Annotated in this window: 31 protein-coding genes, 2 pseudogenes and 1 riboswitch; of the genes and pseudogenes, 25 read left to right on the top strand and 8 right to left on the bottom strand. The window is 62.5% G+C overall.

What is annotated here, in order from left to right:
• The coding region (locus B3H64_RS04410; protein WP_286733288.1) for an alpha/beta fold hydrolase at positions 1-1,884 on the top strand (1,884 nt) is incomplete at its 5' end.
• Between the two features lie 114 nt (positions 1,885-1,998).
• Here the strand turns inward: B3H64_RS04410 and B3H64_RS04405 are convergent.
• A complete protein-coding gene (locus tag B3H64_RS04405) occupies positions 1,999-2,751 on the bottom strand; it encodes a MerR family transcriptional regulator (RefSeq protein WP_286733285.1) in 753 nt (250 codons plus the stop codon).
• A 105-nt stretch (positions 2,752-2,856) separates the two neighbouring features.
• Positions 2,857-4,257: a D-alanyl-D-alanine carboxypeptidase family protein gene (locus B3H64_RS04400; RefSeq protein ID WP_050619316.1), complete on the bottom strand. Its 1,401-nt coding sequence runs from the start codon at positions 4,255-4,257 to the stop codon at positions 2,857-2,859.
• Between the two features lie 141 nt (positions 4,258-4,398).
• Between B3H64_RS04400 and B3H64_RS04395 the strand changes: the two genes are divergently transcribed.
• The 5 genes from B3H64_RS04395 (at position 4,399) to B3H64_RS04375 (ending at position 9,257) form a co-directional block, all read left to right on the top strand.
• The gene (locus B3H64_RS04395) at positions 4,399-4,776 is read left to right on the top strand and encodes a ComEA family DNA-binding protein (RefSeq protein WP_050619315.1); all 378 of its coding nucleotides are present in this window, start codon (positions 4,399-4,401) and stop codon (positions 4,774-4,776) included.
• A gap of 12 nt (positions 4,777-4,788) precedes the next feature.
• On the top strand, positions 4,789-5,475 hold the full coding sequence (locus B3H64_RS04390) for a response regulator transcription factor (protein WP_050619314.1): 687 nt from the start codon (positions 4,789-4,791) through the stop codon (positions 5,473-5,475).
• Between the two features lie 34 nt (positions 5,476-5,509).
• Positions 5,510-6,958, top strand: coding sequence for a sensor histidine kinase (locus B3H64_RS04385; protein ID WP_050619313.1), 1,449 nt, complete (start codon positions 5,510-5,512; stop codon positions 6,956-6,958).
• On the top strand, positions 6,955-7,911 hold the full coding sequence (locus B3H64_RS04380; RefSeq protein ID WP_050619312.1) for a GerMN domain-containing protein: 957 nt from the start codon (positions 6,955-6,957) through the stop codon (positions 7,909-7,911). The genes B3H64_RS04385 and B3H64_RS04380 overlap by 4 nt, the downstream gene beginning before the upstream one ends.
• Before the next feature lie 62 nt (positions 7,912-7,973).
• Positions 7,974-9,257: an O-acetylhomoserine aminocarboxypropyltransferase/cysteine synthase family protein gene (locus B3H64_RS04375; RefSeq protein ID WP_050619311.1), complete on the top strand. Its 1,284-nt coding sequence runs from the start codon at positions 7,974-7,976 to the stop codon at positions 9,255-9,257.
• A gap of 62 nt (positions 9,258-9,319) precedes the next feature.
• Here the strand turns inward: B3H64_RS04375 and B3H64_RS04370 are convergent, their stop codons facing one another.
• From B3H64_RS04370 to B3H64_RS04355, 4 genes are read right to left on the bottom strand one after another with little or no spacing between them, the layout of a single operon-like run.
• Positions 9,320-11,689: an S-layer homology domain-containing protein gene (locus B3H64_RS04370; RefSeq protein WP_286733277.1), complete on the bottom strand. Its 2,370-nt coding sequence runs from the start codon at positions 11,687-11,689 to the stop codon at positions 9,320-9,322.
• Positions 11,690-11,732: 43 nt separating this feature from the next.
• Entirely contained in the window at positions 11,733-13,031 is a 1,299-nt protein-coding gene (locus B3H64_RS04365; protein WP_050619309.1) for an ABC transporter permease, read from the bottom strand.
• Positions 13,028-13,723, bottom strand: a complete 696-nt coding sequence (locus B3H64_RS04360; protein ID WP_050619308.1) for an ABC transporter ATP-binding protein — start codon at positions 13,721-13,723, stop codon at positions 13,028-13,030. The genes B3H64_RS04365 and B3H64_RS04360 overlap by 4 nt, the downstream gene beginning before the upstream one ends.
• A gap of 11 nt (positions 13,724-13,734) precedes the next feature.
• Complete coding sequence (locus B3H64_RS04355) at positions 13,735-15,444, bottom strand: efflux RND transporter periplasmic adaptor subunit (RefSeq protein WP_050619307.1); 1,710 nt, start codon at positions 15,442-15,444, stop codon at positions 13,735-13,737.
• A 475-nt stretch (positions 15,445-15,919) separates the two neighbouring features.
• Here B3H64_RS04355 and B3H64_RS04350 point away from each other — a divergent pair, with 475 nt between their 5' ends.
• Positions 15,920-18,706, top strand: a complete 2,787-nt coding sequence (locus B3H64_RS04350) for an S-layer homology domain-containing protein (protein ID WP_286733272.1) — start codon at positions 15,920-15,922, stop codon at positions 18,704-18,706.
• A 185-nt stretch (positions 18,707-18,891) separates the two neighbouring features.
• Here B3H64_RS04350 and B3H64_RS04345 read toward each other — a convergent pair whose 3' ends face one another.
• Entirely contained in the window at positions 18,892-19,599 is a 708-nt protein-coding gene (locus B3H64_RS04345) for a helix-turn-helix domain-containing protein (RefSeq protein ID WP_050619305.1), read from the bottom strand.
• An 11-nt stretch (positions 19,600-19,610) separates the two neighbouring features.
• Between B3H64_RS04345 and B3H64_RS04340 the strand changes: the two genes are divergently transcribed.
• From B3H64_RS04340 to B3H64_RS04275, 14 genes are all read left to right on the top strand, one after another.
• The gene (locus B3H64_RS04340; protein WP_286733269.1) at positions 19,611-20,621 is read left to right on the top strand and encodes a Bug family tripartite tricarboxylate transporter substrate binding protein; all 1,011 of its coding nucleotides are present in this window, start codon (positions 19,611-19,613) and stop codon (positions 20,619-20,621) included.
• Positions 20,622-20,729: 108 nt separating this feature from the next.
• Positions 20,730-21,221 (top strand): tripartite tricarboxylate transporter TctB family protein, encoded by a 492-nt coding sequence (locus tag B3H64_RS04335; RefSeq protein ID WP_286733267.1) that lies wholly within the window; start codon positions 20,730-20,732, stop codon positions 21,219-21,221.
• Between the two features lie 14 nt (positions 21,222-21,235).
• Positions 21,236-22,720 (top strand): tripartite tricarboxylate transporter permease, encoded by a 1,485-nt coding sequence (locus B3H64_RS04330; protein ID WP_256319413.1) that lies wholly within the window; start codon positions 21,236-21,238, stop codon positions 22,718-22,720.
• Between the two features lie 31 nt (positions 22,721-22,751).
• A complete protein-coding gene (locus B3H64_RS04325; RefSeq protein ID WP_050619301.1) occupies positions 22,752-23,540 on the top strand; it encodes a 2-keto-4-pentenoate hydratase in 789 nt (262 codons plus the stop codon).
• A gap of 25 nt (positions 23,541-23,565) precedes the next feature.
• Positions 23,566-24,399 (top strand): 2-keto-4-pentenoate hydratase, encoded by an 834-nt coding sequence (locus tag B3H64_RS04320; RefSeq protein ID WP_050619300.1) that lies wholly within the window; start codon positions 23,566-23,568, stop codon positions 24,397-24,399.
• A gap of 18 nt (positions 24,400-24,417) precedes the next feature.
• On the top strand, positions 24,418-25,575 hold the full coding sequence (locus B3H64_RS04315) for an amidohydrolase family protein (RefSeq protein ID WP_050619299.1): 1,158 nt from the start codon (positions 24,418-24,420) through the stop codon (positions 25,573-25,575).
• A gap of 31 nt (positions 25,576-25,606) precedes the next feature.
• Positions 25,607-25,993 (top strand): tautomerase family protein, encoded by a 387-nt coding sequence (locus B3H64_RS04310; RefSeq protein ID WP_286733260.1) that lies wholly within the window; start codon positions 25,607-25,609, stop codon positions 25,991-25,993.
• A complete protein-coding gene (locus B3H64_RS04305; RefSeq protein ID WP_050619297.1) occupies positions 25,994-26,206 on the top strand; it encodes a tautomerase family protein in 213 nt (70 codons plus the stop codon).
• Positions 26,203-26,994 carry an HpcH/HpaI aldolase family protein gene (locus B3H64_RS04300; RefSeq protein ID WP_286733257.1) on the top strand — a complete coding sequence of 264 codons (792 nt, stop codon included), beginning with the start codon at positions 26,203-26,205 and terminating at the stop codon, positions 26,992-26,994. The genes B3H64_RS04305 and B3H64_RS04300 overlap by 4 nt, the downstream gene beginning before the upstream one ends.
• 15 nt (positions 26,995-27,009) lie before the next feature.
• Positions 27,010-29,004 carry an FAD-dependent oxidoreductase gene (locus tag B3H64_RS04295; RefSeq protein WP_286733255.1) on the top strand — a complete coding sequence of 665 codons (1,995 nt, stop codon included), beginning with the start codon at positions 27,010-27,012 and terminating at the stop codon, positions 29,002-29,004.
• Between the two features lie 23 nt (positions 29,005-29,027).
• The gene (locus B3H64_RS04290; protein WP_286733253.1) at positions 29,028-30,395 is read left to right on the top strand and encodes an aldehyde dehydrogenase family protein; all 1,368 of its coding nucleotides are present in this window, start codon (positions 29,028-29,030) and stop codon (positions 30,393-30,395) included.
• Positions 30,396-30,459: 64 nt separating this feature from the next.
• Positions 30,460-31,425 carry a CoA transferase subunit A gene (locus B3H64_RS04285; RefSeq protein ID WP_286733250.1) on the top strand — a complete coding sequence of 322 codons (966 nt, stop codon included), beginning with the start codon at positions 30,460-30,462 and terminating at the stop codon, positions 31,423-31,425.
• 14 nt (positions 31,426-31,439) lie between these two features.
• Positions 31,440-32,198, top strand: a complete 759-nt coding sequence (locus B3H64_RS04280; RefSeq protein WP_050619292.1) for a CoA-transferase subunit beta — start codon at positions 31,440-31,442, stop codon at positions 32,196-32,198.
• A 14-nt stretch (positions 32,199-32,212) separates the two neighbouring features.
• Positions 32,213-33,733, top strand: coding sequence for a sodium:solute symporter family protein (locus B3H64_RS04275; protein WP_286733247.1), 1,521 nt, complete (start codon positions 32,213-32,215; stop codon positions 33,731-33,733).
• Between the two features lie 158 nt (positions 33,734-33,891).
• On the opposite strand, the pseudogene B3H64_RS04270 reads toward B3H64_RS04275, so the two are convergent.
• Positions 33,892-34,878 (bottom strand): annotated as a pseudogene (locus B3H64_RS04270) (cation:proton antiporter); the annotation flags it as partial.
• 140 nt (positions 34,879-35,018) lie between these two features.
• Positions 35,019-35,094, bottom strand: a riboswitch (Fluoride riboswitch).
• 214 nt (positions 35,095-35,308) lie between these two features.
• Here B3H64_RS04270 and B3H64_RS04265 point away from each other — a divergent pair.
• The 4 genes and pseudogenes from B3H64_RS04265 to B3H64_RS04255 all read left to right on the top strand — a co-directional run bounded on the left by B3H64_RS04265 (position 35,309) and on the right by B3H64_RS04255 (position 40,946).
• The gene (locus B3H64_RS04265; protein WP_286733246.1) at positions 35,309-36,991 is read left to right on the top strand and encodes a GGDEF domain-containing protein; all 1,683 of its coding nucleotides are present in this window, start codon (positions 35,309-35,311) and stop codon (positions 36,989-36,991) included.
• A 40-nt stretch (positions 36,992-37,031) separates the two neighbouring features.
• Positions 37,032-37,157 carry a hypothetical protein gene (locus tag B3H64_RS04260; protein ID WP_256303018.1) on the top strand — a complete coding sequence of 42 codons (126 nt, stop codon included), beginning with the start codon at positions 37,032-37,034 and terminating at the stop codon, positions 37,155-37,157.
• A 213-nt stretch (positions 37,158-37,370) separates the two neighbouring features.
• Positions 37,371-37,748, top strand: a pseudogene (locus B3H64_RS12045) (hypothetical protein); the annotation flags it as partial.
• A gap of 246 nt (positions 37,749-37,994) precedes the next feature.
• The gene (locus B3H64_RS04255) at positions 37,995-40,946 is read left to right on the top strand and encodes a hypothetical protein (protein ID WP_286733244.1); all 2,952 of its coding nucleotides are present in this window, start codon (positions 37,995-37,997) and stop codon (positions 40,944-40,946) included.
• Positions 40,947-40,956 lie beyond the last annotated feature (10 nt).

Here is a 40,956-nt window from a genome sequence, read left to right as displayed (position 1 = left end):
ATCCTGATGAATTACTCCAAGCTGTCCCCCGGCTATACCGTGGAGACCGTGGCCATCGAGGTCCCGGAGACCGACGGCGTGCCCGCCCACACCATTCCCGCCATCGTCACCCTCCCCGAGGGCGAGGGCAAATACCCCGCCGTAGTGATGCTCCACGGCACCGGCTCCGACAAGCATGAGGCCGGCGGCGGCTACGATCTGGCCGCCCCCGCCATGGCTCTGTCCGGCATTGCCACCATCCGGTTCGACTTTATGGGCAACGGCGAGTCCACCGCCAGCTATGCCGACTACAGCTACACCTCCGCCAACCTCGACGCCAAGGCCGCTGCCGATTACATGGCCGGTCTGGAGTCCATCGACGGCGGCAAACTGGCCGTCATGGGCTGGAGCCAGGGCGGCACCAATGCCCTGCTGGCTGCCGCTGCTTACCCCGAGACCTTCCAGGCCGTCATCACCTGGTCCGGCGCGCTGGAGCTGGGTATCCTGTTCTCTGATTTTGACGCCGCCTACGCCACCGCCAAGAAGGACGGCTCCTACACCCTGGCGTTCGACTGGCGCGAGCCCCTGCCCGTAGGCGTCCGCTGGTTTGAGGACGTGAAGAACACCGACGTACGGAAGGAAATCGCCAAGATCCAGGCCCCCGTGCTGGCCATCAACGGCGATCAGGATACCACGGTCACCCCTGACAACGCCGTGGCCATCGCTCAGGCCGCTCAGAACGGCCGGAGCTGGCTGATAAAGGGCGCCGACCACACCTATAATATCTTCACCGGCGACCTCACCGCCATCACCCAGACCATCAACGTGGGCATTGGCTTCCTGGAGGAGACCTTCAACGGCGCGCTGGAGCCCGCCTATGCCGCCTCCGTCAGCAAGTACGGCAACGTCACCACCACCCTGCCCGTAGATCTCTTTGACGGGGCCGGGTACGCCGTGGGCGACATTCTGAAGATCACCGTGGGCGATCAGACCATCGAGGCCCCCTACGGCACCGCCTATGCCAACGTGGACAACGGCAGCGTCATCGTCCTGCCCGACGCCTCCACCGGCACCGTGGCCATCGCCATCAACATGGGCAACTTCGCCTCCACATATAACGTCACCGCCGACACCCCCATCGTCTTCGCCATGGGGGAGAAGGAGGGCTATCTGGAGGAGTACGAGATCCGCAACATCGACTCTCTGCGCACCAATGACCGGGCCGACTACGCCTCCGACGAGGTGTTCGCCAACTTCCGCCCCGTGGTCATGGGCGACATCGCCGAGGGCGTGCTGTTCCGCTCCTCCAGCCCCGTGAACCCCGAGCTGGGCCGCAATACTTACGCCGACGCCCTGGTGGAGAAGGCGGGCGTCAAGACCGCCATCAACCTGGCCGACAGCCAGGAGGAACTGGCGGCCTATGAGGGCTATGCCGACTCCTACTACGCCACGCTGAACGTGGTGGCGCTGGACATGGGCGTGGACTTCGCCGCCGAGGACTTCAACGCCAAGCTGAAGACCGGCCTGGATTTCCTCATCGCCAACGAGGGCCCCTATGTCATCCACTGCAACGAGGGCAAGGACCGCGCCGGCTTCACCGCCGCGCTGCTGGAGGCCGTGTGCGGCGCCAGCGTGGGCGAGATCGTGGAGGACTACATGCGCTCCTACGAGAACTACTACCACGTGGAGTACCACTCTGACCGCTGGTTCAGCATTGCCAACAGCAATATTATCAAGACCCTGTGCACCATCACCGGCACCGAGACCCAGGCCGACCTGGAGAAGGCCGACCTAAAGGCCGCCGCTGAGGCCTATCTCATCGGTACCGTCGGTCTCACCGCCGAGCAGGTGGCGGCGCTCCAGAGCGCCCTAACCACCCCCGTGACGGCGGAGAAGGCCGCCTGATTTCGATGCGCAGCCGAAAGGGCGCGGGACCACAACGGTCCCGCGCCCTTTTGCGGAGAGACTGCCCCTGCAATGCCGCCGATTACCGCCGCCGGCAAACTGCCGGGCACCGCTTTAGATGTGCCGCTCGATGGAGGCCCGGAGGAAGGCTGCGCAGCCGGGGACGGTGCGGTCGTAGTAGGTGGTAAAGCGGTCGTCCTCGGTATACAGAGCGGCCAGGCCCCGGTGGGCCTCGGGGCTGTACTGACTCCCGTCCCAGCCATAGGACAGCCAGGTCTTATGGCACATGGCCACGTCCAGCCCGGCCTCCCCGGCGGGGTCGGCCCCGGCCCGGACCGCCGCCTCCAGTTTGGCCCGGATTTCCTCCTCCAGGGCGGTCATGGCCCAATACTGCTCGCGGGTGAGGCCGGCCACCCGGGCGTTAGCCTGCTCCATGGCCGCGTCGCCGTACTTGGCCCGGACCTCCGCACCGTGGAGGGCCTCGTTTTCCTTGATTACATTTCGTTTAAAACATTCAAATTTCTCCGCATCGGACATGGTATCTGCTCCTTTCAGTGTCTGTTTGACCGTCAGGATGAGGGCATCCAACTGGGCACGCCGCGCTTCCAGGGCCGACAGGTGGCTCTGCAGCGCCGCCTGACGGTCGAAGTCCGGCCGCCCCAGCAGGGTGCGGATCTCGGCAAGGGGGAGGTCCAGCGCCCGATAAAACAGGATCTGCTGGAGCCGGTCCACCTCCGCCGGGCCGTAAAGCCGGTATCCCGCCTCCGTGACCCGGCCCGGCTTCAGCAGGCCCTGGGAGTCGTACCAGCGCAGGGTGCGGGGGGTGATGCCCGCCAGATCCGAAAGCTGCTTGATGGTGTATTCCATCTGATCTCCTCCTGACACAACGAGCATAGACCATGACGCTACGTCAAGGTCAAGGGTTTTTTGAAAAAAGGGCCGGGGATGCACCGCATCCCCGACCCTGGTTTGTTATCTGCGCCGGCGGCCCCGGTAATGAGAACCGCCGTATCCGCCCCGGCCGCTGCCGTAGCGGCTCCTGCGCCGGCGCCCGAACAGCAGCCAGCGCAGCAGGAGGAAGAGCACCACCACGAGGAGCACCAGCAGGCCGAGCTTCACCTCGGCGCGGGAGAAGAACTGCTTGATCTGGTCCAAGCGGTAGAGGAGCTCGGAGCGCTCCACGTTGGACACGGCCACCAGGTCCAGCGTGCCGTACACCGTGTCGCCGTTGGAGACGGTGACGTGGCCCAGCACCTGACCCTTCTCCACCGGGGCGGGTACCGACTGGCTGTCCAGCACCACCTCCCGGGTAAAGGCGGCGGGGTCCAGGTCCGTGGGGAGGGTGGCCTCCAGGACCCCCTGGGGCTCCACGCCCACGTAGTTGGCCTCCTTGGACAGGGTCACCTCCACCTCGTCCCGCAGGGAGGTGGAGTCCAGCACGGTCTGCCGGGAGAAGTTCTTGAAGCCCCACTCCAGCAGGCGGCGGCTCTCGGAAAACTGGGTCATACCCTGGCTGCCGGTGGTGTTGGGCTCCCGCACGCAGCCCAGGACCACGGCAATCAGATCCCGGCCGTCCCGGCTGGCCGAGGAGGCCAGGCAGAGCCCCGCCTCCGGCGTGGATCCGGTCTTGATGCCGGTGGCGTACTGGTACAGGTAGCCGATGTAACGGAAGTTGGAGACCAGGGCGTTGGTCTCGTGGAGCTCCCGGGCCTCGTGGAGGTTGGTGGCGGGGACCGTGTGGCCCACCGAGCTCACGATGGTGCGGAAGGCGGGGTGCTTCATGGCCTCGGCGCACATAATGGCGATGTCATAGGCCGTGGTGTAGTGGTCCTCATTGTGGTAGCCGTGGGTGTTGGCGAAGTGGGTGCCGGTCATGCCCAGCTCCGCCGCCCGCTGGTTCATCAAGTCCACAAAGTCGGCCACGCTGCCCGCCACCGCCTGGGCCAGCACGTTGCACGCCTCGTTGGCGGAGGCGGTGAGGGCGCAGTAGAGTACGTCCTCCAGCCGCATGACCTCCCCCTCCTTGATGTTCTGGGTGGAGCTGCCCGAGCCCACCTCGTGGTTGACCTCAGGGCCCACGGTGATCCAGTCGTCCAGGGAGAGCTGGCCGTTGTCCACGGCCTCTACCGTCAGCAGGGCGGTCATCACCTTGGTGATGCTGGCGGGATAGCGGCGCTCATGGGAATTCTGGTCATAGAGCACGTCCAGAGAGCCGTAGGTGGTGTCCACCAGGATGGCCGCCGTGGCCTCCACCTCCATGCCGTCCAGGATGGCGCTGCGGCTTTCAGCGGCCTGGGCGGCGCCCATGGGGGCGAGAAGGCCCAGGGTCAGGCTCAGAGCGAGCAGAAATGAGGAAAGACGATTTTTTTTCATAGGAAACTCCCGGCTCTTATGATATAATAGCACCAATCGGTGCCCGGGCCCGGCGGGCCGGGCGTCCTGACGTTGTGGTTCGGTTGTCATAATTATAGCAGACCCCGGCGGCGGGCGCAACAGGAGGGCGGTTACAAAAAAGTGAAGATTTCAGGACTGGAAAAAGGCGTCCTGGCGCTGACCGCCGCCTTCCTGCTGGTGACGGCAGGCTACTTTGCCGGAACGCGCAGCACAGCGGAGCCCTACCGGGTGGATGTGGAATACCTCCAGAGCCGGGAGACGCCCCAGAGCCCGGCGGCGGCAGGGTCCGGCCCGGCGGCGGGGGAAAAGGTGAACCTCAATACGGCCACGGCCCGGGAGCTGGAGACCCTGCCCGGCATCGGGGAGAAGCGGGCGGCGGACATCGTGGCCGACCGGGAGGCCAACGGACCCTTCCGCATCGCGGAGGATATCACCCGGGTCAAGGGCATTGGGGAAGGCACGCTGGCGGGGCTGATCGACTATATTACGGTGGAGTGAGGGGAACAGAATATGCCGAAAATTCTGGTAGTGGACGACGAAAAGGTGCTGGTAAAGGGCATCAAATTCAACCTGGAGAACGAGGGCTATCAGGTGGAGGTGGGCTACGATGGGGAGCAGGCCGTGGAGCTGGCACGCAACGGCGGGTTTGACCTCATCATCCTGGACCTGATGATGCCCAAAATTGACGGGCTCCAGGCCTGTATGCGCATCCGGGAGTTTTCCAACGTGCCGGTCATCATGCTTACCGCCCGCAGCGAGGACACGGACAAGATCATCGGCTTCGAGTGCGGCGCCGACGACTATATTACCAAGCCCTTCAACATCCTGGAGCTCAAGGCCCGCATCCGGGCCATGCTCCGCCGGGCGGGGGCGGCCCACCAGAAGGACAAGACCAGCCGCCTCCAGGTGGGGCACATCGCCCTGGATACCGACGAGCGTTCCGCCAGCAAGGACGGCCAGGCGGTGGACCTGACCGCCAAGGAGTTTGACCTGATGGAGCTGCTCATGCGCAACCCCGGCCGGGTCTATTCCCGGGAGAACCTGCTGAACATCGTGTGGGGCTATGAGTACGCCGGGGAGTACCGCACCGTGGACGTACACATCCGCCGGCTGCGGGAGAAGCTGGAGCTGGACCCGGCCAACCCGGAGTATATCCTCACCAAGTGGGGCGTGGGGTACTATCTGAAAAACGGCTGAGCCGGGCCGGGCGCGGCAGAGGAGGTGCGGGAACATGCGGAATCCAACGGAGCGGGTCCCCTTTTGGCGGTCCATCCAGGTCAAGTTCGCCCTGACCTATATCCTCATCGTGGCGGCGGTGCTCTCGCTGCTGAACACCTACCCGCTGCTGGTGTCCCGGGATCTGGTCATCACCTCCAAGGAGACCTCCCTCCAGAGTCAGGCGGGCTTCATCGCCGGGGCCCTGGCCGTGTCCGAGACCCTCACCGAGGAGGGGGTGGAGCAGGCCATGGAGGACCTGGGCCCCATGACCTTTAACCGGATCATGATTACCGGCCCCACCGGGCTGGTGCTCTATGACACCGAGGAGGTGGGCAACGCCAGGGGGCACTACGCCCTGCTGTGGGAGATCACCACCGCCCTGCGGGACACCGGGAACGACGTGTTCCGGTGTGAATACCGGGACGGGGCCTTCCGGAGCTGGGCGGTGGCCCCGGTGGTCTACCGCAATATGGTCATCGGCGCGGTATACCTGCACGAGCGGGACACCGAGCAGGCCAGTCTGCTGCTGGGCATCCAGAACAACCTGCGCAACATCTCCTTTATGATCTGCGCCGTGGCGCTGGTCATGAGCGTAATCGTTTCCGGCGCCATCACCCGGCGCATCGCCGCCCTGCTGCGGGCCATCCGCATCGTCCGGGAGGGCGAGTACGGCCACCGGGTGGTCATCAAGGGCGGCGACGAGCTCAGTCAGTTGGCCGGGGAGTTCAACGAGCTCACCGGCCGGCTCCAGACCACCGAGGAGGTGCGCCGGCGCTTCGTCTCTGACGCCTCCCATGAGCTCAAGACCCCCCTGGCCTCCATCCGGCTGCTCACCGACTCCATCCTCCAGACCGGCGACATGGACCCGGCCACGGTGAAGGACTTCGTCTCCGACATCGGGGAGGAGGCCGAGCGGCTGACGCGCATCTCGGAAAAGCTGCTCACCCTCACCCGGATGGACAGCGCGGTGGCGGTGGCCGAGGTGCCGGTGGACGTCAAGCGCGTCGTTGAAAAGGTGGAGCACATGCTCACCCCCCTGGCCGACGAGGGCGAGGTCACGGTGGAAACCGACCTGCAGGAGGACTGCATGGTGCTGGCCACGGAGGACGACCTCTATCAGATCGCCTTCAACCTGATGGAGAATGCCGTCAAATACAACCTGCCCGGCGGGAGCGTCACCGTCACCCTGCGGGGAGCGGGGGACCTGGTGACGCTCACGGTGGAGGATACCGGCGTGGGCATTCCGGAGGAGGACCTGGGCAAGGTGTTCGACCGCTTTTACCGGGTGGACAAGGCCCGCTCCCGGGCCGCCGGCGGCACCGGCCTGGGCCTGTCCATTGTCAGGGACACCGTCCGCCAGCACGGCGGCGCCGTTACGGTCCGCCGCCGGGAGAGCGAGGGCACCTGCTTTGAGGTGGCGTTTCCCCGCTGGTACGGCGAAGAAAAGGGGGGAGCGCTGTGAGCAAACGGATGCTGGCCCTGGCGTGCGCCCTGGCGCTGCTGCTGACCGCCTGCAACGAGAGCGCCCGGCCCCAGCCCTCCGAGGGGGCGGCGGAGATCTGGTTCGCCGTGGGCACCGGGGAGGACGGCGGCCCGCTGGCGGACGGCGGGGGTGCCGTGGCCCCTGAATACCGCGCCCTGCCCGATGAGGCCGACCCGGTGGAGGAACGGATGGCCGCCCTGCTGTCCGGCCCCCAGTCGGCTGAGCTGCGTTCTCCCTTCCCATCCGGGGTGCGGCTGCGTTCCTGGAGGCTGGAGGAGGGCGTGCTGCGGCTGGACCTGTCGGAGGCCTACGGCGGCCTGTCCGGCGTGGACCTGACCATCGCGGATTACTGCATCGTGCTCACCCTCTGCCAGGTGGAGGGGGTGGAGGCGGTGGACATCACCGTAGAGGGGGAGACGGTCCCCTACCGGGGCCGGAAGCTGATGCGGGAGGGCGACGTGGTCCTCTCCGGCGGCGAGGGAGAGCCGGTGACCATTACGGCCAGCCTCTATTTCCTGCGCCGGTCCGGGGGGCTGGCCAGCGAGTCCCGTGAAGTGCTGGTCACCGAGAACGACACCCTGGCCACCGCCGTCATGGGGGCTCTCATGGCCGGGCCGAGGGACCAGGAGGAGCTCTATCTGCCCCTGCCCGAGGGGACGGAACTGCTCTCCGCCGCCGTGGAGGCGGGGGTGTGCTACGTGAATTTCTCCCGGGCTTTCACCGAGGGCGCGCCCCAGAGCCGGGAGGAGGCCGCCCGCCTGCTCTATGCCGTGGTGGACACCCTGTGCTCGCTGGACCAGGTGGAGGCGGTCCACCTGCTGGTGGAGGGGGAGTCCCTGGACCGTTACGGCGGGGTTCCCACCCGCAATCCCCTGGAAAAAGACTACGAGATGGCAGGGGAGGAGAAGCCCGCCGCTGCATCTGGCTCTTGACAAGGGAAGGCCGGAGAGGGTAGGATAGAAGAAATTTTTACACGCAAAGAAGGTCGATTGCCATGCCAGACTACAAGCCCAGCACCCAGTGCATCCACGCCGGTTATGCCCCCGGCAACGGGGAGCCCCGGAACATCCCCATCGTACAGTCCACCACCTTCCGCTATACCACCGGCGAGGCCATGGGGGCCTTGTTCGATCTGGAGGCAGAGGGCTATTTCTACACCCGGCTCCAGAACCCCACCAACGACCGGGTGGCCGCCAAAATCTGCGCTCTGGAGGGGGGCACGGCCGCCATGCTGACCGCCTCCGGCCAGGCCGCCAACTTCTACGCCGTGTTCAACCTGGCCTCCTGCGGCGACCATGTGGTGGCCTCCTCCGCCATCTACGGGGGCACTTACAATCTCTTTGCCGTCACCATGAAGCGCATGGGCATCGAATTTACCTTTGTGGACCCGGACTGCACCCCCGGCGAGCTGGAGGCAGCCTTCCGCCCCAACACCAAGGCGGTGTTCGGCGAGACCATCGCCAACCCCGCCCTGACGGTGCTGGACATTGAAGCATTTGCCGCCGCCGCCCACGCCCACGGCGTGCCCCTCATCGTGGACAATACCTTCCCCACCCCCATCCACTGCCGGCCCTTCCGGTGGGGGGCGGACATCGTCACCCACTCCACCACCAAATATATGGACGGCCACGCCAATGCCGTAGGCGGGGCCATCGTGGATTCCGGTCGCTTTGACTGGATGGCACACGCCGACCGGTTCCCCGGGCTCACCACCCCGGACGCAAGCTATCACGGCATCACCTACGCCGAGAAGTTCGGGCTGGGCGGCGCCTATATCACCAAGGCCACGGCCCAGCTCATGCGGGACTTCGGCTCCATTCCCTCCCCCCAGAACGCCTACTACCTGAACATCGGCCTGGAGACCCTGCCCCTGCGGGTGGCCCAGCACTGTAAGAACGGCCAGGCCGCGGCGGAGTACCTGGCGGCCCACCCCAAGGTGGCCTGGGTCAACTACCCCGGCCTGCCCGGCAACAAATATCACGCTCTGGCGAAGAAGTACATGCCCGACGGCACCTGCGGCGTGGTCTCCTTCGGCGTGAAGGGCGGACGGGAGGCCGCCTCCCGGTTCATGGCCGGGCTGGAGCTGGCCTCCATCGCCACCCACGTGGCCGACGCCAAGACCTGCGTTCTCCATCCCGCCTCCACCACTCACCGGCAGATGAACGACGCGGAGCTGGCCGCCGCCGGGGTCTCCCCCGACCTGGTGCGCCTCAGCGTGGGCATTGAGGACAGCGCGGATATCCTGGCGGACCTGGAGAAGGCCCTGGCCGGAGTATGAATGCGGAAAAGCCGCCCCCGGACCCATTGTCGGGTCCGGGGGCGGCTTTTTTGGTCAGGCCGTCAGCCGGCCACCACCAGGCGGATCTTGCCGCCCTCGTCGGGGGACTTGTCGTAGTAGACGGTAAGGGTGCTGGAGAAGGCGCGGGCGGCGTTAAGGGCGTCAAAATTGTCGTCCTCATTGGTGGAGGTGAACCAGGAGTCGGTGGCGTCATTGTAGCACTGGACATCCCGGGAGATGGGGAAGACGGCGTCGGTAGTGGTCAGGGTTTCGCTGTCCATATCAAAGGCGGAGCTCTTGACCTCGGCCGAGTGCAGCAGTACATAGGCGCCCAGCTTGGGGGTAGCGCCGTCCGTGGCGGTGTCCAGCGAGGCGACGATGCCGATGGCCGCGTTGTTCTTCAGCTTCTCGGTGGTGACCAGGGCGGTGCTGCCGTTCGGGTGCGCGCTGTTTTTCACGCAGACGGTGTCGGGCTGCTTGGAGTAGGACCAGTCCCCCGGGTCGCCGCTCTCGGCGCCGGCGGTGAACTTCAGGAAGCCGTACTCGTACTGGTCGCCGGTCACGTCGTCCAGCAGCACAATGTCCGCTTTGCCGGCGTAATCCTTATGGACATAGACGATCTTGGAGGCGGCGACCTTGTTCACGGTGAGCTGCTCCAGGTCGATCTCGCCGGGAGTGCCGTTGCCCACCCGTTCGTAGAGAGCCACGTTTTCGGCCAGCGGTACGCTGCCGATCTTTTTGGTCGCCACGTCGAAGACGCCCGCGGCGTCGGAGCCGGAGACCTTGCTCAGACTGATGCGCCCCTTGGCCCCGGCGGAGACGGTGACCACCTGGCCGACCATCTCTTTGGCCCGGCTGTCGCTGTAGGAGACCTGGCCGGACAGCACCACCTTTTCCCCGGCGGCGTTGCGGATGTCGGCCAGCGGCTTGACATAGGCCTTGCCGCCCTCTACCTTCTGGACCACGCCCACGGTGGTGGAGCTGGCGGCGCTGGCGGTGACCGCGCCGGCCACCTGGCCGTCGTAGGAGAGCAGGATGGTCATCTGGTCGCCGATGTCGAAAGCGCGCAGGTCCTCATAGGCCATGGACAGCACGGGGAACTCCTGACCCAGCAGGGTAATGGTGGCCGGGGTGTCCGGGCTGGGAGAGGCGTTTTCATACACGCCGGTGAGCCGCAGGTCGGACACGTACAGGATGTTGGTGTTTTTGTCAAAGGTGGTCACATCGTACTGCCGCAGGTCGGCGGCGGTGGCGGGCACGCCGTTTTTGTAGATCTGATAGCTGGGGGTGCCGGTGCCGCTGGGCTTGGTTTTGAGTACCTGGGTGGCATCCTCGGAGGCCGCGGCGTCCCGCAGGAAGACGTACTCCAACTCGCCGGCCGCGGAGTACTGCAGCAGGGCCTGGGTACCGGCCTTCAGATTGAGGTAGACGTCCTTGTAGCTCTTTTGCTCGCCGTCCTGCCAGACTGTGGTGGCCGGCTTGACCTTGACGGTCTCGCCGCCGGGGATGGTAAAGGAGTCGTACTTGGCGGACAGAATGCCCACCACCCGCTGGGTGCCCTTGTCGGACACCTGGAGGGCCAGCAGATGGCCGTCCTGATCCAGCACCAGCTTGGCCTGCCGCCCCTCCATGTCGTCGGAGAAGGGGACCCGGTCGGTCTGGTACACCTTGCCGTCGCCGGTCTCCACTGCGCCGGTGGAGCCGTCGGGGGCGGTGGCGTTCACATCCAGGATGAGCACCTCGTCGGTAATCGAGCCCTTCAGGGTGGTGAGGTACACGTCGTCGCTGCCCTTGGACTTGGTGAAGAGGAGGTTTTCAAAGAGAATGGCGGCCTGACCCCGGGTGATGGAGCCGGTGGGGTTCAGCGTAAGGCCGTCGGTGAGCCCGATGGAGCGGGCGGTGCTGAAATACCCGTCGTACCACACGGCGCCCACGCCCACGTTGGCATCGTGGTAGCCCAGGATGCGCATGAGGATGGTAACCGCCTCGGCGCCGGTGATGGCCCGGTCAGGGTGGAAGCGGCCGGTGGCGTCGCCCCGGATGATGCCTGGGGTGGAGACGGCGCTCTCACCGCTGCCGGAGGAGCTGCCCTGGGTGGCTACGGCCACATAGCCACGGGCCCAGTGAGTGGAGGGCACGTCGGCAAAGACGGTGCGGTTCATCTGGGCGGCGACCTTGTCGCCGTTGCCCATGATCTCCACCGCCATCTTGCAGAACTCGGCCCGGGTCAGGGTGCGGCCCGGCTCAAAGTTGCCGGAGCCGGTGCCGCTGACGATGCCCAGCAGCCGGAGGATCTCCGCCGCCTCGGCGGTGGCCTCGTCGGTGATGTCGGGGAAGGCGGAGGGCTGCCGGGCCGCGGAGGAGGGCAGGATCAGCAGTCCCGCCGTCAGCGCGCACGCCAGCACCAGGGCCAGAAAACGTTTGATTCTCATGTCTAATCTCTCCTTAATCTCGCTTGGAGTGGACGCTCCGACGCTATTCGGCCCGCAGGGCTTCCACCGGCTGCAGGGCGGAGGCCTTGATGGCGGGATACATGCCGAAGAGGATACCCAGGGCCACGGAAATGAAGAACGCCCCAACCGTAATGCCTGCGCTGGGGATGAGGATGGTCTCAAAGGACAGCTTGCCCACGATCATGGTCCCCAGATACCCCACGATGATGCCGAATACGCCGCCGATGCCGCAGATCATGGCCGCCTCGATGAGAAATTGGGTAATGATGCTCCTCCGCTCGGCGCCGATGGCCTTGCGGATGCCGATCTCCCGGGTGCGCTCGGTGACGGTGACCAGCATGATGTTCATGATGCCGATGCCGCCCACCAGCAGGGAGATGGCGGCGATGCCGCCCAGAAAGCGCTGCTGCATGGCGTTGGCCTCCGTGGACTCCTTGGCCCAGGTATCCACCGGGTAAACGCCGTAGCTGCCGTAGTTGGTGTTGATGAGGCCGGAGAGGAAGCCGTTGAGGCTGGTGGTGACCTTCTTGACGGAGTCGGAGTCCTTGGCTTTTACCACATATTCCTCGATGGGCTGGTTGTTGTTGAAGTAGCGGGTCATGGTGGAGGGGAGCAGGATCATCCGGTCCATACGGTTGATGGAATCCTGCATCCACGCGGCGTCCTCGCCGCCTCCAAGCTCCTTGCCGGCGGCCTTGCTCTGGTAGACGCCCACCACCCGGAAGGGTCTCCCATTGATGGTGATGGTCTTATCCACCGGATTGGCAAAGGAGAAGAGGTACTCCGCCGTGGCCGAGCCTAGCACGCAGACCTGATTGAGGTTCTCGATGTCCAGATAGCTCAGGTCCCGGCCCTTAGAGATGGTATAGCCGCTGCACAGCCCGAACTTGTCGTTGCCCAAATAGATTTGGGGATAGTCATCGCTGTTGTTGTAACTGGTCACCGAAGCGCCTCCGCCGGCATAGCTGCGGCTGGATTCCCGGCTGAGGGTCTTGGACTCATACTTAATGGTGGGGCGGTCCCAGACCGAACCGTTGGGGGAGATGCCCAGCACACCATCCAGATTCAGGCAGTAGTCGTACAGCTCCTGCCCCACGTCCACCGCGCCCGAGTTGCCCCAGGTGGAGGCATAGACCGAGATCTGGTTGGTGCCCATACTCTCGTAGTAGGCGGCCATGGCCATGTTCTGGCCCTTGGCGTAGGACACCAGAATGATGACGGCGGCCAGGCCGATGATGATGCCCAGCATGGTCAGGGCGGAGCGGCCCTTGTTGGAGGAGATGGACTTGGCGGCCATCTTGACTGCTTGGCCCAGATTCATAATCCGACCTCCTCTCTGGTGCCGTCGGAGACGATGTGCCCGTCGGACAGGCGGACGATACGCTCTGCGGTGGCGGCAATGCCGTTGTCATGGGTGATTAAAATAACGGTGGAGCCCTCTTCATGGAGGGTGTGCAGGATCTCCAACACATGTCGGCCGGTCTTGGAGTCCAGAGCGCCGGTGGGCTCATCGGCCATGATGACGGGGGGGTGGGTGGCGATGGCCCGGGCGATGGCCACCCGCTGCTGCTGGCCGCCGGACATCTCGGCGGGCCGGTGATCGGCCCGGTCCTCCATGCCCACCCGCGCCAGGGCCTCCATAGCCCGGTCGTAGCGCTGATCCATTCCCAAGCCCTGATAGATCAGAGGCAGCTCCACATTTTCCCGGGCGTTGAGGGCGGGGATCAGATTGTAGCCCTGGAAGATGAAGCCGATCTGCTTGTTTCGGATGTGGGCGAGCTGCTTGTCGGTGAGTTCGGTGATGTCGGTGCCGTCCAGGTGGTAGTCGCCATAGGTGGGGATGTCCAGGCAGCCCAGAATGTTCATCAGGGTGGACTTGCCCGAGCCGGACTGGCCGATGATGGAGACGAACTCCCCCCGGTCAATTTGGAGGGATACCCCGTCCAGGGCCCGGACCTCGCTCTCCTTGCCCTCGTTGTAGATCTTGTAGATGTTCTTGATGTCAATGAGCATGGCCGTTCCCCTTAGCCCCAGGCCTGCTCGACATAGTAGTTGACAAAGACTTCCTCATCCCCGGTGAGGCCCTCTTTGATCTCCACGTTGTAGTTGTCGGACAGGCCGGTGGTGACGGGCACGGGGTAGAAACCTTCGGACTCGCTGGGATAGAGGGGCGTAGCGCCAGGCTCCGTGGGGGGAATATCGATGGCGACGGTATTTTCAGGCTTGCTGTCCGCCTTGATAAAGACCACGGAGGCGGTCTCGCCGTTCTCGTCGCTGACGTACTTCACGCTCTGCATGGGCACCACGATGCAGTCGTCGGACTGGCTGGCCACGAAGGAGTAGTCCAGCCACACGCCCTCCAGCAGGGAGCCGTCGTAGTTGTCCACGGTGAGGGTGACCGGGAAGCTGGTCATACCCTGTCCGGCCTCAGCGCTGCCGGTGTTGATGGAGGACACGGTGCCCGTGAACACGTTGCCGTTCCAGTCGGTCAGGTCCACCGTCATGCCAGGTTTGACGAAGGAGATGTTCCGGTCGTCCACGGTGATGTTGACCAGCATGGTGGTGGTGTTGGAGATGATGATAACGGTGTCGCCGCTCTTGACCTCGGCGCCCTCGGCGAGGGTGCAGGTGGTGACGGTGCCGTCGATGGGAGCCACGGCGTTAAAGTTGTTCAGGGCCTTCTGAGCCTCGGTCAGCTTCTCCATGGCGTCGTCGATCTCCTTCTGCTTGGCCCGGATGTCGGAGTCGATGGTGTCGGAGCCCATGCTCAGCAGCACCTGACCGGCGGACACGTTGGAGTAGCACAGCAGGTTGGCGGAGAGCAGGGGGCCGCCGGCCTCAGTGACAATCTTGCGGGTCTCGTAATACTTGGTGGCGCCGTTTTCGTAGGGGTAGATGGGGGTGCCGTTGGCGGCGGTGAGGGCGGCGGAGGCGGTCATGCCCTCGGTGAGGGTGCCGGGGTTGTCAAAGGCCACCACCACTTCAAAGTGGTCGGCCCCCTCGGGGGTTATGTAGTGGACCTTGTTGACCTGTTCCACCGAGCCGGTAAAGCTGTCCATAACGGCCGGGATGGAGACCGAGACGCTCTGGCCCACATAGATATCGTTTTCATAGGCATAGCTGAAGTAGAGGGACAGCTTGAGCTTCTTGTCGTTGACTAGGGTGGCCACGGAGGCGCCGGAGGAGACGGTGCTGCCCGTCTCGAACTCGCTGACCTCGATGAGCTTGCCCGCAAAGGGCGCCCGAACCGTCAGGTTATTCAGGGCCTTGTGGAGGTCGGCCATATCCTTTTGCAGGTTGGAGACCTTCTCCTGTGCGGCCGTCACCTCGTCCTCGGCGGCCTGACTGCGAATGGTGTAAAGGGGCTGCCCTTCCGTGACGGTGTCGCCCGCAGTGACAAAGACCTCCTGCACGGTGCCGCCCTGGGTCAGGGTGATGGCGGCGGTATCCTTGGCCTTGGCGTTGCCGCTGCCCTGGACCATGCTCTGGATGGAGGAGATCTGGGCGGGCTGGGTCTGGATCTGGCTGTTCACGGCTTCCTTTGCCGTAAGAAAGCGGTACAGGAAAAAGCCGCCCACCGCCAGGACCGCCAGGACGACCAGGGCGATGATGGTGTTCCGTACCTTTTTCCGCTGCTTTTTTTTCTGGTTGGACGTGCCGCTGGGACGGGCGGGGGGAGCCGCCGGAGCGGGGGCTTCCGTGACCGGCGCGTTCTGCTGTGTCATTTCTGCCATGTTTGGATTCCTCCTAAGTTTCCTGTGAACGTTACATGTCATCCATTGTATCACGCGGTTTGCGGGGCGCAACAACAAACAGATGACAATTTCTTAAGATAAGCTTAAGAAATTGTTTCAGGGAGTACCATATATCCTTTAGACGATGCAGACCGGCAAAAAGTTACAGGCCCCGGTAAAAAGTTTGCCGTCTGGGTGCGGACGGCAAAAAGGGCCGGGACGCAAAAGCGCGCCTCCGGCCTATACCTTATATAATAGACAACAGAAAAAAGAAAAAAGCGGGAATCGGGAACCTTTTTGCGGCGGCCGCGTCTAAACTATCATAGCCTCACGGCAGGGCAGCGGCGTATTTTTACGGTTGTGTTACAAAACCGGCAAAGGGGTTGACGGTGGACACAAGACGCGGTATAGTCTTGCCAGAGGTAAGGGGAACTATGCGTCTCCAAACTCAAAATTTTGAAGGAGGAATTCCAAAATGAGAAACCTCAAGCGGGTTCTCAGCCTGGCTCTGGCTTCCGTTATGCTGATCGGCATGATGGTCGTTGGCGCTTCCGCTGCGAACTACGACGACTTCTCCGATAAGGACAAGATCGTCAACAAAGAGGCCGTCTCCACCCTGGTTGAGCTGGGCGTTATCGCCGGCAAGGACGACGGTACTTATGATCCTACGGGCATCGTGACCCGTGGTGAGATGGCCAAGATGATCTGCGTCGTCCTGAATGGCGGCAAGGACCCCAGCCTGGGCAATGTCACCAAGTACAGCTACACCGACACGGTCGGTCACTGGGCTGCCCCCTACATCGAGTACTGCGCGATCCGTGGTATCGTCGCTGGTAAGGGCGACGGCACCTTTGGTCCCAACGAGACCGTCACCGGTTCTCAGGCCGCCAAGATGCTGCTGGTCGCCGCTGGCTACCAGTCCGCTATTGAGGGCTTCACCGGCGCCAACTGGGAAGTCAATACCAATGTTCGGGCCAACGCTGTGGGCCTGTACGACGGTCTGGACATCAACCCCTCCCAGGGCCTGACCCGTGACTCCGCCGCTCAGATGGTTTACAACATTCTGGATGTGGAGCAGGTCACCTACAAGTACACCATGGTCGCCAATGGCGACGGCACCTTCACTTCCGTTACTGAGATCGACAAGACCGCCGACAACAAGACTGTCCTTGAGGACAAGTTCGGCGCCGTGAAGGTCGAAGGCGTTGTGGTTGCCAACGAGGTTGCTGACCTGAACTCCAGCAAGAAGAACGACAACAAGGTGCTCGTCGGCTCCGCTCTGGATGCTGGCAAGACCAAGATTGTCATCACCAATGGCGGCAAGGACGAGGACCAGAACGAGTACACCGGCACCCAGACCTTTAAGGTCTCCACCGGGCTGGACCAACTGGGCCGTACCGTGCGCCTGTACGTCAAGACCGGCTCTTCCGCTGCTAATGCCAAGGTCTTTGGCTCCGTGATCGTGACCGATGACAACAAGGTGGTCACCGACGCTTCTGACGACTCCATCAATAGCGTGGCCGACGACAACAGCCTGGACATCGTGAGCGGTACCAAGGTTGCCACCAACTATGCCGACCTGACCGATCTTTCCAGCGATGCCGCCAAGGCCGACGGCACCCACGGCGTTCAGAAGATCCTCATCGACAACAACGACGATGGCGATGTGGACTACGTCCTGCTGACCACCTATGTGTTCGGTAAGGTCACCGGGAAATCTACCTCCAGCGACGGTTCTCTGACCGTGAACTACAGCGGTGCTGCCACCCTGAGCGTCGACGACAAGGACGACGTGGTGGGCTTTGACGATGTGGCCAAGAACGACTATGTGCTGGCTGCCTTCATCGGCGGCAAGCTGCATGTCCAGAAGGCTGAGAGCGTGACTGGCACTCTGGATGCCTACACCTCCACCTCCCTGACCGTGGACGGCACCAAGTACACCGTCTCCGCCGTGGGCTGCTACAAGAGCACCTCCGACGACATCACTCCCGCCAAGGGCTATGCTTCCAAGAGCGAGCTGGACAAGGACGCCACCTTCTATCTGGATGTGAACGGCTACATCGTGGCTGTGGGCGCGCCTGAGGCCTCTGCTTATGACTACGCTTATGTCTGGGGCTCTGAGGCTGGCAGCAGCATCGGCACCGACCGCGTGAAGGTCACCCTGTCCGACGGCACCAAGGCCACTTATGACCTGGATGACGACAGCGACATCGACATTGAAGACGATGGCGACTTTGAGGGGCAGATTTTTGCCTATAAGGTGAGCGGCAATGAGATCAAGCTGACCAATCCTACCACTACCGCTAAGAGTGATAGCGCTGTTGTCTTTGAAAAGGGCAAGACCACCGTTGGTGGCCTGAAGAGCGATGCTACAACCAAGTTCTCCAACAAGAACACCGTGTTCTTCTATGTTACCCTGAAGGAGAATGGTGGCATTGACTCTGTTGACGTCTACACCGGCTATTCCGCCGCTCCCGATGTTGACAAGGAGGATAATGCCTCTGCCTTTGCTGCCTACAACAAGGGTGGTAAGATGGTGGCCGTGGCGATCACTTCCAAGGAATTTAACAGCACTGACCTGAGCGATCACGTGTTCATCTACAAGTCTGACAGCACCTTCAATGACTACATTGAGGCTCGCGGCTTCCTGGCCGGTTCTGCCGAGGCGAATACCAGCCTGAAGGTTTCCGACCTGCCCTCTGGTGTGGAGATGAAGGAAGTCGTTGATGGCAAGATTTACCTGTACAGCACCGACAGCGACGGCTACCTCAAGCTGAAGGAAGCTGGCGACAACCTGATCACCGTCAATGGTGAGGCTACCAATGTGTCCTCCAGCAGCGTGGTTGTGAAGGGCAAGGAGTATGCTGTGACTTCCAAGACCGTGCTGATCGACAACACTGACAACCCGGGTACTCCCAGCGCCACCCTGGGCGCCGCCCCCGAGGATGACGATGTCATCACCTACATGCTGGTTGATGACGACGAGATCCTCATGATGGTGATTGATAACACCGCCGAGGAGACTCCCGCGACTCCCGATAACGTCACTGTGACGGTTAAGGATGACAAGATCACCCTGACCTATACCAAAGAGGAGCCTGGCGTGACCGATCAGGCCAATGCCGTTGTTGCTAAGCTGACCGCTCTGGGTTACACCGATATCGATGTGACCGTTGCTGGCGGCAAGGTGACTGGCGTCTCTGCTAAGATGGGCGTTGTTAGCTACACCTTCACTTACGAGATGGTGAAGGCTGCGGAGTAAGCTATCGGCAATCCACTGACGTAAAAACCCAGATTTGGTTTTCACCCCCGGGCTTCGGCCCGGGGGTGTTTTTTTACTTAAAAACGCAAAAAATTGAAAAAAACCACAAAAAATCACGGATTTTTTCGAATAAAAAACCGTGATTTTTTGCATATAAATGCGTAAATGCGTAGTGTGGCCTGCCGTCATGCACCGTTTTCCTGGGGGGCAAAGTTGCTGAAGAAGGGTACGTCGGTAAAGGTCTTGTAGCGGGTGATGTAGTTTCGGGGGGTGACGCCGGTGTACTGGCGAAAGGTATGGATAAAATGGGAGTTGTTCAGAAATCCCACCCGGGAGCTGATGTCCGAGATGGCCTTTTCCTGACGCAGCAGGGTGCAGGCCATGCGAATCCGGCTGCTGTTGATGTACTCCACAATGGTGAAGCCGGTTTCCCTTTTGAACTGTCGGCATAGGTTGTACTTGCTGACGAAAAAGGTGTTGGCCAGCCGGTCCAGAGTCAGGCGCTCCGACAGGTGCTGGTTGATGTAGCGGATCAGCTCAGAGACCAGGGGAGAAATATTGGAGTGGGCGTTGTTGCCTCCGTGGCCGGCGGAGAGAAGGGGATAAAATTTTAAAAGAATGTCCAGAAAATGCAGATTTTGCCGCAAATCGCTGCCAAAAGAATCATCCGGCACGGTGAGGCAGCGTTCGAACAGGGCAATGGCTTCTCCAATGTCCTTCTCCGGCAGTTGGATGCACATGGCCTGGGTGCCGTAGAGCTGGGTCAGATCGGTGTGGGGAGTAGAGTATGCCTCCAAAAGCGCCAGGGGGTAGTGCAGTGTGTAGGTGTCCACCGTGACGTTGGAGGGATTGATTTTGCGGTGGATGGTGCCCTCTGGGATAAGAACCAGCACGGATCCTGGCAATGGCCGTGACCGGATGCAGTTCCTCCGGCAGCGGACAAACCGCTTCTCCTCAGCCCAGCCAACCCGCCGGGTCCCAGACCCCCGCCGCCGGCGGCGATTACCCCAAGAGCAGCATCCAGGTCGTCGTTCCCTTCTCCGCCGGCGGCGGCACCGACCTGTTTGCCCGTATTGTAGTGGATAAGATGTCCCAAATCGTTGGCGTGCCCATCGAGGTGGTCAACGTGCCCGGCGGCTCGGCCACCATCGGCACCACCCAGGTGGCCAACGCCAACACCGACGGCTACACCATCGGTTTCAGCATCAGCACTCCGCTGTGTGTGACTCCCCTGCTGGGCGAGACCAGCTACACGCTGGAGGACATGCAGCCCATCTGCAACGCCTACACCGTGCTGCACGGCATCTATGTGGCCGCGGACTCCCCCATCCAGGACGTGGATGACCTGATCGCCTTCATCAACGAGAAGGGCGGCACCCTGAGCTACGCCGGTTCTGGCACGGGCAACATGCAGCACATGTGCCTGGAAGAGTGGGCCTCTCAGGCCGACCCCGAGGGCACATGGAATCTGACCAACGTCCCCTACGACGGCGACCCCGAAGAGATCGTGGCCCTGATGTCCGGCGAGCTGCCCTTCGCCACTCTGCAGGTCCATGGCGCCAAGTCTGCCGTGGAGGCGGGCAACGTCCGTTGCATCATGATCTTCGGCGACACCACCCCCCAGTGGATGACCGACGGCGGCTACTTTGGCCCCAACTCTGTGGAGCTGGGCTATGAGTGCCGGGTAAAGGGGCTGGTAGGCTTCTACGGCCCTGCCGGCATGAGCGCAGATGCGGTCAAGGTCCTGTCGGATGCGTTCCACCAGGCGGTACAGGACGAGGGCGTTTTGGAATCCATCGCCAACATCGGCCTGGAGCCCGACTACCGCGACACCGAAGCGTACACCGCCGGCCTGGAAGAGCTGGTGCCTGTGGCAGATGAACTGCTGCATCAGCTCGGTTTCATCGCCGGGTAATTCCCTCCCATCTGTGGTCCGGCTGGGGCGCGGTGACTGCCGCCGGTCCCAGCCGGCCGCACTTCCATCATGAGGAGTCTGATTCAGACCCGGACATAGGAGAAAACTATGAACATCAAAGACTATCTGAAACGAAATGGAATGACGCTGACCCTCCTGGTGGGGATGATCATCCTTTACCTCTGCATCCCCAGCCAGATCGCGGAGAACATGGTGGCTAAGGCCACCATCAGCCCCCGGTTCTTCCCCACGTTTTCCGTTCTGGGCGTAATTGTCTGCTGCGCCCTTCTGCTGGTGTTTGACGCCAAGGAGCATATCTTCTCCCACAAGACCGCCGAGGCCGCCGCTACCCAGGAGAAGAAGGAAGAAGTCAGCTATGTCCGCGTGGTACTGGTGGCCCTGCTTCTGCTGGCCTGGTACATCCTGATGCCCCGCATCGGCTTTATCATCTCTACCATTGTCATCATGTGCATCATGAGCTACCTGCTGGGCTGCCGCAACAAGATCGTCCTGGTGGCCTTCCCGGTGATCTTTACCCTGGCCGTGTATTTTACCTTTGTTGAGCTGCTCCACGTGAGCCTGCCCGAGATTCTATTTTAAGGAGGTGGCTGAATATGCTTGGACTGCTTGGAAACGCACTGGTTAACATGTTGGACCTTTCCACTATCCTGGGTATGGTGGCCGGCCTGGCCGTCGGTCTCTCCTTCGGGGCCATGCCCGGTCTGAACGCCACCATCGGCATCACCCTGCTATTGCCTGTCACCTTCGGCATGAGCCCGGCGGCCGCCATGCTCATGCTGATCGGCGTCTACTGCGGCGCAACATTTGCCGGGTCCATCTCCGCAATTCTCATCAAGACCCCCGGTACGGCAGCCGCCTCGGCCACCGTTCTGGAGGGCTACCCCATGACCCTCAAGGGCAAGGCCAGCACGGCCCTCAGCATTGCCCTGCGCGGCTCAGTGGTGGGCGGACTGTTCAGCGGCGTCTGCCTGCTGTTCTTTGCCCCTCAGCTCGCCAACCTGGCCTTGAAATTCGGCGCGCCCGACTACTTCATGCTGACGGTATTCGGCCTGACCATCATTGCCAGCGTCAGCGGCAAAAGCATCCTTAAAGGTGTGACCATGGCCGCCCTGGGCCTGCTGGTCACCACCATCGGTATCGATCCCCAGCAGGGCGTTTACCGCCTGACCTTCGGCTCTGATATCCTGGTCCGCGGCGTGGACCTGGTGCCCGCGCTCATCGGCCTGTTCGCCATCAGCGAGCTGTTTAGCCAGGCCGAAAAGAAGATCCTGCGCCTGAGTCAGCCGCCCCAGGTCAAGATGGACAAGGCCCATGGATGGAAGGATATGCTCAAATTCAAGTGGCTCATGCTCAAGTCCTCCATCATCGGTGTCATCGTAGGCGCCTGCCCCGGCACCGGCGCCGCCATTGCCGCCTTCCTGTCCTACGGCGAGGCCAAACGCGGCTCCAAGCATCCGGAGGAGTTCGGCAACGGCTCGGAAGAGGGCCTGTGCGCTTCTGAAACTGCCAACAACGCCGTCACCGGCGCTACGCTCATCCCCATGCTCACCCTGGGCATCCCCGGCGACTCGGTTACAGCCGTGCTCATGGGCGCCCTGACCATCCAGGGTCTGACCCCCGGTACAGAGCTGTTTGTCAAGCACGCCGACATGACCTATGTGGTGCTGGTAGGCTTTATCATTATCCAAGTCCTCATGCTCTATATGGGCAGACTGGCTATCCGCGGCTTCTCCCAGATCACCAAAATCCCCTACTATATCCTGCTCCCCATGGTCATGGCCTTCTGCATGGTGGGCTCCTACTCCTGCAGCAATAACATGACCGACATCCTCATCGCCATCCTCTTCGGCCTCATCGGTTACATCATGCCCAAGTTCGGCTTCCCCACCACCCCCATGCTCATCGGTATCGTGCTGGGCTCCCTGGCGGAAAAGAACCTGGTGCGGACCATGGCCGTGTATGCGGGTGACGTGTCCGTCTTCTTCACCCGGCCCATCTCTCTGCTGTTCCTCGCTCTGAGCGTGGTCTCCGTGGCCTTTGCTCTGCTCCAGAAGCATAGAGACAAGAAGAAGGCCTGAGACAGTTCAACCACGAAAGGCAGAGATCAATGTGAATCAAAAAGAAATCGAGACCTTCGGCCACCGGCTGGCGGAGTGCAGCCGGACCAAACAGCAGATTGACCAGCCCAGCGTGACCTTTCCCGACATCACCTATGACGAGGCATATGCCATCCAGGAGGTCATGGTGCAGGATCTGGTTCGGAGCGGCTGGACGATTTCGGGTAAAAAGGTGGGCCTGACCAGCGAGGCCATGCGGAAGGCCGCAAACATCTACGAGCCGGACTACGGTTACGCCTTTCATCAGCGCTGCTTCGACAATGGTGTGACCCTAGCCATGGACGACTTCCTGGCGCCCCGCATCGAATGCGAGCTGGCCTTCCGGCTCAAAAACGATCTGGACGGGGAACATATCAGCCGGGAGCAGGTCCTGGATGCCACGGAGTACGTGGCGGCCTGCATGGAGGTGGTGGACTTCCGCATCTTCCGGGACAAGGTCCAGCGCCTGGTGCAGGACAGTATCGCGGACAACGCCGCCTTCGGCGCCTATATTCTGGGCGATGTGCCCCTCAAGCCCGGTCAGGTGGACCTGACCCTGGTGCCCTACATCTTTGAGATCAACCACCGGCAGCAGGAGGTCTCCTGCGGTGCGGCGGTGTATAACGACCCGGCCAAGTCCGTGGCGTGGCTGGCAGAGCGCTTCACCCAGCTCGGGAACCCCCTGAAGGCCGGGGAGATCATCCTCTCCGGGTCGGCGGTCTCCTCGGTGGCGGTCCAGGCGGGGGATTACCTGCGCTGTACCTTCGGCCCCTTTGGGGAAGTAAGCTGCAGCTTTGTGTAGCAGACAGAGAAAGTGACGTGAAAACATGGCCTTATCCAAAAAAATTATCGCCCAACTGGTGGAGCTCTCCCTGGACGGCGAATATCACCACCACTCCATCGACCAGTTTTGCAAGACCTACCCGGAGCTGACCGAGGCTGAAGCCTATGAGGGCCAGGCCTTGCGGGTCCAGAGGATGGAGGAGATGGGGCACCGGGTGGTAGGCTACAAGCTGGGCGGGACCAGCCTGGCCAAGCAGAAGCAGATGGCCAGCACCATCTATGAAAAGGGCGGCCTGACGGTCAAGCCCACCGGGATCACCTACGGCCGCCTGATGGACTACATGCTTCTGGCGCCCGACGAGGACCTGTCCCTGAGCCAGCTCCTTCACCCCAAGGTGGAGCCAGAGATGGCCTTTATCATGGGCCAGGACCTGTCCGGCCCCTATGTCACGGCCCCGGACGTTATGAACGCCGCGGAGTGGGTGGCACCGGCCTTTGAGATCATCGACAGCCGGTTCCACAACTTCAAGATCGGCAGCCGCTATGACGCTGTGGTGGACAACACCTCCTCCGCCCGCTTCAAGCTGGGGGAGGGGCGCAAGTGTCCCAGGGAGCTGAACCTGGCCAACGTGGGGATGTGCCTGCAGGTAAATGGGAAGAACACCGGCTTTGGCGCGGGGGCCTCGGTGATGGGGCACCCGGCCCGGGCGGTGGCTGAGTTGGTCCGGGGCCTGTGGAAAGAGGGCGGCAAGGGCCTTAAAAAGGGAGACATCATCCTCTCTGGCGCCATCACTCCCTCCACCCCGGTCCAGGTGGGCGACGCCCTGCGCGCCGACTTCGGCGGTCTGGGATATGTCGAGATTCAAATTAAGGAATAGAAAAGAGGAGCATCCATTATGGCGTTTATCGTGCATTGTTATGACCTGCTGATCAAAAACGGTACCGTGGTGGACCCGGTGCTGGGCCTGAATAAGAAGATGGACGTGGGCATCTACGCCTCCCGTATTGCCGACGTGTTCGAGCCGGGCAGCCTTCCCGGCAAGATCTGCGGCCATAAGGTCATCGACGCCTCCGGCATGTATGTGGTCCCAGGCCTGGTGGACGGTCACGTCCATGTACTGCCTGGCCTGCGCTTCACCTACCCCATTGACGAGCTGTGGAAGCGAGGCATCACCGCCTGCATTGATATGGGCAGCCAGACCTCCGCTTCCTTCCACCGGGAGCGCCATCTCATCGACGAGGCACCCTGCATGGTCAACGCCTGCTTGGGCCTGTCCAACATGGCGGAGACCCAGGGCGAGATCCCCCGTTACGCCCTGCTGGACCAGGAGGTCAATCTGGAGAAGATTCAGGAGCTCTTCGAGGTCCACGGAGACGTACTGGTGGGCATCAAGGTGTTCATTGGTCACGCCGACTCCCCCGGCGCCGAGCTTACCCACGCCGTGATGAAAAAGGCTCGCCAGGTCTGCGACGCGGTGGGCTGCCGCATGTTCGTCCATGTGGCCAACCCCGACGTGCCCCTGCCGGAGCTGATCGACTACTTCCATCCCGGTGACAACTTCACCCATACCTATAATAAAGGAAACATCCTGGATCAGGACGGACACGTCTACAAGGAGGCGTGGGAGGCCAAAAGGCGTGGTGTCATCTTCGATTCGGCCCGCGGCTCCCGCAACTGGAGCTCCGAGGTGGCCAAGGCTGCCTTTGCCGAGGGCTTTTTCCCCGACGTGATCACCGATGACCTGACCGCCCTGAGCAATGATCCCCAGACCAGCCGCCTCACCGTCCATATGGGCGAGTGCATGGCCCTCGGTATGAGCTTTGAGGATGTGCTTCTGCGTACCACCAGCGTCCCCGCCTCCTTTATGAAGGGCGTTGAAGTGGGCGTAAAGCGGGGCCTGCCCGCCAACCTGACCATCCTGGACCTGCAGCAGGGGCCCCACGATTTTACCGACGCCTTTGGCGAGCACTACGAGGGACAGACCAACATCATCCCCAAGGCCACCATCATCAAAGGTAAGATCATGTACAACACCATCGTGACCGACTATTAATGGCCTGCGCGGCCCTTAGGAGAGGTTGATCATGCCCTTTATTACGCTGTACCTGCCCCGCGGCTGTGACGACGGGGCGCTGGAAACTTCTATGCGGGAGATCACGGCGGCCGGTGCCGAGCTGCTGGAGAACACTCTGGAGCGGATGATCCGGGTGACCGTACTGGAGGCCGACCCTGAGCGGGTCTACCAGGGCGGGGCTCAGGCGGAAAAGCTGGCCCCCACCGTCCTGTTCCGGGTGGGCCCCGGCCGGAGCGCCGGCGCCAAGGATGCCTTCATGGATCAGATTGCCTCCATCCTCAGCCGGAACCTGGGCTGCGCCAAGGAGGACGTACGGGCCTATGTCCTGGACAACGAGGAGGGCCACCACTTCTGCATTGGCGGCAAGCACAAAGACTTTTCAAAGAATGTGAAATAAATGCCCATCATGTGTACGGTTCAACTGCCTGCCGGCAAGGCCCCCGAGCAGATTGAGGCCACGCTGAAGGATATCTCCGAGGTACTCATGCGCAATTTTGAGGCCCAGCCTACCCAGGTGCGGGTGACCATTGATGAACTCCCCCGCCTGCGCTACATGGCAGGCGGCGTACTCGCCCGGGACATGCCGGATTTCAACGGTGAGGCGGAATGAGACAGAACGACTTGCGGGAGCGCATGGAGCGGGGCGAGACGGTATACGGCATGTTTCTCAACTCAGGCAGCTCCGTTCTGACGGAGGTCATCGGCCTGGCCGGATTTGACTTTGTCCTTATCGACAGCGAGCACGGCCCCACCGGCGTACTGGACAACCGGGAGCTGGTCCAGGCGGCGGAGTACCGCGGGACAGTCCCCATCGTCCGGGTCCCCAACAGCAGCAGCGATACCATCCTCAAGATGCTGGACATCGGAGCCCACGGCATCCTGGTGCCCCGGGTCAACACCGCCGAGGAGGCCAGCCGGGTGGCCAGAGCCGCCCGCTACTATCCCCAGGGCAGCCGGGGCGTGGCCAGCACCCGGGCCTCTGATTACGGCTTTACTCCGCTGACGGATTACTTCGCCCTGGCCAACCGGCGCAACCTGGTGGCCGTCCAGTGCGAGGACGTGGCCTGCCTGCCCAACCTGGACGCCATCGCCGCTACGGAGGGCATCGACCTGCTCTTCGTGGGGCCCTATGATCTGTCCTCCTCCATGGGAGCGCCGGGCCAGGTGGGTTACGAGTCCATCCGGGACACGGTGAATGCCGTGCTGGATGCGGCCCGGCGACACGGAAAGCTGGCCGGCATCTTCACGAAAGACCCCGGTGAGGCGGCGTTCTATGCCGAGCTGGGGATGCACCTGGTGATCGTGGGGACGGACATCCAGAGTTTTGCCGGGGTCTGCCGCAACCTGGTGGACACGCTGAAGCCGGACCGGAAGCCCGCCCCGCTGACCGGCTATTGAGCTACGGAGGACACAATGAAGCAAGACCTACAGATTTTATTCACACCAGCCCAAATCGGGGCGTGCATGCTGAAGAACCGCTTTGTCATGGCCCCCATGGGCCCGGCGGGTCTGGCGGATGCCCAGGGGGCCTTTACCCAGACCGGCATCGACTTCTATGTGGAGCGGGCCAAGGGGGGCGTGGGCCTCATCATCGCGGGCATGTGCTACTCGGAAAATACCGTGGAGCGCCATGGACCGGGCACCATGCCCTGCCCCACCCTGAATCCGGTGCTCTTCAAACGCACCGCCAAACAGCTCACTGAGCGGGTGCACGCCTATGACGCCAAGATCTTTCTGCAGATCTCGGCGGGCTTTGGCCGGGTGACCAACCGCATCCCGCCCGGAGACCTGCCCATTGGCCCCTCGCCCATCCCCTATCGCTGGGACCCTGCCATCACCTGCAGGGCCATTTCCACCGAGGAGGTGCAGGAGATTGTCCGGGCTATGGGTCGGGCTGCGGCCATCGCCAAGGAGTGCGGCTTCGACGGCGTGGAGATCCACGCCATGCACGAGGGATACCTGCTGGACCAGTTTGCCATGGAGTGCTGTAACTGGCGCACCGACCAGTACGGTGGCAGCCTGGAAAATCGCATCCGTATGGCCGTGGAGATCGTGCAGGAAATCAAAGCTGCCTGCGGCTCCCAGTTTCCGGTGGTCATGCGCTACAGCACCAAGAGCTTTATGAAGGACTTTGGACGTGGGGCCCTGCCCGACGAGGATTTTCGGGAGATGGGCCGGGATATGGCCGAGGGGCTTCAGATTGCCGGGCTGTTGGAGCAGGCGGGCTACGACGCTCTAGACGCCGATGTGGGGTGCTATGATTCCTGGTATTGGAATCATCCCCCCATGTACTTTGAAAAGGGTATGTATCTGACCTACAATGAGGAGCTCAAACGGCATGTCTCCATTCCCGTGCTGACCGCCGGGCGGATGGACGATCCGGAGCAGGCCGCCGCCGCGGTAGCGGAGGGCAGGACCGACCTGGTGTCCATGGCCCGGCCCCTGCTGGCCGACCCCGCACTCATCCGGAAGCTGTACCGCGGCCGGAGGGAGGATGTGCGCCCCTGTATCTCCTGCCAAGAGGGGTGCATGGGCCGGCTCAAAAAGTATCTGCACATCAGCTGCGCAGTCAATCCAGCGGCGGCCCGGGAGCGGGAAATGGCTCTGACGCCCGCCGTCACCCCCAAGCGGGTGGCGGTACTGGGCGGCGGCGTTGCAGGGTGCGAGGCGGCCCGGGTCCTGGCCCTGCGGGGGCATAGGCCGGAGATCTTTGAGCGCACCCAGCGGCTGGGGGGAAATCTGCACCCGGCCAGCGCCCCGGACTTCAAGGAGGACGAGCGCAAGCTCATCGCCTGGTATGAAAAACAGATATCTGACCGGAAGGTACCGGTCCACTTCGGGACCGACCTCACCGCCGAGACGCTGCCACAAGGCTTCGACGCCTATCTGGTGGCCACCGGTTCCCGGCCGGTGACCTTCTCTCTGGGGGACGGGGTGCCGGTCTTCACTGCCGCCCAAATCCTGCAGAACGAGGTGACTTCCCAGGGGCCCTATGTAGTGGTGGGCGGCGGCCTGGTGGGCTGTGAGACCGCCCTGATGCTGGCCCTGCGGGGCGAGCAGGTCTCCATCGTGGAGGGGCTGCCCGCCATCCTGGGGCAGAACGGGCCGCTGTGCTACGCCAACACCCAGATGCTCCAGGACCTGATTGCCTTCCACCACATTTCGGTCCACACGGGTAGCCTGGCCGACCACGTAGACGGACAGGGCCTGGTAGTCGCCAGCGGCGGAGAAAAGCACCATATCCCGGCGGGCGCCGTCGTCCTTAGCGTGGGCTACCGCTCGGAGTCCGTCCTGTATGGTGCGCTCCAGGCCGCGGGCGAGGAGGCTTACCTGCTGGGCGACGCCCGGCGGGTGTCCAACATTATGTATGCGATTTGGGACGCCTATGAGGTGGCCCGCAGTCTTTAAGCGATGGAAAGGAAGCACAGAGCATGGATACCAAGGAATACATTCAGGGCCTGATCGACCGGGCCCGGACAGCCCAGCAGGAATTTGAGACCTACTCCCAGGAGCAGGTGGACAAGGCCGTACGGGGCATTGGAAAGATCATCTATGACAACGGCGAGATGCTGGCCAGAATGGCCGTGGACGAGACCCGTATGGGCAAATACGAGGACAAGATCGTCAAGAACAAGGCCAAGGCCAAGATCGTCTGGTATAAGCTCAAGGGTGTGAAGTCCCGGGGTATCATCCGCTATCTGGACGACATCGGCATCGTGGAGGTGGCCAAGCCCATCGGCGTCATCGGCTGTGTAGCCCCCACCACCAACCCCACCATGACCCCCAATCACAACGCCATGATCGCCCTAAAGGGCGGTAACGCCATCATCGTTTGCCCCCATCCCCGTGCCAAGGAGACCGGCATCAAGACGGTGGAGCTCATGCGGCAGGCGCTGCGGGAAATTGGCTATCCCGAGGACCTGATTCAGGTGGTGCCCGAACCCACCATGGAGGCCTCCGGCCTCATCATGCAGCTTTGCGACGCCTGCGTCTCCACCGGCGGCCCCGGCATGGTCAAGGCGGCCTACTCCAGCGGCAAGCCCGCCTTCGGCGTAGGCGCCGGCAACGTGCAGTCCCTGGTGGATACCGATGTGGACCTGGAGCAGGCAGCAGAAAAGATTGCCAGGAGCCGCACCTATGATAACGGCGTGCTGTGTACGTGTGAGCAGTGTGTCCATATCCCCTCCGCCAAGTTTGACGCGATGGTGGCCCTGCTTCAGGCGCAGGGCGGCGCCTACATTGGCAGCGATGCGGACGTGGCGGCCCTGCGCAAGGCTATGTTCCCCAACGGAAGCATCAACAAGGACGTGGTGGGTTCCACGCCTCAGGCCATTGCGGCTCTGGCCGGACTCACCGTGCCGGAGGAGGCCCGCTTCCTGCTGGTGCGGGTGACCAAGGGCGGCCGGGACGAAGACCTGACCAGGGAGAAGCTCTGCCCGGTGCTGGCTATCTGCCCCTATGACTCCTGGGAGGGAGCGGTGGATCTGGCGGTCCGGAACCTGAAGAATGAGGGCGCCGGCCACAGCACCATCCTTCACTCCAACAACAAGGCCCATGTGGAGTACGCCGCGGTGCGCCTGCCTGTATCCCGCATCGGCGTCAATCTGGTGGGCTCCAGCGGCTTGGGCGGAGGCTTTGACTGCGGCCTGAACCCCACCGCTACCCTGGGCTGCGGCACTTGGGGAAACAACAGCATCAGCGAGAACCTGTGGTGGCATCACCTGGTGAACATCAGCCGCATCGCCTATCAGATGCCCAACAACCCGGTCCCCACCGACGAGGAGATCTGGGCGGAATAATCGAACCAAAGATGAGCCGCCCCCAGGTGCGGGGCGGCTCGTACTATTGAGAGGAGGAATCCACTTGAACGCTCCATCCAAAGTTATGACCGCCGAGCAGGCCGTCTCCCGCTTTGTACAGGACGGGGACTGTCTGGCTTTGGGCGGTTTTGTGACCAATCGGCGGCCCTATACCCTGGTACGGGAGATCATCCGTCAGCGCAAGCGGAAGCTCTATCTGGAGGGGGGGCCCTCCGGCGGCGATATGGATATGCTCATCGGCGCGGGCTGCGTGGAGATTATGATGGTGTCCTATATCGCCAACTCCGGTTATACCATGGTGTGCCGCCGTTTTCGGGATGCCGTTGAAAATGGCCGCATCCTGTTTGATGACTACTCCCTGGACGTGCAGACCATCGCCTACCACGGCGCGGCCCTGGGCCTGAGTTACGTCCCGGTAAAAAACATGCTGGGCTCCGATCTGGCCGACGTGTGGGGCATCTCGGCTGAGGAGCGAAAGAAGCACCCCAAACTGCCCAACCAGAAGTTCGTCATCCGGGAGGACCCCTTCCACCCTGGCAGCCAGGTTTGCTGTGTGCCCACTCCGCAGATCGACGTGGCCTGCATCCACGTACAGGAGGCCAGCCCTGACGGCACCTGCTGCATCGAGGGGGCCCAGTTCCAGGACCTGGACATTGCCATGGCGGCCCGGCACACCATTGTCTCCTGCGAACGGCTGGTATCCGACGAGGAAATGCACCGCCACCCCGAGCGCAATACCCTGACCGGACTGTGCGTGGACGCGGTGGTGCCTGCGGCCTACGGCGCCCATCCCTCCCAGTGCTTTGGCTGCTACGACTATGACAGCACGTTCTACCTGTGCTATGATAAGGTCAGCCGTACCCAGGAGGACTTTGACGCCTTCATCCGGGAATACGTGGACGAGTGCCCCACCCACGGGGATTATCTGAACAAGATCGGGGCGGAACATCTGACAAGCCTGTGCGTCCAGCCGGGGTATGGTTACCGGCCCGGCCTGAAGCGCCGCTGAGGGAGGGGAGAAGCATGGAATATACCGCAAAGCAGATGATGGCCGTGGCCCTGTCACGGCAGATCGAAGACGGAAAGACCTACATCATCGGCACGGGCCTGCCCCTCATCGGCGGCACCCTGGCCAAGAACACCCACGCGCCCAATGCCCATCTGATCTTTGAGACCGCCCTGTTCGAGGGCAACCCCCAGGAGGTGCCCACCAGCGTCTCCGACCTGCGCATTAACTACCAGGCCTCGGTGCTCTGGCCCCAGTACCGCTATTTCGGCTTCCAGGCCCTGGCGGCCCGCACCGGCGCCATCGACGCTGGGTTCCTGGGTGGGGCCCAGATTGACCCCTACGGAAATCTGAACTCTACCTGCATCGGGGATTATTTCCATCCCAAGACCCGCTTTTCCGGTTCCGGAGGGGCCAACGGCATTGCCACCTACTGCGATACCGTCATCATCATGAAGCATGAACCCCGGCGGTTTGTAGAGCACATCGACTACATCACCAGCCCCGGCTGGATTGACGGACCGGACGGCCGGGCCCGGCGGGGGCTCAACGACAAGGGCCCGCGGGCCGTCATCACAGAGCTGGGTGTGATGCGCTTCGGCGCGGACAAGCGCATGTATCTGGCGGAATGCTTCCCGGGCGTGAGCCTGGACACCATCCGGGAGCGGACGGGCTTCGACATGGATCTGTCCCGGGCGGTGGAGGCGGAGCCGCCGGAGGAGGCTGTCCTGGAGGTCCTGCTGCAAAAGGTGGACCCCATGCGCATCATGGTTTAAAAGGAGGAGACACAATGGCAGCACTGAACTATCTGGGCGTGGTCCTGGTCCTGCTGGTCATCATCGGGGTGGGCGTCGCGTCCGGACGTCGGGTGAAGTCGGCTGCCGACTTTGCCACGGGCGGCGGCCGATCGGGCCCCTGGATCATCTGCGGTACCATCATGGGGGCGCTGGTCTCCAGCCAGGCCAGCATCGGCACGGCCCAACTGGCTTTCAGCTACGGTATCTCTGCGTGGTGGTTCACCTTGGGCTCCGGCATCGGGTGCCTCATCCTGGCCCTGGGATATGTCCGCCCGCTGCGTCGGAGCGGCTGCACCACCCTGATGGGGGTTATCGACCGGGAGTATGGACACAAGGTGGAGTACGCCGGCTCTGTTCTGAGCTCCATCGGCATCTTCATCTCCGTCCTGGCCCAGGTAGTGGCCTGCACAGGCCTGATTACCGTGATCTTCCCGGTGTCCACCACAGTGGCAGCGGTGCTGTCGGTGCTGCTGATGACCGTCTATGTGGTGTTCGGCGGCGCTTGGGGAGCTGGTATGGGTGGAATCGTCAAGCTGGTGCTGCTCTATGTCTCCTGTATCGCCGGTCTGGCGGCAGTGCTGCTGCTCACCGGGGGGCTGGGCGGACTGGGGGAAAGCCTCCGGACAGCTCTGGTGGGCACAACGCCGGGGGCCATGGCCGGGATCGAGAGCGCGGCAGACCTGTCCGCCCGGTACGGTAGCCTGATCGCCCGGGGCGCGGCCAAGGACATCGGCTCCGGTATCTCTCTGTTGCTGGGTGTCCTCTCCACCCAGACTTACGCCCAGGCGGTCTGGTCGGGGGGCAGCGATCGGGACGCCCGGCGGGGCGCACTGCTGGCGGCGGGACTCATTCCCCCCATCGGCATTGCCGGAATCGCTGTGGGGCTGTTCATGCGTGGCCACTACATCACCCAGGCGGAGGCGGACGCCCTGCTGGCCGCCGGCCAGGCCCTGCCAGAGGGGGTGGGGGTACTGGCCTCCACCATCCAGGTGTTCCCCACCTTTGTTGTCCACCATCTGCCAGTGCTCTTTGCCGGCGTGGTGTTGGGTACACTGCTGATCGCCGTGGTAGGCGGTGGGGCCGGGCTCTCTCTGGGCGTGGCCACCATCCTGGTCAATGACATCTATAAGAAGGTTTCCAGTCGCTTTGACTCTGCGGCGGCGGCCCTGGTGGCCACCCGCGGGACCATTCTGGCCGTGCTGGCGGCCTCGGCCGTCATCGCCTGCGTGGTGCCTTCGGCCACCATCAACGACTTCGGCTTCTTGTCCATGGGGCTCCGGGGGGCGGTGGTCTTTATCCCGCTGACTTGCGCCCTCTTCCTCCCGGGTCGGATGGACCGGCGGTTTGCCCTGTTGTGCACGCTGGGTGGCCCGCTGGGAGTCCTGCTGGGAAAGTTTTTGGGAAGCCCCGTGGACCCGCTCTTCATCGGCATGGGTATCGCCCTGCTGATCGCTTGCCTGGGCTGCGCGGCAGGCGGCGCCCGGCCCGCGCCGGAGCGGCACAAGCGGGCTTGAATCTGGATTACTGCACAGCAGCAGACAGGCGGAGGGGATNNATCCCCTCCGCCTGTCTGCTGCTGAAGCAGCCGCTGATAGAGCAGGTCGATGGCAAAGGCCCCCAGAGGGGCGGTGATAAGAATAGACAGCACGGCCACGGTGAGTACTAGGTTGCCGCAGGCCAGGCCCATGCTCAGGGGGATGGAGCCGATCGCCGCCTGCACCGTCGCCTTGGGGCAGTAGGCCACCATACAGAACAGCCGTTCCCGGCGGTCCAGCGCGGTCCCCAGCAGGCAGACCCAAACGCCCAGCATCCGGAACAGCAGCACCAGGAAAAGAAGCAGTACGGCGGCCGGGCCAAAGTCCAGCGCGCAGCGGATATTCACGGTGGCGCCTACCAGCACGAAGAGCAGCGGCTCCGCCGCCACCCACAGCTTGGCGTATCTGGCAGACAGCCGAGCCGCGGTCTCCCCCTGCCGCATTTGCAGGGCAACCCCGGCAGCCATGACGGCAAGAAGGCTGGAAAAGCCAACCCGACCGGACAGACGGTCCTCCAGGGCTGCCAGCAGAAAAGAGAGGCTTAGAAGCAGCACGACCTTGACGGTGTCCCGGATGGGCACCCGATGGTAGAGAACGGCCAGAAGGCTGCCGCAGAGGAGCCCCGCCGCAATGCCCAACAGAATCGAGACGGGGATGCGGGCCAGATCCGAAAAGGCCAGACTCTCACCAGCCGCCAGACCGGTGAGAGAGGTAAACAGGATGATGACGAACACATCGTCCACCGAAGCCCCCGCCATGATCATCTGGGGGATGCGACGTGCACCGCCCCAGCCGTCCTCTATGAGCCGGAGCATTTTGGGGACGATCACCGCGGGGGAGACGGCGGCCACCACACTGCCCAGAAGAGCCGCCTCCAGAGGACGGACGCCGAGCAGCTTGGGAGCCAGCAGCACCATCCCCACCAGCTCGAAGCAGGCGGGAAGAAAGCACATCAGTAAGGCCGGCCGGCCGACCCGCCTCAGATCCTCCAGGCGGAGGTTCAAGCCCGCACGGGTCAGGATGATGAGCAGGGCGATCCGGCGCAGGTCGGAGGAAAGGAGGAGAATGCGCTCATCCAGGCGACCCAGGACATGCGGACCGAGCAAAATGCCGGCGAGCAGCATGCCCAGCAGGGGGGCAGCCGGAGCTGGGAGGACAGCCTCCCCAGCGCCATGCCGCCCAGAAAGATCAGTGCCAGACCTTGTAACATACTCGAGCTCCCTTCTCGCAGGATATAAAAAAAGCCAATAACCCTGCGACGTGAATCATCGCAGAAGTCATCAGCTTAAAAAGCGGTTTAGGATCGAATTCCAGGGGAGAACCTCATTCCCTGCGGTGTATTATAGCCTAGAATGGAGTCGGTGTCAACCCGCTGCCTCTTGGGTACCGGCACGCGGAATCTCAAAACGTACAAAAGGTTACAATTGACTTTAATAAACTAATTGATATAAAATAAAAGTGACCATTAAATGGGCCGACCCGCCGTCGACGGCAGACGGAAAAGAGGTGAGCAAAACGGCAAGAAGGAGAAAGCGGAGTTGGGAGGCCGTGCTGATGCTGGCCATCCTGCTGGCAATGGGGCTCTCGTTGGGCAAGAGCGCCAGACAGAGGATACGGACCCCGCTGGAGGGTGTACGGCAGCTCTCGGAGGGCTGGTACCGCCTGGAGGCCGGCCGTCGGGTGGAGGTCCAGATACCGGGTACCGTCACGCTGGACAGCGTGGAAGCCCTGACCCTCTATTACGACGGTCTGAATCCGACAGACGCGGGCCTGGTGCTGACCACACGGGGGGCGGTCTACCGGCTGCGGGTGGACCTGGGGGAGGAGTTGCTCTGCGCCTATGACGATTCCACCTTCCGGCGCAACGAACAGATGCGGGCCAAGCTGGATTGCGACGTTGTTCTGCCCGAGGAGACGGGGGGGCAACCCCTGATTCTGACCTATGAGAATGCGGGGGACGGGCGCTTCGCGCTGCCCGCAGTCTATCTGGGCAGCAGCAGCGCGGTCTTTCGCCAGCACTGCCTGGGTGACGCCTTTACTCTGCTTCTGGTGTTCACCATGGCTATTATAAGCGTAGTGGCCATCGGCATTGCAAGCTATCTAGACAAGGTCCGGATGCAGGACCGCCGCTTTGCCGACGTCGCCTGCTTCCTGCTGCTGTGCGGCGCCTGGTGCACGCTGGACTCCTCCCTGATGCAGCAGATGAGCGGTCAATCACCGCTGGTCTGTTACCTGTCCTTTTATGCATTCATGACGCTGGCCATCCCCATGCTGCACTTCGTCCGCAATACGGGAGAGATGTGCCGGTTCCGCAGCCTGGACGTCCTCATCGGTGCGTTCTACGTCAACGCTGTTGGGCAGAGCCTGTTGAATTTCTTCTGGGGGTTCGATTTCATCGACATGCTGTTCGTGACCCACCTGCTGCTGGCAGCGGGGATTTGCCTGATGGGTGTGCTGATGCTGCGGGAATACCGCAGGACTGGAAACCGAGAGATGCAGGCGGTGCTGCGGGCCTTTGCCATGCTGGCGGCGGGGGGCGCCCTGGCGCTGTTGCTGTACTGGCTGTTGGAAACGCCCTGGTATGGGACCATCTTCGAGTGCGGTATCCTGGTGTTCATTATCTGCCTGCTGAGTTCTCTGATCACCACTATGGCAGCCAATCTGCGCTTCAAGACCGAGGTGCAGGTCTATAAGCGCCTGTCGCGGGAGGATCGGTTGACGGGGCTGGAGAACCGGCGTGCCTTCGAAGAGTTCCTTGCCCGGCTGGAGAAGGAGACGGGGAGCTACGGAAATGTGGCCCTGATCTTCCTGGATCTCGATGGGCTCAAATACACCAATGACCATTTCGGACACAGCGCCGGCGATGAGCTCCTCATCGGCGCAGCTCGTTGCATAGAGCAGGCGTTTTGTAGGCAGGGGAGCTGTTACCGCATCGGCGGAGACGAGTTTGCCGTGATCCTGCCCGACCCGGCGGGGGATGAGCGGGCCTGGAACGAGCAGTTGGACCAAGCCATCCGCCAATACAACCAGGACAGCCGCCTCTGGCTGTCCATTGCCCGGGGATCTAGCTACTTGCGGGACGAGGCCGGCGACATCAAGCGGATGAGTGACTGGAAGTATGAAGCGGATCAGGCCATGTATCGCCACAAAAAGCAGCAGCGTTCCCGTCGGCAGGGCAGCGCTAGGGCCGCTGTGGCGGGGCGGGAGCAGGATTCAGCCGGGGGTTTCCTCGGATAAGGCGGGGGTGGAGGCCGGGGAGGAAAGCCTGTCCTACGTCATGGACTACATCGCGGACAAGGCGGCCAGGGACCCAAACGCCTCCTTCCCCCTGGCCGAGCTGGCAAATTCGGCGGCGGGCGGAGACCTTCCCGGAGGTGCAGAAGCCAGCCCCTGCCCGGTGTGAGTGGGCCACGGACCACCCACCGGAAAACAGGCACAAAAAACCGCCTCCACGGGGGAGGCAGGAAGCACAGCGGTCAATACAGATCCGACGCGGCATACGCCGCAAGAACAGGCGGTCATCAACGAATACCAGAATGCGGTCGATGCCTCGCTGGTCGCATTTGTGAACAAGTGGAAAACGCTTAAGAACCCGGACTACAAGAAACGTATACGGATGCCAATCGCAGAAGTTTCTGAAAGAGCGGCCCATGATGTGCAGAATGCAACAGGTGTTGATGTGACCGGATTTGAGCATGTATTGAGTGGGAATGCGCTTGAACATATCGAAAAGCGGCATGGGACGTCCGGGCGCGCGGACCAAAGCATGACCGACGTCAACGACATTGGTCGCATGGGGTATGTCTTGGAAAACTACGATTCCGTTGATTTGCTCAGGAATGACGATGGAACGCCAAGGACTAGTACGGAGTACGCAAACGCAGATGACACTCCGGCACCTATGGTCCAATTCCAGAAGAAGGTCAATGGCACATACTACGTCGTTGAGGCTGTACCGGATTCCGCTGCACACCAAATGCGTGTGGTATCCGCATACATGCATAAAAATGGCGGAAGTACTGACCAAGTGCTGAACGTGCCGCAAAACGGCCCGCAGCTTACGCCCAAAGCGCCCCATGGTGCGAATACTTCCGCTTCTGCCCCCATTATAGCAGATTCCTCCGCCGGTGGCAATACCCAGTCTGCCCAGGCCGGCCCGGAATCATCCACCGGAGGCTTCGGGCCCAACACGGTTGGCTCGGCGGAGAATCCGTTTAAATCCGCCCCCAAGATATCCAAGGTGGAAACGAACACCTTTGAGAACGGCGGCATCTATAACGAGGTAAACAAGCAGATGGCCGGCGTCAAGCCGGAGGACCTCGCCTATGACCCTGTCTCTGAGCGGCAAAGCATGTCCCACGCGCTGGACCGGCTGGTAAACGATTTTGAAGGCGAAAAAGCCGACCTGCCCAACAAGGAGGCTTGGAGCGGGGAGGACCTGGACACCGCCATGGGCATCCTGTATCAGGCGCGGCAGCAGGGGAAGAAGACGGGCGACTACTCCGAGTTTAACCAGTGGCGCAAGCTCATTCAGGAAAAGGGGACCAATGCCGGCCAGATGATCCAGGCATTCGCTAAGTACACCCGGACCCCGGAGGGCATCCTGATGGACGCGGCGGAGACCTTGGAGCGGACGGGCTTGGACGAGGCCAGACGCAACGCCATCCTGGGGGATGTGGAGACGCAGGTAGGCGCCCTGGAGCGCATCGGAGAGGGCGACCTGGACGGCCTGATCGAACTGATTGAGCGCAACAGCGAGATCCGGGGGACTACCGGCCTGTTCTCCAGGAAAACCGCATCCCAGATGGATTGGGCCCTGCGGGAAGTTGCGAAGAGCTACAGCGATGCGGAAGCCTTCCTGCGGGATGTGGCCGTGTCTCAGCTCCGCAGTATCGCCGCCGACTATCTTCCAGTCAGCCCCCTGGAGGCTGTGAAGAATTTCCGCGTCATGGGGATGCTCTCCAAAGCGTCCACTGTCATGCGCAACCTTGTGAGCAACAATGTATTTGACCCGCTGGAAACGCTCTCCAACGACATTGGGGTTCCGCTGGATATCGCGCTGTCCAAGCTGACCGGGCAGCGCACTACGGCGGTGGACAAGTCCTGGTTTTCAAAGGCCAAGCGGCAGGGCTCCTTGGAAGGGCTGCTGAAATCCTACATACAGGTGGGCCTGGACGCCAGCACGGAGAACGCCAGGGGCCGCTACGAGGGGACCGCCGGGCGGACGTTCAAGATGACCGGCAACCTCTTCGAGCGGCTGCTGTCCACCTGGGCCAAGTATGAGGGCTATGCCCTGAACACCACGGACGAGTTCCAGAAGGGTGGCATCCGGGCGGAGGCCCAGCGCGGCATCGACGAACTGAAATCCGCGGGGAAGCTGGACGCCAAGGCCCTGCCCACCTGGGCAGACGAGACGGCGCTACAGCGCACCTTCCAAAACGATGGCAGGGTAGCCAGGGTCATGACCGGCCTGCGCGCTGCGGGCAACCATGTCGGCCTAAAGGACTCCCGAGGCGGTTCCTTTGGCGCCGGGGACCTGGCGCTGCCCTTCGCCCGAGTTCCCGGGAACCTGGTTTCCCAAGCGGCCAACTACAGCCCCATGGGGCTGGTAAACGGGATGAAGGATGTTGTCCGGACGGTTTACCAGGCGAAGAAGGGGCAGCTTTCTCCGGAGATGCAGGCCCAGGCGGTCCGCAATGTGGGACGCGGGTTCACCGGCTCCGTCGCGCTGGCCGGATTCGGGGCGCTGGCGCTGGCCGGTCTGATCAACGTGGCCGGGGCGGAGGACAAGGACAAGGAGGCTCTGGAGCGGGCGCAGGGGAAGAATGGCACGCAATGGAACCTGTCCGCCACCATGCGCTGGCTGAACGGGAAGGGCACGGAGTGGAGGGACGGGGACACGCTGGTGTCTATCGGTTTCCTGGAGCCCCTGAACGCCATTATGGCGGCGGGGGCGCTGATGGCCGATGCCTACCGAGAGGACGGGGCGCTGTCGCTTGGGGAGGTGGTTGGCTCATCTGCCAGCGCGACGATTCAGGCGGTGCTGGACTTGCCCGCTATGTCCTCCATCGGCAGCCTGATCGACGCCTACACCTACGCCGAAGGGGAGACCACAGCAGAAAAGGTCTTTGAAGCGGGGTTCAGCTACGCCGGTTCCCAGGCGTCCAGCTTCCTCCTGCCCAACTTTGTAAAGGGTATCGCCACCGGCCTAGACGATACGGTCCGAAGTCAGTACGGCAGCGGCACCACTCTGGGAACCGCTCGGGACAGCATCGTGGCGGGGCTGCCTATGTTCCGCAAGGACCTTCCCGCCTCCGTGGACGGCTTCGGGCGGGAGCGGACCAATACCGGGAACACAGCTCTGAATTTGCTCAATGCCAACCTTCTGCCGGGACAGCTCCGGACCTACAGGCAGAACGCCGTGGAGAAGGAGCTGGAGCGGATCAGCGGCAGCACCGGCGCGACAAACATTTATCCGGGCAAGAACGCGCCCTACACCGTCCGGTATGACAACCAGTCCTACAGCCTCACGCCCAAGGAGCGGGACGCATACCAGCGCAGTCGTGGCCAGGCTACCCTTAGACTGATGGAGAGCCTGGTGGGCGCGAGGAGCTACCAGCGCGCGTCCGACCAGGAGAAGGCGGAAATGCTGGCCGACGCGGTATCCTTCGGAGAGGACGTCGCCAAGCGGGAGATGCTGACGGCCCGAGGCGTGGAGTACAAAAGCAGCGCGTGGGAAAAGGCGTACGCCATCACTCGGAATGGGATTGATTTCGGGGTCTATCTGGAGTACAAGGACCTGTTGGCGGAGCGGAAGGCGGCGGGGAAAGCCTCCGCGGCCAACGCCGCCGTGCGGAAGACCCTCTTCTCGGATGGACGGCTGACCCAGAACCAAAAGGAATTTCTGGACCAGACCCTGCTTTCGGACAACATTGTGATTCCAAGGAATCTGGACGTGAAATACGCAGACGAAGAGACCTTCGCTATTTCGCAGATGTCCGACGGGGCCCGGAAGCGGTGGCCTGGGGTAAAGAAGAGATTCCCGGATATCACACCGGAGCAGTACGCGCAGGCGTGGAGCATCTACAACAAGGACAGCAAGGATATGTCCGCCGCCGACAAAAAGGCCGCCCTACGGGAGCTCGTCGGCGAGCGAGGGAACGCGCTGTACAGCCAGCTCGGGAAAGATTGAAAAAGCCCCC

It is taken from the genome of Intestinimonas sp. UBA1698 (assembly GCF_002320075.1).
GTDB lineage: Bacteria > Bacillota > Clostridia > Oscillospirales > Oscillospiraceae > Intestinimonas > Intestinimonas massiliensis.
The sequence above is the reverse complement of the archived record's forward strand: the minus strand, read 5'-3'. Positions and strand labels throughout refer to the sequence as shown.

What these genes read in the sequence shown, in the direction of transcription:
- B3H64_RS04340 (WP_286733269.1), top strand. Translation starts at nt 19,611, where the DNA reads ATGGCCGTGACCGGATGCAGTTCCTCCGGCAGCGGACAAACCGCTTCT.
- B3H64_RS04320 (WP_050619300.1), top strand. Translation starts at nt 23,566, where the DNA reads ATGGCCTTATCCAAAAAAATTATCGCCCAACTGGTGGAGCTCTCCCTG.
- B3H64_RS04390 (WP_050619314.1), top strand. Translation starts at nt 4,789, where the DNA reads ATGCCGAAAATTCTGGTAGTGGACGACGAAAAGGTGCTGGTAAAGGGC.
- B3H64_RS04385 (WP_050619313.1), top strand. Translation starts at nt 5,510, where the DNA reads ATGCGGAATCCAACGGAGCGGGTCCCCTTTTGGCGGTCCATCCAGGTC.
- B3H64_RS04400 (WP_050619316.1), bottom strand. Translation starts at nt 4,257, where the DNA reads ATGAAAAAAAATCGTCTTTCCTCATTTCTGCTCGCTCTGAGCCTGACC.
- B3H64_RS04365 (WP_050619309.1), bottom strand. Translation starts at nt 13,031, where the DNA reads ATGAATCTGGGCCAAGCAGTCAAGATGGCCGCCAAGTCCATCTCCTCC.
- B3H64_RS04370 (WP_286733277.1), bottom strand. Translation starts at nt 11,689, where the DNA reads ATGAGAATCAAACGTTTTCTGGCCCTGGTGCTGGCGTGCGCGCTGACG.
- B3H64_RS04360 (WP_050619308.1), bottom strand. Translation starts at nt 13,723, where the DNA reads ATGCTCATTGACATCAAGAACATCTACAAGATCTACAACGAGGGCAAG.
- B3H64_RS04375 (WP_050619311.1), top strand. Translation starts at nt 7,974, where the DNA reads ATGCCAGACTACAAGCCCAGCACCCAGTGCATCCACGCCGGTTATGCC.
- B3H64_RS04315 (WP_050619299.1), top strand. Translation starts at nt 24,418, where the DNA reads ATGGCGTTTATCGTGCATTGTTATGACCTGCTGATCAAAAACGGTACC.
- B3H64_RS04300 (WP_286733257.1), top strand. Translation starts at nt 26,203, where the DNA reads ATGAGACAGAACGACTTGCGGGAGCGCATGGAGCGGGGCGAGACGGTA.
- B3H64_RS04280 (WP_050619292.1), top strand. Translation starts at nt 31,440, where the DNA reads ATGGAATATACCGCAAAGCAGATGATGGCCGTGGCCCTGTCACGGCAG.
- B3H64_RS04265 (WP_286733246.1), top strand. Translation starts at nt 35,309, where the DNA reads ATGCTGGCCATCCTGCTGGCAATGGGGCTCTCGTTGGGCAAGAGCGCC.
- B3H64_RS04260 (WP_256303018.1), top strand. Translation starts at nt 37,032, where the DNA reads ATGGACTACATCGCGGACAAGGCGGCCAGGGACCCAAACGCCTCCTTC.
- B3H64_RS04405 (WP_286733285.1), bottom strand. Translation starts at nt 2,751, where the DNA reads ATGGAATACACCATCAAGCAGCTTTCGGATCTGGCGGGCATCACCCCC.
- B3H64_RS04310 (WP_286733260.1), top strand. Translation starts at nt 25,607, where the DNA reads ATGCCCTTTATTACGCTGTACCTGCCCCGCGGCTGTGACGACGGGGCG.
- B3H64_RS04295 (WP_286733255.1), top strand. Translation starts at nt 27,010, where the DNA reads ATGAAGCAAGACCTACAGATTTTATTCACACCAGCCCAAATCGGGGCG.
- B3H64_RS04330 (WP_256319413.1), top strand. Translation starts at nt 21,236, where the DNA reads ATGCTTGGACTGCTTGGAAACGCACTGGTTAACATGTTGGACCTTTCC.
- B3H64_RS04350 (WP_286733272.1), top strand. Translation starts at nt 15,920, where the DNA reads ATGAGAAACCTCAAGCGGGTTCTCAGCCTGGCTCTGGCTTCCGTTATG.
- B3H64_RS04290 (WP_286733253.1), top strand. Translation starts at nt 29,028, where the DNA reads ATGGATACCAAGGAATACATTCAGGGCCTGATCGACCGGGCCCGGACA.
- B3H64_RS04355 (WP_050619307.1), bottom strand. Translation starts at nt 15,444, where the DNA reads ATGGCAGAAATGACACAGCAGAACGCGCCGGTCACGGAAGCCCCCGCT.
- B3H64_RS04335 (WP_286733267.1), top strand. Translation starts at nt 20,730, where the DNA reads ATGAACATCAAAGACTATCTGAAACGAAATGGAATGACGCTGACCCTC.
- B3H64_RS04305 (WP_050619297.1), top strand. Translation starts at nt 25,994, where the DNA reads ATGCCCATCATGTGTACGGTTCAACTGCCTGCCGGCAAGGCCCCCGAG.
- B3H64_RS04275 (WP_286733247.1), top strand. Translation starts at nt 32,213, where the DNA reads ATGGCAGCACTGAACTATCTGGGCGTGGTCCTGGTCCTGCTGGTCATC.